This is a genomic window from Streptomyces sp. NPDC001348, assembly GCF_053597535.1.
In genome coordinates, this window is the sequence record NZ_JBSFIK010000027.1 from 57,672 (window position 1) to 115,342 (window position 57,671).

At 71.0% G+C, this 57,671-nt stretch carries 47 protein-coding genes (2 of these 47 cut by a window edge); 31 read left to right on the plus strand and 16 right to left on the minus strand.

What is annotated here, in order from left to right; genetic code table 11:
- Positions 1 to 729 carry the end of a GTPase HflX gene (hflX, locus tag ACWC21_RS26115; protein ID WP_450885255.1) on the plus strand. It extends 765 nt beyond the left edge of the window, so 729 of the gene's 1,494 nt are visible here — the last part of the coding sequence; its start codon lies beyond the left edge, outside the window; the stop codon is at positions 727 to 729.
- Positions 730 to 824: 95 nt separating this feature from the next.
- On the opposite strand, the gene ACWC21_RS26120 is transcribed toward hflX, so the two are convergent.
- On the minus strand, positions 825 to 2,042 hold the full coding sequence (locus tag ACWC21_RS26120; protein WP_450885256.1) for a trypsin-like serine peptidase: 1,218 nt from the start codon (positions 2,040 to 2,042) through the stop codon (positions 825 to 827).
- A gap of 289 nt (positions 2,043 to 2,331) precedes the next feature.
- Here ACWC21_RS26120 and ACWC21_RS26125 point away from each other — a divergent pair, with 289 nt between their 5' ends.
- From ACWC21_RS26125 to ACWC21_RS26140, 4 genes are all read left to right on the plus strand, one after another.
- Positions 2,332 to 3,807, plus strand: coding sequence for a diaminobutyrate--2-oxoglutarate transaminase family protein (locus ACWC21_RS26125; RefSeq protein ID WP_450885257.1), 1,476 nt, complete (start codon positions 2,332 to 2,334; stop codon positions 3,805 to 3,807).
- A 62-nt stretch (positions 3,808 to 3,869) separates the two neighbouring features.
- The gene (locus ACWC21_RS26130) at positions 3,870 to 5,831 is read left to right on the plus strand and encodes an IucA/IucC family protein (RefSeq protein ID WP_450885258.1); all 1,962 of its coding nucleotides are present in this window, start codon (positions 3,870 to 3,872) and stop codon (positions 5,829 to 5,831) included.
- Positions 5,832 to 5,924: 93 nt separating this feature from the next.
- Positions 5,925 to 6,707 carry a GNAT family N-acetyltransferase gene (locus ACWC21_RS26135; RefSeq protein ID WP_450885259.1) on the plus strand — a complete coding sequence of 261 codons (783 nt, stop codon included), beginning with the start codon at positions 5,925 to 5,927 and terminating at the stop codon, positions 6,705 to 6,707.
- 170 nt (positions 6,708 to 6,877) lie between these two features.
- A complete protein-coding gene (locus ACWC21_RS26140) occupies positions 6,878 to 8,860 on the plus strand; it encodes an ATP-dependent DNA helicase (RefSeq protein ID WP_450885260.1) in 1,983 nt (660 codons plus the stop codon).
- A 161-nt stretch (positions 8,861 to 9,021) separates the two neighbouring features.
- Here the strand turns inward: ACWC21_RS26140 and lexA are convergent, their stop codons facing one another.
- Positions 9,022 to 9,801, minus strand: a complete 780-nt coding sequence (lexA, locus tag ACWC21_RS26145; protein WP_235460597.1) for a transcriptional repressor LexA — start codon at positions 9,799 to 9,801, stop codon at positions 9,022 to 9,024.
- Positions 9,802 to 10,305: 504 nt separating this feature from the next.
- On the opposite strand from lexA, the gene nrdR reads away from it, so the two are divergent.
- Complete coding sequence (nrdR, locus tag ACWC21_RS26150) at positions 10,306 to 10,851, plus strand: transcriptional regulator NrdR (RefSeq protein ID WP_450885261.1); 546 nt, start codon at positions 10,306 to 10,308, stop codon at positions 10,849 to 10,851.
- A 164-nt stretch (positions 10,852 to 11,015) separates the two neighbouring features.
- Positions 11,016 to 13,913 carry a vitamin B12-dependent ribonucleotide reductase gene (locus ACWC21_RS26155; protein ID WP_450885262.1) on the plus strand — a complete coding sequence of 966 codons (2,898 nt, stop codon included), beginning with the start codon at positions 11,016 to 11,018 and terminating at the stop codon, positions 13,911 to 13,913.
- 101 nt (positions 13,914 to 14,014) lie between these two features.
- Here ACWC21_RS26155 and ACWC21_RS26160 read toward each other — a convergent pair whose 3' ends face one another.
- A complete protein-coding gene (locus ACWC21_RS26160; protein ID WP_450885263.1) occupies positions 14,015 to 14,548 on the minus strand; it encodes a TerD family protein in 534 nt (177 codons plus the stop codon).
- Between the two features lie 152 nt (positions 14,549 to 14,700).
- Between ACWC21_RS26160 and ACWC21_RS26165 the strand changes: the two genes are divergently transcribed.
- The 3 genes from ACWC21_RS26165 to ACWC21_RS26175 all read left to right on the plus strand — a co-directional run bounded on the left by ACWC21_RS26165 (position 14,701) and on the right by ACWC21_RS26175 (position 17,003).
- Positions 14,701 to 15,306, plus strand: a complete 606-nt coding sequence (locus ACWC21_RS26165) for a YdbC family protein (RefSeq protein WP_450885264.1) — start codon at positions 14,701 to 14,703, stop codon at positions 15,304 to 15,306.
- A gap of 119 nt (positions 15,307 to 15,425) precedes the next feature.
- Positions 15,426 to 16,085: a histidine phosphatase family protein gene (locus ACWC21_RS26170; protein ID WP_450885265.1), complete on the plus strand. Its 660-nt coding sequence runs from the start codon at positions 15,426 to 15,428 to the stop codon at positions 16,083 to 16,085.
- A gap of 12 nt (positions 16,086 to 16,097) precedes the next feature.
- Entirely contained in the window at positions 16,098 to 17,003 is a 906-nt protein-coding gene (locus ACWC21_RS26175) for an ADP-ribosylglycohydrolase family protein (RefSeq protein ID WP_450885266.1), read from the plus strand.
- A gap of 263 nt (positions 17,004 to 17,266) precedes the next feature.
- On the opposite strand, the gene ACWC21_RS26180 is transcribed toward ACWC21_RS26175, so the two are convergent.
- A complete protein-coding gene (locus ACWC21_RS26180) occupies positions 17,267 to 18,814 on the minus strand; it encodes an MFS transporter (RefSeq protein ID WP_450885267.1) in 1,548 nt (515 codons plus the stop codon).
- A 183-nt stretch (positions 18,815 to 18,997) separates the two neighbouring features.
- Between ACWC21_RS26180 and ACWC21_RS26185 the strand changes: the two genes are divergently transcribed.
- From ACWC21_RS26185 to ACWC21_RS26195, 3 genes are all read left to right on the plus strand, one after another.
- Positions 18,998 to 19,621, plus strand: coding sequence for a TetR/AcrR family transcriptional regulator (locus ACWC21_RS26185; RefSeq protein ID WP_450885268.1), 624 nt, complete (start codon positions 18,998 to 19,000; stop codon positions 19,619 to 19,621).
- A gap of 81 nt (positions 19,622 to 19,702) precedes the next feature.
- The gene (locus ACWC21_RS26190; RefSeq protein ID WP_450885269.1) at positions 19,703 to 20,404 is read left to right on the plus strand and encodes a ribonuclease HII; all 702 of its coding nucleotides are present in this window, start codon (positions 19,703 to 19,705) and stop codon (positions 20,402 to 20,404) included.
- A gap of 68 nt (positions 20,405 to 20,472) precedes the next feature.
- Entirely contained in the window at positions 20,473 to 21,108 is a 636-nt protein-coding gene (locus ACWC21_RS26195) for a hypothetical protein (RefSeq protein WP_450885270.1), read from the plus strand.
- 345 nt (positions 21,109 to 21,453) lie between these two features.
- On the opposite strand, the gene ACWC21_RS26200 is transcribed toward ACWC21_RS26195, so the two are convergent.
- The gene (locus ACWC21_RS26200) at positions 21,454 to 22,074 is read right to left on the minus strand and encodes a hypothetical protein (protein ID WP_450885271.1); all 621 of its coding nucleotides are present in this window, start codon (positions 22,072 to 22,074) and stop codon (positions 21,454 to 21,456) included.
- A gap of 226 nt (positions 22,075 to 22,300) precedes the next feature.
- Positions 22,301 to 24,466 (minus strand): RecQ family ATP-dependent DNA helicase, encoded by a 2,166-nt coding sequence (locus ACWC21_RS26205; protein WP_450885272.1) that lies wholly within the window; start codon positions 24,464 to 24,466, stop codon positions 22,301 to 22,303.
- A 140-nt stretch (positions 24,467 to 24,606) separates the two neighbouring features.
- Between ACWC21_RS26205 and ACWC21_RS26210 the strand changes: the two genes are divergently transcribed.
- The 7 genes from ACWC21_RS26210 to ACWC21_RS26240 all read left to right on the plus strand — a co-directional run bounded on the left by ACWC21_RS26210 (position 24,607) and on the right by ACWC21_RS26240 (position 35,722).
- Positions 24,607 to 26,100, plus strand: coding sequence for a DUF4192 family protein (locus tag ACWC21_RS26210; RefSeq protein ID WP_450885273.1), 1,494 nt, complete (start codon positions 24,607 to 24,609; stop codon positions 26,098 to 26,100).
- 374 nt (positions 26,101 to 26,474) lie between these two features.
- On the plus strand, positions 26,475 to 28,568 hold the full coding sequence (locus ACWC21_RS26215) for a glycogen debranching N-terminal domain-containing protein (RefSeq protein ID WP_450885274.1): 2,094 nt from the start codon (positions 26,475 to 26,477) through the stop codon (positions 28,566 to 28,568).
- Positions 28,569 to 28,615: 47 nt separating this feature from the next.
- Positions 28,616 to 29,374, plus strand: coding sequence for an NUDIX hydrolase (locus ACWC21_RS26220; RefSeq protein WP_450885275.1), 759 nt, complete (start codon positions 28,616 to 28,618; stop codon positions 29,372 to 29,374).
- A 71-nt stretch (positions 29,375 to 29,445) separates the two neighbouring features.
- The gene (locus ACWC21_RS26225) at positions 29,446 to 31,725 is read left to right on the plus strand and encodes an ATP-binding cassette domain-containing protein (protein WP_450885276.1); all 2,280 of its coding nucleotides are present in this window, start codon (positions 29,446 to 29,448) and stop codon (positions 31,723 to 31,725) included.
- A 162-nt stretch (positions 31,726 to 31,887) separates the two neighbouring features.
- Positions 31,888 to 32,775: a FadR/GntR family transcriptional regulator gene (locus tag ACWC21_RS26230; RefSeq protein WP_450885277.1), complete on the plus strand. Its 888-nt coding sequence runs from the start codon at positions 31,888 to 31,890 to the stop codon at positions 32,773 to 32,775.
- A gap of 397 nt (positions 32,776 to 33,172) precedes the next feature.
- Positions 33,173 to 34,720, plus strand: a complete 1,548-nt coding sequence (locus ACWC21_RS26235) for an RNA polymerase sigma factor (RefSeq protein ID WP_450885278.1) — start codon at positions 33,173 to 33,175, stop codon at positions 34,718 to 34,720.
- Positions 34,721 to 34,855: 135 nt separating this feature from the next.
- Positions 34,856 to 35,722 carry a S1 family peptidase gene (locus tag ACWC21_RS26240; protein WP_450885279.1) on the plus strand — a complete coding sequence of 289 codons (867 nt, stop codon included), beginning with the start codon at positions 34,856 to 34,858 and terminating at the stop codon, positions 35,720 to 35,722.
- A gap of 147 nt (positions 35,723 to 35,869) precedes the next feature.
- Here ACWC21_RS26240 and ACWC21_RS26245 read toward each other — a convergent pair whose 3' ends face one another.
- Positions 35,870 to 36,100: a DUF7455 domain-containing protein gene (locus ACWC21_RS26245; RefSeq protein WP_164587710.1), complete on the minus strand. Its 231-nt coding sequence runs from the start codon at positions 36,098 to 36,100 to the stop codon at positions 35,870 to 35,872.
- Positions 36,101 to 36,553: 453 nt separating this feature from the next.
- Between ACWC21_RS26245 and ACWC21_RS26250 the strand changes: the two genes are divergently transcribed.
- The 6 genes from ACWC21_RS26250 to ACWC21_RS26275 all read left to right on the plus strand — a co-directional run bounded on the left by ACWC21_RS26250 (position 36,554) and on the right by ACWC21_RS26275 (position 43,747).
- The gene (locus ACWC21_RS26250) at positions 36,554 to 38,677 is read left to right on the plus strand and encodes a DNA gyrase/topoisomerase IV subunit B (protein ID WP_450885280.1); all 2,124 of its coding nucleotides are present in this window, start codon (positions 36,554 to 36,556) and stop codon (positions 38,675 to 38,677) included.
- Between the two features lie 510 nt (positions 38,678 to 39,187).
- The gene (locus tag ACWC21_RS26255; RefSeq protein ID WP_450885281.1) at positions 39,188 to 39,712 is read left to right on the plus strand and encodes a DUF1453 domain-containing protein; all 525 of its coding nucleotides are present in this window, start codon (positions 39,188 to 39,190) and stop codon (positions 39,710 to 39,712) included.
- Positions 39,709 to 40,860 carry a sensor histidine kinase gene (locus tag ACWC21_RS26260; RefSeq protein WP_450885282.1) on the plus strand — a complete coding sequence of 384 codons (1,152 nt, stop codon included), beginning with the start codon at positions 39,709 to 39,711 and terminating at the stop codon, positions 40,858 to 40,860. Before ACWC21_RS26255 ends, ACWC21_RS26260 begins: the two co-directional genes overlap by 4 nt.
- Entirely contained in the window at positions 40,857 to 41,537 is a 681-nt protein-coding gene (locus tag ACWC21_RS26265; protein WP_450885283.1) for a response regulator transcription factor, read from the plus strand. Before ACWC21_RS26260 ends, ACWC21_RS26265 begins: the two co-directional genes overlap by 4 nt.
- Positions 41,538 to 41,606: 69 nt before the next feature.
- Complete coding sequence (locus ACWC21_RS26270) at positions 41,607 to 42,158, plus strand: DUF485 domain-containing protein (RefSeq protein ID WP_450885284.1); 552 nt, start codon at positions 41,607 to 41,609, stop codon at positions 42,156 to 42,158.
- A complete protein-coding gene (locus ACWC21_RS26275; protein ID WP_450885285.1) occupies positions 42,155 to 43,747 on the plus strand; it encodes a solute symporter family protein in 1,593 nt (530 codons plus the stop codon). The genes ACWC21_RS26270 and ACWC21_RS26275 overlap by 4 nt, the downstream gene beginning before the upstream one ends.
- A gap of 56 nt (positions 43,748 to 43,803) precedes the next feature.
- On the opposite strand, the gene ACWC21_RS26280 is transcribed toward ACWC21_RS26275, so the two are convergent.
- The gene (locus ACWC21_RS26280) at positions 43,804 to 44,496 is read right to left on the minus strand and encodes a response regulator (protein WP_450885286.1); all 693 of its coding nucleotides are present in this window, start codon (positions 44,494 to 44,496) and stop codon (positions 43,804 to 43,806) included.
- 160 nt (positions 44,497 to 44,656) lie between these two features.
- Between ACWC21_RS26280 and ACWC21_RS26285 the strand changes: the two genes are divergently transcribed.
- From ACWC21_RS26285 to ACWC21_RS26295, 3 genes are all read left to right on the plus strand, one after another.
- Entirely contained in the window at positions 44,657 to 45,472 is an 816-nt protein-coding gene (locus ACWC21_RS26285) for an ABC transporter ATP-binding protein (protein ID WP_389148717.1), read from the plus strand.
- Positions 45,462 to 46,325, plus strand: coding sequence for an ABC transporter permease (locus tag ACWC21_RS26290; RefSeq protein ID WP_450885287.1), 864 nt, complete (start codon positions 45,462 to 45,464; stop codon positions 46,323 to 46,325). Before ACWC21_RS26285 ends, ACWC21_RS26290 begins: the two co-directional genes overlap by 11 nt.
- A gap of 112 nt (positions 46,326 to 46,437) precedes the next feature.
- Positions 46,438 to 47,496 carry an ABC transporter substrate-binding protein gene (locus ACWC21_RS26295; protein WP_450885288.1) on the plus strand — a complete coding sequence of 353 codons (1,059 nt, stop codon included), beginning with the start codon at positions 46,438 to 46,440 and terminating at the stop codon, positions 47,494 to 47,496.
- Between the two features lie 26 nt (positions 47,497 to 47,522).
- On the opposite strand, the gene ACWC21_RS26300 is transcribed toward ACWC21_RS26295, so the two are convergent.
- The 4 genes from ACWC21_RS26300 to ACWC21_RS26315 form a co-directional block, all read right to left on the minus strand.
- Entirely contained in the window at positions 47,523 to 48,203 is a 681-nt protein-coding gene (locus ACWC21_RS26300; protein WP_450885289.1) for a DUF7342 family protein, read from the minus strand.
- Positions 48,200 to 49,882, minus strand: a complete 1,683-nt coding sequence (locus ACWC21_RS26305; RefSeq protein ID WP_450885290.1) for an ATP-binding protein — start codon at positions 49,880 to 49,882, stop codon at positions 48,200 to 48,202. Before ACWC21_RS26305 ends, ACWC21_RS26300 begins: the two co-directional genes overlap by 4 nt.
- Before the next feature lie 115 nt (positions 49,883 to 49,997).
- The gene (locus tag ACWC21_RS26310; protein WP_450885291.1) at positions 49,998 to 50,939 is read right to left on the minus strand and encodes a sucrase ferredoxin; all 942 of its coding nucleotides are present in this window, start codon (positions 50,937 to 50,939) and stop codon (positions 49,998 to 50,000) included.
- A gap of 58 nt (positions 50,940 to 50,997) precedes the next feature.
- Positions 50,998 to 52,254 carry a citrate/2-methylcitrate synthase gene (locus ACWC21_RS26315; RefSeq protein WP_450885292.1) on the minus strand — a complete coding sequence of 419 codons (1,257 nt, stop codon included), beginning with the start codon at positions 52,252 to 52,254 and terminating at the stop codon, positions 50,998 to 51,000.
- Positions 52,255 to 52,353: 99 nt separating this feature from the next.
- Here ACWC21_RS26315 and ACWC21_RS26320 point away from each other — a divergent pair, with 99 nt between their 5' ends.
- Complete coding sequence (locus ACWC21_RS26320; protein WP_450885293.1) at positions 52,354 to 53,520, plus strand: citrate synthase/methylcitrate synthase; 1,167 nt, start codon at positions 52,354 to 52,356, stop codon at positions 53,518 to 53,520.
- 17 nt (positions 53,521 to 53,537) lie between these two features.
- Here the strand turns inward: ACWC21_RS26320 and ACWC21_RS26325 are convergent, their stop codons facing one another.
- From ACWC21_RS26325 to ACWC21_RS26335, 3 genes are all read right to left on the minus strand, one after another.
- On the minus strand, positions 53,538 to 53,771 hold the full coding sequence (locus ACWC21_RS26325) for a hypothetical protein (RefSeq protein ID WP_450885294.1): 234 nt from the start codon (positions 53,769 to 53,771) through the stop codon (positions 53,538 to 53,540).
- 189 nt (positions 53,772 to 53,960) lie between these two features.
- Positions 53,961 to 54,197 carry a hypothetical protein gene (locus ACWC21_RS26330; RefSeq protein ID WP_450885295.1) on the minus strand — a complete coding sequence of 79 codons (237 nt, stop codon included), beginning with the start codon at positions 54,195 to 54,197 and terminating at the stop codon, positions 53,961 to 53,963.
- Positions 54,198 to 54,443: 246 nt separating this feature from the next.
- Positions 54,444 to 55,031, minus strand: a complete 588-nt coding sequence (locus ACWC21_RS26335; protein WP_450885296.1) for a DUF6082 family protein — start codon at positions 55,029 to 55,031, stop codon at positions 54,444 to 54,446.
- Positions 55,032 to 55,366: 335 nt separating this feature from the next.
- On the opposite strand from ACWC21_RS26335, the gene ACWC21_RS26340 reads away from it, so the two are divergent.
- Positions 55,367 to 56,458, plus strand: coding sequence for a CobW family GTP-binding protein (locus ACWC21_RS26340; RefSeq protein ID WP_450885297.1), 1,092 nt, complete (start codon positions 55,367 to 55,369; stop codon positions 56,456 to 56,458).
- On the opposite strand, the gene ACWC21_RS26345 is transcribed toward ACWC21_RS26340, so the two are convergent.
- A protein-coding gene (locus ACWC21_RS26345; protein ID WP_450885298.1) for a DNA gyrase/topoisomerase IV subunit A crosses the window boundary here: on the minus strand, positions 56,455 to 57,671 show its final stretch. Its footprint extends 1,243 nt past the window's final position; 1,217 of the gene's 2,460 nt are visible here — the last part of the coding sequence; its start codon lies off the right edge, out of view; its stop codon occupies positions 56,455 to 56,457. The genes ACWC21_RS26340 and ACWC21_RS26345 overlap by 4 nt on opposite strands.

Sequence of the window (57,671 nt, forward strand, 5' to 3'; positions counted from 1 at the left end):
GCGGAGATGAAGACGGGCCGCGAGATCAAGCGGCAGGAGCGGCGCCGCAACAAGGTGCCCTCCGTCGCCATCGCGGGCTACACCAACGCCGGCAAGTCCTCCCTGCTCAACCGTCTGACGGGCGCGGGCGTACTGGTCGAGAACGCCCTGTTCGCGACCCTCGACCCGACCGTGCGCCGGGCCGAGACCCCGAGCGGCCGGCTCTACACCCTGGCCGACACGGTCGGCTTCGTCCGGCACCTGCCGCACCACCTGGTCGAGGCGTTCCGCTCCACCATGGAGGAGGTCGGCGACTCCGACCTGATCCTGCACGTCGTGGACGGTTCGCACCCGAACCCGGAGGAGCAGCTGGCCGCCGTGCGCGAGGTGATCCGGGACGTCGGCGCCACCGACGTGCCCGAGATCGTCGTGATCAACAAGGCGGACGCGGCCGACCCGCTGGTGCTCCAGCGGCTGATGCGGATCGAGAAGCGCTCCATCGCCGTCTCGGCCCGCACCGGCCGGGGCATCACCGAGCTGCTGGCCCTCATCGACAACGAGCTGCCCAGGCCGTCCGTCGAGATCGAGGCGCTGGTGCCGTACACGCACGGCAAGCTCGTCGCCCGTGCCCACACCGAGGGCGAGGTGATCTCCGAGGAGCACACCGCGGAGGGCACCCTGCTCAAGGCGCGGGTGCACGAGGAACTGGCTGCGGACCTCGCACCGTACACACCCACTCCCGCGCTCTGACGCAGCACTGCTCATACGCACAACGGCGAAGGCCCGCCCCCGCTTGCCGCGGGGGCGGGCCTTCCGCACACCGGCGTCGGGCCGGCCCACCCGCACTACCGGCCGGCGAACTGCTTGCTGACCTTGTCGTACACGCCCTTGGCCACGTCACCCAGCCGCGGACCCGCCAGCCAGCCCGCGGACACCGGGCCGATGGAGGTGTTGGAGACCAGGGCCGGCTTGCCGTCCGAGCCGGTCTCCACCCAGCCGCCGCCGGACGAACCACCGGTCATCGTGCACCCGATGCGGTACATCGTCGGGTCCGTCTTCTGGATCGACAGCCGTCCCGGCTTGTCCTGGCACCGGTACGCCAGCTGGCCGTCGTACGGCGCCGCGGCCGGGTAGCCGGTCGCCGTGATGCTCTGCACCTTCGGCACGGCCGGCGCGTCGAAGTTCACCGGAAGCGCCGAACCGACCGTCTCCTCCAGGGACTTGCCGCTGTTGCCCTGCTCGGGCGTGACGTGGATGACGGCGAAGTCGTACGACGCGCCGTTCCCGCCGGTCTCACCGCCCTGCGAGATCCACTGCTGGGACGTCTGCGCCGCATCGGCCCACCAGACGCCGTACGGGGCGATCTGCTCCCTGGTGGCGCTCTCCAGCTGCTTGGCCGTCATGGCCGTGTTGTTGTACGACGGCACGAAGGCGATGTTGCGGTACCAGCCGCCGCTCTTTCCGGCGTGCACGCAGTGGCCTGCCGTCCAGATGAGGTTGGACTTGCCCGGGTGGGCCGGGTCCTCGACGACCGTCGCCGAGCAGACCATCGTGCCCTCGGGGGCGTCGAAGAACACCTTGCCGGCCGTGGCCGCGTTGGTGTGGTACGGCGCCCGCACCGCCTGCGCCCTGACCGGCGCCGGCGTCGGGTCCGTCACGCCCTGGTCACCGGAGATGTCGTTGTCGTCGACGCCCTTGTCCGGGTCCTCGGCGCCCCGCATACGGTCCGGGTTCCACAGGCCCTTGATGATCGGGTTGATGAAGTCGTTGGCCTCACGCAGCCAGTCGTCCCTGTTCCAGTTCTTCCAGGCGCCGTGCTTCCACTTGTCGATGTCGATCCCGTGCTCTTTGAGCTTGTTCCTGATGTCGGCAGGGATCCTGATCCTGCCGTCACCGGACACGGAAGCGGACGGCTTGGCGTCGGCGTTGTCGTCACCGTTGCAGGCGGTGGCGGTCAGTGCCAGCGCCGAGGCCAGGGCGACGGCCGCCAGCGCGGAGGAGGAGGTCCTGCGGGACCCCGCCCCCCTTCGGTGAACGGTGAACGGCGGCCGTATGGATCGCATGCTCTTGACTCCCCGTGATGTGACGGAACTCGGCGCTGCGCCCGTGCGGTCCGGCGGAACTCATGCGGAGTCCACGCCGCTCTCACAGGCGTCTGGGAACGGCATCACACACTATGCGTTCGCAGTGGGGGACTTCTGCCGTAACGGCTACGGTTCCGTCACGGCAAGGATCTTGAAGCAACCCGTAACCCGTCAGCCGGTCCGCGGTTGGTAGCGGTGAGGGGGCCTGCTGCCTGTGCCGGGTCCCCTGAGGGAGCAAGTCGCCTCTGGACAGCGGGAGGACAAGGCCGTGACCGTGACGGAATCGGTGTCCGGGGGAGCGCGTGGCGCACACGAGGGGATCCTGAGGCGGCAATCCGCGCGCGAGTCGGCGGCGCGCACCTACGCACGCGCCCTTCCCATCGTGCCGGTCCGGGCGCGCGGCCTGACCATCGAGGGCGCTGACGGCCGCCGCTACCTCGACTGCCTCTCGGGCGCGGGGACCCTCGCCCTGGGCCACAACCACCCGGTCGTGCTGGACGCCATCCGCAAGGTCCTCGACTCGGGTGCCCCCCTGTCCGTCCTCGACCTGGCGACGCCGGTCAAGGACGCCTTCGTCACCGAGCTGTTCCGGACCCTGCCGCAGGGCCTCGCCGACCGGGCTCGCGTGCAGTTCTGCGGACCGGCGGGCACGGACGCGGTGGAGGCCGCGTTCAAGCTGGTGCGCGCCGCGACCGGGCGTGCCGGCATTCTCGCCTTCACCGGTGCCTACCACGGGATGACCACCGGTGCCCTGGCGGCGTCCGGCGGAGCATGCGACGTACGAGTCGCCCGGCTGCCCTATCCGCAGGACTACCGCTGCCCGTTCGGCGTCGGGGGCCCACGCGGTGCCGAACTCGCCGCCCGCTGGACCGAGTCCGTCCTCGACGACCCCAAGTCGGGAGTGCCGCTGCCGGCCGGGATGATCCTCGAACCCGTCCAGGGCGAGGGCGGAGTGATCCCCGCCCCGGACGACTGGATGCGGCGCATGCGGCAGATCACCGCCGCCCGGTCCATCCCGCTGATCGCCGACGAGGTCCAGACGGGAGTGGGGCGGACCGGCACCTTCTGGGCCGTGGAGCACAGCGGTGTCACCCCGGATGTGATGGTCCTGTCCAAGGCCATCGGCGGCAGCCTCCCGCTGGCCGTCGTCGTCTACCGCGACGACCTCGACGTGTGGGAGCCCGGCGCGCACGCGGGTACCTTCCGCGGCAACCAACTGGCCATGGCCGCGGGAGCGGCCACCCTCGCCCACGTCCGGGAGAACGGCCTCGCCGAACACGCCGCCCGGCTCGGCACCCGCATGCTGTCCCAACTGGAAGCGCTCAGGGATGAGTTCGCGTGCATCGGTGATGTGCGGGGCCGGGGCCTCATGATCGGCATCGAGGTGGTGGATCCGGAACGGGACGGGGGAACCAACGCGGACGGACCGGGTGAGGCCCATAGGGTGCCGGGTCCCGCTGCCGGTCCCGAAGGTGATCCGGCGACGCCGACGGCCGCACCCCGGAATCCCCGCACTCCACGGCCCGCCGCTCCCGAACTGGCCGCTGCCGTCCAGCGTGAGTGCCTGCGTCGCGGCCTGATCGTCGAACTCGGCGGCCGCCACGCCGGCGTCGTACGGCTCCTCCCGCCCCTGACGATCAGTGACGAGCAGGCCGCTGCCGTACTCGACCGTCTCGCCGACGCGGTCGCGGCGGTGGCCCGCGGTGTCTCGCCGACCCGAGCGGCCGGGACACCCCGGGCCTGAGGCACGCCCCCTTCGCCCATGCCGCCGCCGAGCCCCTCCCGCACGAACCCGGAGAACCAGACTTGAACGCCATTCCGGCACCAGACGGCCGTTCCCGCGTCCCGCACCTCCATGCCCCGCACATCCCTTCTTCGCCCCCACCCGCCGCCGAATCGGTGCCCCGGCACACACCGCGGCCCCGGGAAGCCGAGCCGGCGAGGGGAACCACCACCGGCCCCCTGGAGCACCCGGACCCGCACACCGCCGCGCAGGCAGCCGCCGTGGACAACCTGCTCCGCTGCTGGGTACGAGAGGCCGACCTCCGTGAACCGCGCACCGGAGTCCTGCGCATCCCCCTTCCCGCCAGCGGCACGGCGCTGATCGCACCGGTGCACCACTGGTCCCCGGCCGGCTGGCACCGCTTCGGACCGCCCCGGTTCGCCGACGCCCCCGAGGGCGCCCCACCGCTCGACGCGGTGACGCTCACGGCCCTGATCAGCAGGGAGGCACACGCCCAGACCGACGGCACCGGCCCGGGCCCGGACGCCGTCACCGCCGAGGCCGTCACCGCCGACGGCGGTGACCTCGTCGCCCGCGTGGCCGACTCCCTCCGCCGCACCGCCACCTTCGTCAGCGACCGGCGCGCACACCCCGCCGACGGCCCCGACCACTTCCTCGCCGCCGAACAGGCGCTGCTGCTCGGCCACCCCTTCCACCCGGCACCGAAGAGCCGCGAAGGACTCACCGACTCCGAAGCCCGCCTGTACTCGCCCGAACTACGCGGCTCCTTCCCCCTCCACTGGATCGCCGTCGCCCCTTCACTGCTCGCGAGCGACTCGGCCTGGACCGAGCGTGGACGCGCCGTCCCGGCCGACCGGCTCACGGCCCGGCTCGCCGGCTCCGGGTTGTCCCTGCCCGACGGTTACGCCGCCCTGCCCCTGCACCCCTGGCAGTGGCGCGAGCTCCGGCACCGCGACACGACCGCCGCCCTCCTCGACGCCGGGCTGCTCAGGGCACTCGGCACCCACGGCTCCCCGTGGCACCCCACCTCCTCCGTACGCACCGTCCACCGGTCCGGCGCGCCCGCCATGCTCAAGCTGTCCCTCGGTCTGCGGATCACCAACTCCCGCCGGGAGAACCTCCGCAAGGAACTCCACCGCGGCGTCGAGGTGCACCGCCTGCTGCGCGGCGGCCTGTCCCGGAACTGGCAGGCCGCGCACCCGTCCTTCGACATCGTCCGCGACCCGGCCTGGCTCGCCGTCGACGACCCGGACGGCCGGCCCGTACCCGGACTCGACGTGATGATCCGGCACAACCCGTTCACCCCGTCCGACGACGTCTCCTGCGTCGCCGGACTCGTCTCGCCCCGGCCCCTGGCCCACACCGCCGTCGAGGACCACCGACCGCCGGCCGGGATGCCGCCCGTGCGCTCCCGGCTGGCCACCGTCATCACGCGGCTCGTCGAGCGCACCAGCCGAGCACGCGACGCCGTCGCCACCGAGTGGTTCCTGCGCTACCTGGAACAGGTGGTGCGGCCCGTGCTGTGGCTGGACAGCGAGGCGGGCATCGCCCTCGAGGCGCACCAGCAGAACACCCTGCTCCTGCTGGACGGCGACGGCTGGCCCGCGGGCGGTCGTTACCGCGACAACCAGGGCTACTACTTCCGCCAGTCCCGGCGTGCCGAACTCGAGGCGCGGCTGCCCGGGATCGGCGTGCACAGCGACACCTTCGTGTCCGACGAGGTCACGGACGAGCGCTTCGCCTACTACCTCGCCGTCAACAACGTGCTCGGCCTCATCGGAGCGTTCGGATCCCAGGGCCTGGCCGACGAGCACCTGCTGCTCGCCGCCTTCCGCCGCTTCCTCCGCGACGTGGCCTCGGGACCTGCCCCGCTGCGCACCTCCCTGCCCGCACTCCTGCTCGACTCGCCCGTGCTGCGCTGCAAGGCCAACCTGCTGACCCGGCTGCACGGCCTCGACGAGCTCGTCGGCCCGGTCGACACCCAGTCCGTCTACGTCACCATCGCCAACCCCCTCCACTCCTGACCCCACGGTCCCCACAGCTCCGACAGCACGACGACACCGACCCCATCCACCTCCGAGGGACATGCCCCACCCCGCCTCCTGAGAGGAGCGCCCGTGCCTCCCGCCGACGCGAGCACCGACGCCGACCGTGTCCCCACCTCCCCGGACGGCCCCGAGCCGGCCGGGGACGGCGAGGACACACTGGACCTGCGGCTGCCCGACGAACTCCTCGCCCTCTTCGCCGCGGAGGCCACCGGCACCCGGGAGACCGCCGATCCCGTACCCGGCCACCGGGAAGGCACGGGCCGGCGGATCCGGCCCGCCGACGACCTCCTCGACGGCATCCAGGACTGGGGTCCGACCGCTACGCCCATGGGCACCTTCCAGCTGCGACCGGTCCGCATCGAGCGCGACCTGCCGCTCATCAGCCGCTGGATGAACGACCCGGCCGTCTCCGCGTTCTGGGGGCTGGCCGGCCCCCCGTCACGAACCGAGGACCACCTGCGAGCCCAACTGGACGGCGACGGACGCAGCGTCCCGTGCCTCGGCGTGCTCGACGGCACCCCGATGAGCTACTGGGAGGTGTACCGGGCCGACCTGGACCAACTGGCCCGCCACTACCCGGCCCGCCCGCACGACACCGGGCTCCACCTGCTCGTCGGAGCCGTCGCCGACCGTGGGCGCGGACACGGCTCGGCCCTGCTCAGAGCAGTGGCCAACCTGGTCCTGGACCACCGCCCGGCCTGCGCTCGCGTCGTCGCTGAACCCGATCTTCGCAACACCCCCTCCGTGGCTGCCTTCCTGCGCGCGGGTTTCCGGTTCGGTGCCGAGGTCGACCTGCCCGCCAAGCGGGCCGCCCTCATGATCCGGGACCGATCCCTGCGCCATCTGATGTAGCACTCCGTAACGACGTCGTCACTCATGGAACGAAGGTCGAACCGGCCCGGTTCCCAGCCGCCGGACGAATGGGAAAAAATCTTGATCCCGCCCCGCGCCCCCGTGGTCCCAGCCCTGGTTCCGCAGTTGATCCGCCGTTTGTCAGTGCCTGGCCGTAGGGTTGACGCGCTATGACTAAGCCCTCTCTCCCCGAACTCCTGCATGCCGCCGTCACAGCCGTCGGCGGTACGGAGCGCCCCGGCCAGGTCACGATGGCCGAAGCGGTCGCCGAGGCGATCGACGACGGATCCCACCTGCTGGTCCAGGCCGGCACCGGCACCGGAAAGTCGCTCGGCTACCTCGTGCCCGCGCTCGCGCACGGGGAGCGCGTCGTCGTGGCGACCGCTACTCTCGCCCTGCAGCGCCAACTGGTGGAGCGCGACCTGCCGCGCACGGTCGAGGCCCTGCACCCGCTGCTGCGCCGCCGCCCGGAGTTCGCCATGCTCAAGGGCCGGTCGAACTACCTGTGCCTGCACCGTCTGCACGAGGGCATGCCGCAGGACGAGGAGGAGGGCCTGTTCGACCAGTTCGAGACCGCGGCCCCCACCAGCAAGCTGGGTCAGGACCTGCTGCGGCTGCGTGACTGGGCGGACGAGACCGAGACCGGTGACCGCGACGACCTCACACCCGGTGTCTCGGACCGGGCCTGGTCGCAGGTGTCGGTGTCCTCCCGGGAGTGCCTGGGCGCCTCGAAGTGCGCGTACGGCGCCGAGTGTTTCGCCGAGATGGCCCGCGAGCACGCCAAGCTCGCCGAGGTCGTCGTCACCAACCACGCCCTGCTCGCCATCGACGCCATCGAGGGCGCGCCGGTGCTTCCCCAGCACGAGGTGCTGATCGTGGACGAGGCACACGAGCTGGTCTCGCGGGTCACCGGTGTGGCCACCGGCGAGCTCACGCCCGGACAGGTCAACCGTGCCGTGCGCCGTGCCGCGAAACTGGTCAACGAGAAGGCCGCCGACCAGCTGCAGACCGCGGCGGAGGGCTTCGAGCGGCTGATGGAGCTGGCCCTCCCGGGCCGGCTGGAGGAGATCCCGGAGGACCTGGGCTACGCCCTGATGGCCCTGCGGGACGCGGCCCGCACGGTCATCTCGGCGATCGGCACCACCCGTGACAAGTCGGTGCAGGACGAGGACGCGGTCCGCAAGCAGGCCCTCGCCTCCGTGGAGACGGTGCACGACGTGGCGGAGCGGATCGTGAACGGATCCGAGTGGGACGTCGTCTGGTACGAGCGCCACGACAGGTTCGGCGCCTCGCTGCGCGTCGCCCCCATGTCCGTCTCGGGCCTCCTGCGGGAGAAGCTCTTCGCGGACCGCTCCGTCGTCCTGACCTCGGCCACGCTCAAGCTTGGCGGTGACTTCAACGGTGTCGGGGCTTCGCTGGGGCTCGCCCCCGAGGGTACGGGAACGGATGACGAGGACGTCCCGCAGTGGAAGGGCGTCGACGTCGGCTCGCCGTTCGACTACCCCAAACAGGGCATCCTGTACGTCGCCAAGCATCTGGCCCGCCCGGCCCGCGACGGAGATCGTGCCGACATGCTGGATGAGCTGACCGAACTCATCCAGGCGGCCGGCGGTCGCACGCTCGGCCTGTTCTCCTCTATGCGGGCGGCCCAGCTCGCCGCGGAGGAGCTGCGCTCCCGCATCCCGGAGTTCCCGATCCTGCTCCAGGGTGAGGAGACCCTGGGCGAACTGATCAAGAACTTCGCGGCGGACCCCGGCACCTGTCTGTTCGGCACGCTGTCGCTGTGGCAGGGCGTCGACGTCCCCGGCCCCAGTTGCCAGCTGGTCGTGATGGACAAGATCCCGTTCCCGCGCCCCGACGACCCGCTGATGAGCGCCCGCCAGAAGGCGGTGGAGGACGCCGGCGGCAACGGTTTCATGGCGGTCGCCGCGACCCATGCCGCGCTCCTGATGGCACAGGGCGCCGGCCGTCTGGTGCGGGCGTCGGGGGACCGGGGCGTGGTGGCCGTACTGGATCAGCGGCTGGCCACGGCACGGTACGGCAGTTATCTCAAGGCGTCACTGCCCGACTTCTGGTACACCACGGACCGTAACCAGGTCCGCAAGTCGCTCGCGGCCATCGACGCGGCGGCCAAGCAGGCGGAAGAAAAGTGATCGAGTGATCGGGGGGCCGCCCCAGGTGCGGGAGCGGCCCCCCCCGTCATATGCAGAGCTGCCCGGTATGCGGCTCGGCACAGTACAGGGCCCCGGAACCGGCGCAGGGGTTCCGGGGCCCGGTCAGTGGACGGACCGTCTCGGGCCGTCCGCCGCGGTGGTCACACGCGCCGCAGCACCGCGACGACCTTGCCCAGGATGGTCGCGTCGTCGCCGGGGATCGGCTCGTAGGCCGAGTTGTGGGGCAGGAGCCAGACGTGGCCGTCCTCGCGCTTGAAGCGCTTGACGGTGGCTTCCCCGTCGAGCATGGCGGCCACGATGTCGCCGTTCTCGGCGACCGGCTGGCGGCGGACGGTGACCCAGTCGCCGTCGCAGATCGCGGCCTCGATCATGGAGTCGCCGACGACCTTGAGGACGAAGAGCTCACCGTCACCGACCAGCTGGCGGGGGAGCGGGAAGACGTCCTCGACCGACTCCTCGGCGAGGATCGGGCCACCGGCGGCGATACGGCCGACCAGCGGGACGTAGGATGCGGCCGGCTTGCCGGCGGTGTCGGTGGGCTGCACCGTGACCGCCTGGTCGGAGCCGCGTACTTCGTACGCGCGCGGGCGGTGCGGGTCACGGCGCAGGAAGCCCTTGCGCTCCAGCGCCATCAGCTGGTGCGCGACGGAGGACGTGCTGGAGAGTCCGACGGCCTGGCCGATCTCCCGCATGGACGGCGGGTAGCCCCGCCGCTGCACGGAGTCCCGGATGACCTCGATCACCCGGCGCTGTCGGTCGGTGAGTCCGGAGCTGTCCGCCCGGATGCCTGGAGGTCGGCCCGGCAGGGATCGCTTGTGTCCCTCGGGATTCGTGGCTTCGTTCATCGCGTGCACCGGCTCGAGTCGGCCCTGGGAGCGGTCCTGGGCGGTGATGGTGGCGCTGTCTGCGGTGGTGGTCACGTCGGCCCCTCTCGATGGTCTCCCTGCTGGACAACGGTAGTTGCTTTCGAAAGGTTGCGCCAAACACACGTTCGAGTGAAAAAACGCCGTTCACCGGACGTTGTCGTGTGTGTGGGTGTATGGCTAACGCGACACCTGGCGGACAAAAAGGCTCATTGTTGTACTCTTCACCGCCGGGGTGGCGACCTCGTGGGCTGCGACCCAGTCTGCCATCCGGAATCCGGTCGACCGGGTTGCCGGACCCCTTCTGCGTCGGAGTCCTACGTGACCTCCGTGCGGCGCCCACGCTATCTCCGTATCCGCATCAGCGGTACGTCTGCGACACGCGCGCGTGTTGGTGTATGGGCCAAGCCCCACATGTAGTGGTTGGATTGCTACAGCTGCCCACAAGTTGTGGTCCCCCGGGTCGGCGATGCTCCGGTGATCCCCTATGCTTGTGGCTGCTCCGAGGGACCCATGAGGTCTCCGGGGCTGTTGAGTCTGCTGTGAGGAGGGTTGGAGATCATGCACTGCCCCTTCTGCAGGCACCCCGACAGCCGCGTGGTCGACAGTCGTACGACCGACGACGGCACGTCGATCCGCAGGCGCCGCCAGTGTCCCGACTGCTCCCGTCGTTTCACGACCGTGGAGACCTGCTCGCTCATGGTGGTCAAGCGGTCCGGAGTCACCGAGCCTTTCAGTCGTACCAAGGTCATCAACGGCGTGCGCAAGGCATGCCAGGGAAGGCCTGTCACCGAGGACGCACTCGCACAGCTCGGCCAGCGGGTCGAGGAGGCGGTGCGGGCCACCGGAAGCGCCGAGCTGACCACCCACGACGTGGGGCTGGCCATACTCGGCCCGTTGCAGGAGCTCGACCTCGTCGCCTATCTGCGATTCGCCTCCGTCTACCGGGCATTCGACTCGCTCGAGGACTTCGAGGCCGCCATCGCGGAACTCAGGGAGGGGTCGCGAGGCCCTGCCGACGACGACGCGGGAGCGGGGAGCAAGGAAGACGACCGCGGGCCCGGAGGGACTTCGCAGGTCCCCGTGCCCGCCCACGCCGCCGACTGACCGGCGGGCCGGAACGGGGCGGAGACACCGGTTCCGGCGGGACGGCGGCGACCAGAGGCCTGTTGCGGGCGGCAACGTGAGGGTGCCCGCAGCACAAGACAGAACACCGTGTCACGGGAACATCGTGGCACTTCAGGGCGTTTTCGCCCGTACAGGGAGGCGGCATGACAGAGACGGCGAGCGGTCCGGCACGAGGTTCCCGGTCCAAGGGTGCCAAGGCCACCAAGGGCCTGCGCATCGAGCGCATCCACACCACCCCCGGCGTGCACCCGTACGACGAGGTGAGCTGGGAGCGCCGTGACGTCGTCATGACCAACTGGCGCGACGGCTCGGTCAATTTCGAGCAGCGCGGCGTCGAGTTCCCCGACTTCTGGTCGGTGAACGCGGTCAACATCGTCACCAGCAAGTACTTCCGCGGTGCCGTCGGCACCCCGCAGCGCGAGGTCAGCCTCAAGCAGCTGATCGACCGCATCGTGAAGACGTACCGGAAGGCCGGCGAGGACCACAAGTACTTCGCCTCGCCCGCCGACGCCGAGATCTTCGAGCACGAGCTGGCGTACGCCCTCCTGCACCAGATCTTCAGCTTCAACAGCCCCGTCTGGTTCAACGTCGGCACCCCGCAGCCCCAGCAGGTGTCCGCCTGCTTCATCCTGTCCGTCGACGACTCCATGGAGTCGATCCTCGACTGGTACAAGGAAGAGGGCATGATCTTCAAGGGCGGCTCCGGTGCCGGCCTGAACCTCTCCCGGATCCGCTCCTCCAAGGAACTGCTCTCCTCCGGCGGCAACGCCTCCGGCCCCGTCTCCTTCATGCGCGGCGCCGACGCCTCCGCCGGCACCATCAAGTCCGGTGGTGCCACCCGCCGCGCCGCCAAGATGGTCATCCTGGACGTCGACCACCCCGACGTCGAGGACTTCATCGAGACCAAGGTCAAGGAGGAGGAGAAGATCCGCGCCCTGCGCGACGCGGGCTTCGACATGGACCTCGGTGGCGACGACATCGCCTCGGTCCAGTACCAGAACGCCAACAACTCGGTCCGCGTGAACAACGAGTTCATGAAGGCGGTCGAGCAGGGCGGCAAATTCGGCCTGCGCGCGCGCATGACCGGCGAGGTCATCGAGGAGGTCGACGCCAAGGCCCTCTTCCGGAAGATGGCCGAGGCCGCCTGGGCCTGCGCCGACCCGGGCATCCAGTACGACGACACGATCAACCACTGGCACACCTGCCCGGAGTCCGGCCGTATCAACGGCTCGAACCCCTGCAGCGAGTACATGCACCTGGACAACACGTCCTGCAACCTCGCCTCGCTGAACCTGATGAAGTTCCTCAAGGACGACGGCAAGGGCAACCAGTCCTTCGAGGTCGAGCGCTTCGCCAAGGTCGTCGAGCTCGTCATCACGGCAATGGACATCTCCATCTGCTTCGCCGACTTCCCGACCCAGAAGATCGGCGAGAACACGCGCGCGTTCCGCCAGCTCGGCATCGGCTACGCCAACCTCGGCGCCCTGCTGATGGCGACCGGCCACGCCTACGACTCCGACGGCGGCCGCGCGCTGGCGGGTGCGGTCACCTCCCTCATGACCGGCACCGCGTACAAGCGCTCCGCCGAGCTCGCCGCGGTCGTCGGCCCGTACGACGGCTACGCCCGCAACTCCGACGCGCACAAGCGCGTCATGACGCAGCACGCCGACGCCAACGCCGTGGCCGTCCGCATGGACGACCTGGACACCCCGGTCTGGGCCGCCGCCACGGAGGCCTGGCAGGACGTCCTGCGCCTCGGCGAGCAGAACGGTTTCCGTAACTCCCAGGCGTCCGTCATCGCCCCGACCGGCACCATCGGTCTGGCGATGTCCTGCGACACCACCGGCCTCGAGCCCGACCTCGCTCTGGTCAAGTTCAAGAAGCTGGTCGGCGGCGGCTCGATGCAGATCGTGAACGGCACCGTCCCGCAGGCCCTGCGCCGCCTGGGCTACCAGGAGGAGCAGATCGAGGCGATCGTCGCCCACATCGCCGAGCACGGCAACGTGGTCGACGCCCCGGGCCTGCGGCCCGAGCACTACGAGGTGTTCGACTGCGCCATGGGCGAGCGTTCCATCTCCGCGATGGGCCACGTCCGCATGATGGCCGCGATCCAGCCGTGGATCTCGGGCGCCCTCTCCAAGACGGTCAACCTCCCCGAGAGCGCCACCGTCGAGGACGTCGAGGAGGTCTACTTCGAGGCGTGGAAGATGGGCATCAAGGCCCTCGCCATCTACCGCGACAACTGCAAGGTCGGCCAGCCGCTCTCCGCCAAGACCAAGGACAAGGAGAAGTCCGCGACCGACGCCGTCGCGGACAAGGCCGAGGCCGCCATCCGCGAGACGGTCGAGAAGATCGTCGAGTACCGCCCGGTCCGCAAGCGCCTCCCCAAGGGCCGTCCCGGCATCACCACCTCCTTCACCGTCGGTGGCGCCGAGGGTTACATGACCGCCAACTCCTACCCGGACGACGGTCTCGGCGAGGTCTTCCTGAAGATGTCGAAGCAGGGCTCCACCCTCGCGGGCATGATGGACGCCTTCTCCATCGCGGTCTCGGTGGGCCTGCAGTACGGCGTGCCTCTGGAGACCTACGTCTCGAAGTTCACCAACATGCGCTTCGAGCCGGCCGGCATGACGGACGACCCGGACGTGCGGATGGCGCAGTCGATCGTCGACTACATCTTCCGCCGCCTGGCGCTGGACTTCCTGCCCTTCGAGACCCGCTCCGCGCTCGGCATCCACTCCGCCGAGGAGCGCCAGCGCCACCTCGAGACGGGCTCCTACGAGCCCTCCGACGAGGAGGTCGACGTCGAGGGCCTGGCGCAGTCGGCGCCGCGCGCCCAGGAGCTGAAGGCCGTCGCCGCGCCGAAGGCCGAGGCGGCCAAGCCCGCCCCGAAGCAGGCCCACACCAGCGCCGAGCTGGTGGAGATGCAGCTGGGCATCCAGGCCGACGCCCCGCTGTGCTTCTCCTGCGGCACGAAGATGCAGCGGGCCGGCTCCTGCTACATCTGCGAGGGCTGCGGTTCGACCAGCGGCTGCAGCTGATGACGGGCAGTGCCTGAGGTAAGGGGCGCCGGCCATGGGCCGGCGCCCCTTACCTCTTGCCGAATGTGACCAGCCCGTGGCCTGCGCCTACGGACCGGGCGTCAGGGCTGGTGCAACCGGCCCATGGACCTGGTGAAGGTCGCGGGGTCGTCCTCGAAGCCGCGCAGGCCGGGACGGAAGTTCCAGCTGCCGGACTCGTCGTGGGTGAACTCCGCGACCGCCGCCGCCGTGGCCCCGAGCACCGAGCCGAAGTCGTCCTCGGCCAGGACGTTGTAGCCCTCCCGGATGCGTACCGCGGGATTCAGGACGCCGGCGAAGGTCCGGTCCACCAGGCGCTGCTGGATGACCACACCGACGACCACGCGCGCGTACCGGCTGTCGAGGCGGTCGAGTTCGAGGGTCATCACCTCGTCCCAGCCGAAGCCCTTGCCGTCGGTGCTGTCCCGGTTGAGATAGATGGTGCCGTCGGGGGACCGGCTGTCGAAGTGCACCACATAGGCCGGAGTGCCGTACGGGTCGCCCGCGGCGAACGTCGCGGCGACGATGTCGAGATCGGTGGGCGGCTCGCCCGCCGGACTCGGGTCCCACTTGAGCGCGACCTCGACCTTGCGGATCCCCTTGCTGAAGCCGGTCACCGGGCGTCCCCTTCCCCCTGGAGGCCTCACTGCCTCAACTTCTGGGCAACGACAGATCGTTGTCCATCGTGCCATGGGCGTGGGGGCGCGTGCGCGGTCGATCTCCGCCGGAGCGTGACCGGCGCCACGCCAGGTGGCCTTACCATGGCGCGGTGCTGGTCAAGTGGATTCGCTGCACCGTGGTGGACCGCCGCGGCTTCGAGCGGGGGCAGCGGAAGTGGGCGGGGCTTCTCGGGGAGCCGGGGTTTCGGGGGCAGGGCGGAGGGTGGAGCCGGCAGCGGCCGGGCGTGGCGCACATCTTCGCCTTCTGGGAGAGCCGTGCCTTCTACGACTCCTTCATGGCCCGCTCCCACGACCGGCTGGCGGCGGGGCAGTCGGGCACGTTCAAGGACATCCAGGTCAAGCTGTTCGAGTACCGCTTCGACGTGAAGACCGGCTTCGAACCCCGGTTCACCGACACAGACCTGATCCGCGTGGCCCTCTGCCGGATCCACGAGGAGCGCGTCGAGCACTTCACCCTCATGCAGGAGAAGGTCTGGAACCCGGCGATGGCCGGCTCACCCGGCATGATCCGCGGTATGTTCGGTGAGGCGCCGGGGCAGGAGTTCCTGGTGCTGTCGATGTGGCGGTCGGCCGCCGAGCACGGCAAGTACCGGACCGAGCGGGTGGAACGCCTGGCCCTGCGCGCACAGACCGAGGCGGACGTCGCGGCCCTCACCGGTGACATAGTGGAACTGGAGCCGAGCTGGACGGTGTGACATCCGGAACGGCGAATTCCGCGCCCTTGGGGGCTCTGCGGTGCAGGATTCGTGTGACCTACGCCGTATGGAGCCCGTACGGGTGCTCGAGCGGCTCTCATTGGATCTAGGGTTTCGGCATGGCACGACCACGGCGCATCGTCCTTGTCCGCCACGGGGAGTCAACGGGCAATGTTGATGACTCCGTGTACGAGCGGGAACCCGACCACGCTCTGGCACTGACCGAGCGGGGCAGGCAGCAGGCGGAGGAGACCGGCAAGACACTCCGCGAGGTCTTCGGACGTGAACGCGTGAGTGTGTACGTGTCCCCGTACCGGCGTACGCACGAGACGCTCCGCGCCTTCCACCTCGACCCGGACCTCATACGTGTGCGCGAGGAGCCCCGGCTGCGCGAGCAGGACTGGGGAAACTGGCAGGACCGTGACGACGTGCGCCTCCAGAAGGCCTACCGGGACGCCTACGGGCACTTCTTCTTCCGCTTCCCCCAGGGAGAGTCCGGTGCCGACGTGTACGACCGGGTCGGCGGCTTCCTCGAGAGCCTGTTCCGCAGCTTCGAGGACCCGGACCATCCGCCGAACGTGCTGCTGGTGACCCACGGCCTGGCGATGCGCCTGTTCTGCATGCGCTGGTTCCACTGGACCGTCGCGGAGTTCGAGTCGCTGTCCAACCCCGGGAACGCCGAGATGCGCATGCTCGTTCTGGGGAACGACGGCAGGTACACCCTCGACCGGCCCTTCGATCGCTGGCGGGAACCGGTGCCCTACTGGATCAACGGCTAGAGTGACAGGGCGATGACCGCTGACTCCTCTCCCTCCGCGCGCCTGGAGCGAGCCCTGACCAGCCTGCGTGGGCTTGCGGTGGGGGACGCGCTGGGCTCGCAGTTCTTCGTTCCGGCGCACTACCCCCTGCTGAAGCGTCGCGAGCTGCCCGCCGGTCCGTGGCAGTGGACCGACGACACGGAGATGGCCTGCTCGGTCGTCGCTGTGCTGGCTGCCCACCACCGCGTCGACCAGGACGCGCTGGCCCACTCCTTCGCCCACCATCACGACTTCGACCGGGGCTACGGCCCGGCGGTCAACCGGCTGCTGCGGCTCGTCCGCGAGGGGGAGGACTGGCGGGCGCTGGCCGCCGGACTCTTCAAGGGGCAGGGCTCGTGGGGCAACGGGGCGGCGATGCGGATCGCGCCCCTGGGAGCCTGGTACGCGGGCGACCCGGAGCAGGCCGGTCACCAGGCGGAGATCTCCGCATACCCCACGCACCAGCACCGCGAGGCCGTGGTGGGTGCGATGGCCGTCGCCGCGGCCGCCGCACTGGTCGCGGCCCCGGACGGGCCGCCCAGCCCCGGGGAACTCCTCGACTCGGTGGTCGCCCTCGTCCCGAAGAGTGCGGTCGGTGCGGGCCTGCGGCGCGCTCGGGACATGCTCGACTACGACGACGCGGCCACTGTCGCGGCCGTGCTGGGCTGCGGGCGGCGCACGAGTGCCCATGACACGGTGCCCTTCGCCCTCTGGTCGGCCGCGCGGGCTCTCGGTGACTACGAGACGGCGTTCTGGACGACCGCCCAGGTGGGTGGTGACGTGGACACCACCTGCGCCATCGTCGGTGGCGTCCTCGCGGCCGGGAAGGCGGGGACTCCGCCCGCCGAGTGGGTGGACCGGACGGAGTCGCTGCCGGACTGGCTGCGCACGACCGCGTGACGCCTGCCGCGCCGGAGCCGCCCGGCGTCACGAACGCTGCGACTACTGCGAACACTGCGTGCTCGATGGGAACTGTGCGTAACCGCCACGCGTTGTCCTGACAGTGGCCGTGCGACGCGGAGGGCGCGCGGTCGTCGAGTCGCGGTGTCGTCTGGTGTGGGGGTGGAGGCGTGACGAACGTGCGGATGGCCGGCCGGGCGCCCTTGCCGTCGGCCCCCGGGGCTCGGTCCGGCCATCCGCGGCCCTGTGCCGGGCCGGTCGCCTCAGCCGGTGCCCGGACCCGCCGTGCCGGCGAGGGCTTCGAGGTCGCTCTTGCGTACCTTGATCACCAGACCGGCGGTGGCCAGGGCGAGTACGGCCATCGCGGCGGCGGGGATGAACGCGGTCGAGATCCCGTGGGCCAGCACCTCGTGTCCCCAAGGCGCGGGCAGCTGGTGCGTCTTGGCGAAATCGGCTTTCTGTGCGGGCGTGCCGTCGGCGAGGAACTTCGGCAGCTGTTTCTTCGCCTCGTCCTTGGCGGCGGAACCGAACACCGTGGTCAGGATCGACAGCCCCAGCGAACCGCCCACCTGCTGCATGGCGTTGAGCAGCCCGGATGCCGCGCCCGCTTCGTGCTGGGCGACACCGGAGACCGCCGTGACCGTCGCCGTCACGAAGTTCAGTCCCATCCCGAATCCGAACACCAGCATCGGTCCCAGGACTCCGCCGAGGTAGGAGCTGTCGGGGCTGATGAACGTCTGCCAGACGAGCCCGATCACCACGAGGGTCGAGCCTGCCGCCATGAAGGGCTTGGGGCCGAGAGAGGGCAGGAAGCGCTGCGACAGCCCCGCGCCGACGGCGATCGCGACCGTGACGGGGAGGAAGGCCACACCGGCCTTGATCGGGCTGTAGCCCAGCACGTTCTGGACGAACAGGACGATGTAGAAGAACATGCCGAACATGGCCGCGGCCAGGCTCAGCATGATCACGTACGTGCCAGAGCGGTTGCGGTCGGTGAACATCCTCAGCGGGGTGATCGGCTCCTTGGCCCGCCTCTCGGTGAACGTGAAGGCCAGCAGCAGGACCACGGCGGCACCGAAGGATCCGAGGGTCAGACTGTCCCGCCAGCCCTCCTCGGCTGCCCGGATGAAGCCGTACACGAGCGTCGCCATACCGGCCGTGGAGGTCAGCGCACCGGCGATGTCGAAGCGCCCGGGATGCCGTTCGGACTCGTTGATGTAGAGCGGTGCGAGAAACGCGATCAACACGCCGATCGGCACGTTGACGAAGAGCACCCAGCGCCAGTCCAGCCACTCGGTGAGCATGCCGCCCGCGAGCAGGCCGATGGCGCCGCCACCCGCGGAGACGGCGGCGAACACACCGAACGCCCGGTTCCGTTCGGGGCCTTCGGGGAACGTGGTGGTGATGAGCGCCAGCGAAGTGGGCGACGCGATCGCGCCGCCCATGCCTTGCAGTGCCCGTGCCGCGAGCAGCTGCCACGGTTCCTGTGCGAGGCCGCCGAGCAGCGATGCGAAGGTGAACAGCAGGATGCCGGTCATGAAGACCCGGCGGCGGCCGAGGATGTCGCCGGCGCGCGCGCCGAGCAGCAGCAGACCGCCGAAGGTGAGCGTGTAGGCGCTGACCACCCATGTCAGGTCCGTCGTGCTGAACTTGAGCGCGTCTTGAATGTGCGGAAGAGCGATGTTCACAATCGTCGCGTCGAGTACCACCATGAGCTGGCAGGCCGCGATGACGGTGAGCGCGATGCCGGGACGCCCCTCCCGGCGGGCCGTCTTCGGTTTGTCGTCCGTGATCAGTTGAGAGGTTGTCACCTTGAGTCCCCCACAAAGCCATTAGTGAACGATCGCGTTCACTGTCGCGTCCACGGTAGTGACTCCCCGATAAGGAACGCAAGCGTTCACTTGACTTGTAGCCGCGTCGCGTTCCCCTCGCTGCCGTGCGGCGCCCTTCCTCGTTGCCTGTGTCCCCGCTCCCCGCTCACTGGAGAAACTCGGATGGTTACCTCGCGCTGGACGGCCGCTCCGCCTCGCACGGCCTCTCCCCGCCGGCGCGGCGCCGTACTCGAACGCGCGATCCTCGACGCCGCGCTGGAACAGCTCAGTACGGTCGGCTGGAACGGCCTCACGATGGAGGGGGTCGCCGCTGTCGCGCAGACCGGCAAGGCGGCGGTCTACCGTCGCTGGCCGTCCAAGGAGGACCTGGTCGTGGACGCGCTGCGGGCCGGACTGCCGCGGCTCGAAGAGGCTCCCGACACGGGGAGCGTGCGCGAAGACCTCCTCGAGCTGTGCTTCCAGGCCCGCCGGGCCATGTTCTCCCGTCCCGGCTTCGCGCTGCGCGCCATCATTCACGAATGCGATCCCGCGCAGGCTGAACGCTTCCATGAAGTGATCTTCGGTGTGGTGATCGAGCCTACCCTCAGATTGCTGCGCGACGTCATCTCCCGCGGTATAGAGCGAGGTGAGGTGCGTCCGGACGCGGCTAACGGCTATGTCTTCGACGCCATTCCGGCGATGATGATGTACCGATCAAAGGTTGGCGGAAGCGAATGGAGCGACCGAGATCTGGAGGAGATGATCGACCAGCTGATGATTCCGCTGCTTCGGCCGCACGGTTGCTGATCCGTCGGTGCGGCGACCCTGGCGCGGCTTGGGCCACCGGGGTGTCGCGCAGGGATCCCGGCGGCGTACCCTAAGGGCGCCATGCCGTACGAACCACCAACTCACACTGTCGAGCGCTCACTCCGCGCCACGACCGGAGCCAAGGTCATTGCCGGTGTCGATGAGGTGGGGCGCGGCGCGTGGGCCGGACCTGTGACCGTCTGCGCGGCGATCACCGGCCTCCGCCGTCCGCCCGCGGGCCTCACCGACTCCAAGCTGCTGACCGTCAGGCGGCGCACGGAACTCGCCGAGGCGCTGCGGCAGTGGGTGACGTCCTACTCCCTGGGGCACGCATCCCCGCAGGAGATCGACGATCTGGGGATGACGGCCGCGTTGCGGCTCGCCGCGGTCCGTGCCCTGGAAGCCCTGCCCGTCCGTCCCGAAGCCGTGATCCTCGACGGGAAGCACGACTATCTCGGCATGCCCTGGATGGTACGCACCGTGATCAAGGGTGACCGGTCGTGCGTGGCGGTGGCGGCGGCGTCGGTGATCGCCAAGGTTCAGCGCGACAAAATGATGGCCGAACTGGGTATCGACCATGCAGACTTCGGTTTTGCGGACAACGCCGGGTATCCGTCGCCAGTCCACAAGGCCGCGCTGGCGGAGCGGGGCCCCACCCCGTACCACCGGTTGTCATGGGCGTATCTTGATGCGCTGCCCCAGTGGCGGCACCTCAAGAAGGCCCGCAGCTGGGCGGACGGAAGCGTTCCGGAAATCGAGGGTCAGCTCGGCTTCGATTTCTGACGATTCCGCTCGCACTGATGTGCCACCCGGTCGCGCAAGCCGCACCAACGTTTGATAAATAACAGCTCATGCCTCTCATTCCCGAGGAGCCTCAGATTCACGAGAGTGCCCAGGGTCCCCGCGCCACTCCGGCCAGTGGCCGTACCGCGCCGACCCCCCGTCCCGTACCCGGCCCCCGCCCCGCGGCCCCGTCGCGTCCCGGTCGTCCCGGCCCTCTCCGGCCCGCGCCCCCGGTGCAACGCACGCCGCGTGACACGGCCACTGCCAAGCCGGGCCCTGCGGGCCCGGCCGCTGCCGCCGCCACCGCGGCTGTGACCCCGCAGATCCAGCTGATCCCCGCTTCCGCCGACGGCGCCCTCGACGCCGCCGAGGAAGCGGTCGACCTGCTCCTGGAATCGGGTCGTGCCCCTGGTGACGTGCTGGTGATCACCACTGGCGAACCGCACCCGTGGGCGGCCCACGAGCTGTCCTTCGGTGAAGCCTCCTACTGGGCGCAGCACGACGCGGGCGACGACGTCTTCTACACCGACGCCGCCGCGGTCTCCCGCGCCGCAGCTCGCCCTGTGGTCGTCGTCGCCGTCAACGGCGGCTCCGACGTCGCCGCCGCCGAGGCTCTTCCGCTCGCCCACACGCGGGCGAGCGCCCTGCTGATCGTCTGCGGTGACCCGCAGCAGATCAACTCGGTGCTGGGCGCGGGCGTCTGACCGCGTCCGGCACCGCCCCGGGGTGCCTTGGCTGACAGTAGTGCCGCCGCCGCGGCACGGGGCCGGTGCGGTCTTCGGCGTGCCCGCACAACGGACGGGGACGCGCAGCTCCGGCTGGGCGTCCCGGGGACCGGGTGGTCGCCCTGAACGGCCGTTCCGCCTGCCGCTACCCCTGTGTGCCGCGGCGCGGGGCGGCCTCGCGCGCCGGGCCGCCGCGCTCGGCGACCCCTCCGCGGTCGTCGTACGCCGCCCCGGCGCCGCACCGGACCAGCGCCTGGCGAACAGGCGCCTGCCGTGCGTCGCAGGGGCGCGTAACGATCTGCTTGGTGGCCGTACCGGCCGCTGTCAGCGGGCCGCCGCCCGGCGCAGAACGTCCGAGACGGCGCCACCGGTGCGGGGCAGTGGGGGCGGGGCGTCCGAAGTGGCGAAGGGCTCCGGTGCCGAGTCCGCGCTCGGACGGCGGCCACCGCGGCCTTCGCCGAGCACCTGCCAGCCGTCCCGGGTCAGCGTGATGTACGCCCCGCAGCGCAGTCCGTGCAGGGTGCAGGCGTCGCGCAGTCCCCACATCCACGCGCCGTCCTCCTCCGTCCAACGCGCGTCGCCCTCACGGCAGTAGAGCAGCACGGCGGTGCGTACCGGGGTACGGCGCCGCAGATCGTGCGGAATGACGCGGCGGAGCTGGGCCAGCAGCGCGTTGCGGAACATCCAGCCGTCGGCGGGGGCCGGGCGACGGGTGAACGAGGCGCTCGCGCACAGCCGATCGTCCGGGTCCAGGACGGCCACGATCGCGGTGGCCGGTCTGGGACGGTGCCGGGCGTGCAGCCCGCTGACCACCTCGCGAGGGTTGCGCAGCAGCGGGATTCCGGCGGCGGCCCATTCCGCGGGCTCGAGCAGTCGGCTGGCGGAAGCGGCGGACGCGGACGTCGACAGCGATGCCGCCGAGGACGGAGCGAATCCGAAGGTCACGTTCCTCCCTTCGGCTACGCGCCCATACTGACGGGCGGGGTCGGATTTCGGGGAGCGCGCACCGCAGCAAAGCCCAACCGGATCACGAGCGAGCCGTGCGGGGAGCGGACCTCAATTCTTCCTGTCGAACTTGGATGCGGCAACGAGCAATTGGGGCAGGCGACTGTTATCTGGTGGTGCGTGGCTTATATCCCTACCCACTGCCTCTCCGGTGACACGGGGGAGGTCACCCTTGGACGGCGAGGACCAGCGGCAACACCCCCTGTGCACCCGATTTCCTGAGCAGCCGGGCCGCGACCGCCAGGGTCCAGCCCGTCTCGGTGTAGTCGTCGACGAGGAGGACGGGGCCCGGAGCCTCCGCGAGGGCCGAGGCGAGCTCCGACGGCACGGTCAGGGTGCCGTCCAGGGTCTTGAGGCGTTGCGCGCTGTTGCTGCGGGAGGCTCGCGGCACGTCACCCGCGTACTCCACGGAGCCGAGCAGGGGCAGCCGGCCGATCTCCGCGATGCGGGCGCCCAGGGAGTGGATCAGCCGTGGCCGGGTGCCAGAGGCGACGGTGACGACCCCCACCGGACGGTCCTGCGGGTCGGACGCACCGGGGGCCCAGCCGCCGGGCCCCTTGGCCCAGTCGGTCAGCACGCCCACGACGGCTCGCGCCACGTCGTCCGGCACGGGCGCGTCGGCCGCCCCGGGGGCGAACATCGGCCGCAGCCGGTTGCCCCAGCCGATGTCCGACAGACGCCCAAGGGCTCGCCCGGGGGCGGCCTGTTCCCCGGCCGGGATACGGCCCTTGAGGTCGATGCCGATCGCCGGGAGCCCCGTAGGCCACATCCGGCGGGGTTCCACCTCCACGCCCGCCCGGCCGAGATCGACACGCGCGGCGTCCAGCGCGGCCGTTGACGCCCGAGCACTGAAGCGCGCGCCCGCGCAGTTGTCGCAGCGGCCGCATGCCTTGGCGCCCTCGTCGTCCAGTTGACGCTGCAGGAACTCCATCCGGCACCCCGTGGTGGTGGCGTAGTCGCGCATGGCCTGCTGCTCGGCCTTCCGCTGGCGTGCCACCCAGTCGTACCGCTCGGAGTCGTACGTCCACGGTCGGCCGGTGGCGATCCAGCCGCCCTTGACGCGCTGGACCGCGCCGTCCACGTCGAGGACCTTCAGCATCGTCTCCAGCCTGGAGCGGCGCAGTTCCACCAGGGGCTCCAGGGCGGGCAGCGACATCGGGCCGTCGGCGCGGGCGAGCACGTCGAGGGTGCGGCGCACCAGGTCCTCGGAGGGGAAGGCGAGCGACGCGAAGTACTCCCAGATCGCCTCGTCCTCCTTCCCGGGCAGGAGGAGCACCTCGGCATGCTCGACGCCGCGGCCCGCTCGGCCGACCTGCTGGTAGTAGGCGATGGGGGAGGAGGGTGAGCCCAGGTGGACGACGAACCCGAGGTCGGGCTTGTCGAAGCCCATGCCGAGTGCCGACGTCGCGACGAGTGCCTTGACCCGGTTGGCGAGCAGGTCCTCCTCGGCCTGCTGCCGATCGGCGTTCTCCGTCCTGCCGGTGTACGAGGCGACGGCGTGCCCGCGCTGCCGGAGGAAGGCGGTGACCTCCTCGGCGGCGGCCACGGTGAGCGTGTAGACGATCCCGGAGCCTGGCAGGTCGTCGAGGTGGTCGGCGAGCCACGCCATGCGGTGGGCGGCGTCGGGCAGCGCGAGGACGTTCAGGGTGAGGCTCTCCCGGTCCAGAGGGCCCCGCAGTACCAGGGCGTCCGAGGAACCCCCGGTGCCGAGCTGCTCCGCGACGTCCGCGGTGACGCGTGCGTTGGCCGTGGCGGTGGTGGCGAGCACGGGGACACCCGGCGGGAGGTCGGCGAGCATGGTCCGCAGCCGGCGGTAGTCCGGACGGAAGTCGTGGCCCCAGTCGGAGATGCAGTGAGCCTCGTCCACGACGAGGAGCCCGGTCTCGGCGGCCAGTTTGGGCAGGACCCGGTCTCGGAAGTCGGGGTTGTTGAGTCGCTCCGGGCTGACCAGCAGGACGTCGACCTCTCCCGCGGCGATCTCGGCCTGGACGGTGTCCCAGTCCTCGGTGTTCGAGGAGTTGATCGTCCGGGCGTGGACGCCGGCCCGGGCCGCTGCTTCCACCTGGTTGCGCATCAGCGCCAGCAGCGGCGAGACGATCACGGTGGGGCCGCTGCCGCGGGCCCGCAGCAGGGAGGTCGCCACGAAATAGACCGCGGACTTGCCCCATCCCGTGCGCTGCACGACCAGGGCCCGGCGCCGGTCGGCGACCAGTGCCTCGATCGCCCGCCACTGGTCCTCACGCAGTCGGGCGGTGCCTGTGGCGTCCCCGACGAGGCGGGCGAGGACGGTGTCGGCCTGAGTCCGGAGATCCGCGTTGCTCGTGTGGTCCATGCGTTCCATACAACAGGACGGCACTGACAGACGGGCCGGCCGAGGCGCCCGGATCGGCACGTGCACACCCTTGGCGTGTCCCTGCTCGGACTTATCCACAGGCCGAAGCGGGATTTCGTGATCCGCGAGATCGTCGTCGCATGACGAACCACAGTGAAACGACCGGACCCTCCGAAAACGGAGACATCGCCGCATCGGGGGCGCTGGGCGCAGGCATCGCCCATGACGGCCAGGTCACCCTGCGCACCCCCGCCGAGCTGGCTGATGCCCTCCCCTATCTGCTCGGCTACCGCCCCGAGGACAGCATCGTCCTGGTCGCTCTCCACGACCGCGACGGCCGCGGCAGGTTCGGCGGACGGGCCCGGCTCGGCATCCCCGCGGGTCCGGACGACTGGGCCGCGGCCGCCCGGCAGTTGGCCCACGGCCTGGTGACCGGCAGCGAGCGCAGAGGCGCCCGCCCGGAGCAGATGGTGGCCTACGTCTGCCAGGAACCTGGAAAGGGAGAGTCGGGCAGCGAGGTCATGGAGCGTCTCCGTCCGCTCGCCCAGCTGCTGCGCACCGAGTGCGGCAGCCTCGACGTACCGGTGATCGAGGCGCTGTGCATCTCCGGCGGCCGCTTCTGGTCGTACTGCTGCCCCAACCAGGACTGTTGCCCTGCGGAAGGGATGCCGATGGGCCTGCCCGGCACCTCCGTGCTGGCGGCCGCGGCCACCTACGCCGGAATCCAGGTACGCGGCACGCTCGGCGAGATGCATGCGCGGCTGCTGCCCTGGCAGACCGGGGCCGTGCTGGAGCAGGAGATCGTGCTGGACGCCGCGGGCATGTCTCTGGTGCCCCGGATCCTCGACGACGCGACCCGGGCGGACGTGGCGGAGGAAACCCTCGATCTCGCCGAACGGATCATGAAGCGGTTCGCCGCGGCACCTTCCGTGTCCGGCGCGCACCAGGCGGACCGCCGCGACGACGAACTGCTCGCTCACGACGAGGCCGCGGCGCTGATCCTCGGCCTGCAGGACCGCACGACCCGCGACCGCGCCGCCGCGTGGATGGAAGGCGACGACGCCGGTCCCGCCCTGCGTCTCTGGCGTGCTCTGGCCCGCCGCTGCGTAGGGCCCTACGGCGAGCACGCCGCCGCACCCCTCACCCTGGCCGGCTGGGTCGCATGGTCCACGGGCGACGACCTCGAGGCCCGCGAGGCCCTGGCCATGGCGCTCGGCGCGGATCCGGACTATCTCTTCGCCCGGCTCCTGCACCAGGCGTGCAACGAGGGCCTGGACCCGGAGTCGATCCGCCGCTGTCTGCGCGCCCAACGCGCGGGACATGCGCGACCGGACGACACGCCCGAGGCCGTCACGGAGAACGACGTCACCACGGGCGGCCGGGGCACGCCGGAGACGGGAGGCCACCGACGCCATCGCCCCCGTCCGGGAGAGGGTGCCACGCGCCCGCGCCCCGCCCCGGGATCGCCGGAGGCCGAGAGGACTCCTCCCGCCGCTCCGGGCCACTCACGCCCCCGCCCGTCGAAGCCGGGACGCACACGCACGCGAGCGGCGGGCAAGAGGGGGGCCCGGACGGGCGGTACCGCACCGGAACGCACACCGTCAGCGCGCGACGACGCGGAAGGGGACCGGTGAACCCGCATCGGGCCGGACTGGGAGGCCGAGCGGGACTGGGCGGACGACTCATCAAGACCGGCTGGAGGCGGCGGCCGTCCGCTAGCCGGCGCGCCCGTCGGCCGGCCCGCAGCGCCCGGGCGGACTCCGGTGGCCTCGCGCTCTTTCGCCGGCACCGGCGCGGTGATCCGGACCGGGCCCGTGCCGGCCCTGCGGCCACACCGTCGTTCGGGCGGCCCACCGAAGGGGAGCGTGACCAGGAGGAGTCCCGTTCCGTTCACCTGAGTGGCGGAACGCCAGGACGGGCCGTGCCGCCGGTCCCTCGTCCCTCCCGAGCCCTCCTCCACCCGGCGCCGGACACGTCCCCGGCGCACAGAGCGCAGAAGAAGCCCGCCATGCATCAGCCGACCCAGCACGTCCCGGGGGACGGGCGCATCTCCCCGGGCCGACCCGTGCCGTCCCCGCAGGAGGCCGGAGCCGGCCCCGCCCGGCCCCGCCGCAAAGCCACCGCACGCGCACAACTCCCGGCAGCGCGCCTTCCGGACGGCCTGCCGCCCACCCACGACGTACTGATCTGCCTCGCCCTGCCCGGCCTCGCCATCTCCACGGAGCAGGGACAGCTGACCGGGCGGGGCCTCGAGGGGTTCTACCGGGCGGGCCGGCGCCTGCTCTCCCGCTGCCAGGTCAGGGTGGCCGGACGCGAACCGCTGCCGGTGCAGGCCAGGATGACCGGAGCCGACCGGGTCCGGTTCGTGGGCACAGTGCGCGCCTCCCCTGCAGCGGGACCCGATCCGGACATCGTCGTGGAGCGCATCCGCGCCGCCGGCGGCACCGAACGGATCACTCTGCACAGCTCCGCCCCGCGCCCGCTGCGCCTGCCGCTCGAGGTGGTCCTGGCCACGGACCTCGCGGACCTCGGTGCCATCGCCTCCGGGAACACGGGCGGCGAACTGCGCGCCGACGTCCACGACTGCGGCCTGCGCTGGACCGGCCGCACCGGTGGCTCATCGGTCACGGCCCATCCACCGCCCGCCGACGCACTGGCCTCCGCCGGACTCCTGCGCTGGGAGCTGGAACTCGCACCGGGCGGTACGGCCACAGTGGAGCTGCGGGTGAGAGCGGAAGGAGCAGGGCCGGTCAGAGCCGTGGGACGCGCCGCGACGAGCCCCCTGGCCCGCGCCCGTGCGACGAGTGACGACCGAAGAGTCCCGGCACTGCTGCGCACGAGCATCGAGGACCTCGAGGCCCTGCTGCTGCGCGATCCCGCGCACCCGGCGGACACCTGCCTGGCGGCAGGAGCGCCCTGGCGCTGCGGCCCGGCCCCGGTCGAGGCACTCGCCGCCGCGCGGATGACGCTGCCGCTCGGCACCCGGCTCGCCGCGAGCACCCTGCGCATCCTCGCCCGCACCCAGCTCACGGGGCCGGGGCCACGGGCCGGCCTCGTCCCCGGACCACGCCGGGACGCGGGCACCCACCTACCGCCCGGCTGCACTGCCACCGAGGCCACGCTGCTGTTCCCGGTCCTGTTGGCGGAGGCCCGCCGGTGGGGACTCCCGGAGCGGGAGACGGGCCGACTGCTTCCCGCGGCGGAGCGCTGCCTGACATGGCTGCGCACCACCGTGGGAGAAGGCCCATACCTTCGCGATCCGCAGCCGGGAGGGCCGATACGCTGCGAGACACAGGCCCACGCGCACCGCGCCGCGCTGCTCGGCGCGGATCTCCTCGACGGCTGCGGCAGACCGGGCGGCGAGGGGCTGCGGCAGTGGGCGCAGGAACTTCGGACCGCCTTCCGGCGCGACTTCTGGGTCGAGGGCCGGGGAGGCGGCCGCCCGGTCGCGGCCCTCGGCCCGGACGGCCGCCCCCTCCCGCACCTCGGCGCCGCGAGCGTCCACCTCCTGGACACGGGTCTGCTGGGCGCCGGAGAACTCGCGCCGGGTCTCCTGGACAAGGCGCAGACGGAGGAACTCGCCCGGTCGCTCGGAGGCCCGGCCATGGACTCGGGCTGGGGTCTGCGCGGGCTCGGCGCCAAGGAGGCGGGACACAATCCGTTCGGCCACCGGACCGGAGCCGTCCGCGTCCATGAGACGGCTCTCGCCGTCGCCGGGCTGACCGCCGCGGGTCATGAGAAGGAGGCCGGCGGACTGCTGCGCGGGCTGCTCGCCGCGGCCGAGCACTTCGGCCACCGGCTGCCCGAGATGTACGCCGGAGAACAGCGCGCCGAGGGAAGCGCCCCCGTACCGCACCCGGCCGCCTGCCGCCCGTCCGCCACGGCGGCGGCCTCCACCGTGCTGGTCCTCGCCGCGCTCACGGGTGTCCGCCCCGACGTGCCGGCCCGTACGGTCACCCTGCGCCCCGCGCGCAGCACGCCCCTGGGCGAGATCGGCCTGACCGGACTGCGGGTCGCGGGCGAGCCCTTCTCCATAAGGGTCAGCAGACTCGGCCTGGCCGTGGTCGAGGAGGCGGCGGACGGCCTGCAGCTGGGATCCTGACCGCTCAGGGGCGTGTTTATCGTCAGGAAGACGACTATGATCGCGGCATGCCCTACGACCCGTCAGCGTTCCCGCCCTTCGCCGTCACCGTGGACCTGGTCGTGCTGACCGTGCGCCGCGATGCCCTGTGTGCGCTGGCGGTACGCAGGGGTGAGCCGCCGTTCCAGGGGCGCTGGGCGCTGCCCGGCGGCTTCGTACGGGCCGACGAGGACCTGGCACAGGCGGCGGCGCGGGAACTGGCCGAGGAGACCGGGCTGCGCGCCCACGACCCGCACGCCCCCGCCCAGGACCAGGGCGCCCACCTGGAACAGCTGGCGACCTACGGCGACCCCAAGCGGGATCCCCGCATGCGCGTGGTCAGCGTCGCGCACCTGGCGCTCGCCCCCGACCTGCCCCCGCCCCGGGCGGGCGGCGACGCCAGCAACGCGCGGTGGGCGTCCGTCGAGGAACTGCTGCAGCAGGGCGGATACGGCCGCGACGGCGAGTCTGTGGCACCGCTGGCCTTCGATCACGCCCAGATCCTGGCCGACGGAGTGGAACGGGCACGCTCGAAGATCGAGTACTCGTCGCTGGCCACCGCTTTCTGTACGCCGGAGTTCACCGTCGGGGAGCTGCGTCGGGTCTACGAGGCCGTCTGGGGCGTCGCGCTCGACCCCCGTAACTTCCACCGCAAGGTCACCGGCACCCCTGGGTTCCTCGTTCCCACCGGGGGTACGACCACCCGCCAGGGGGGCCGTCCCGCCCAGCTCTTCCGGGCCGGCGGCGCCACCCTGCTCAACCCTCCGATGCTGCGACCCGAGGTCTGAGGCTCCGGCGGCGGGCGACTGCGCCGAAGTGGTACCCGAAAATCTGGACATATCGCGCTATCTTGCTGCGGGTGATCCAGGCCTTCGGACTGACCAGCAACGCCCGCAAGGGAAGCCCGCCTGTCGTCGACGACGTCTCGTTCGAGGCTCGGCCGGGTTGTGTCACCGCGCTTCTGGGCGCTCCGGGCGCGGGCAAGACGACAACGCTCAGACTCATGCTGGAACTTGAACACGGGCGTGGGATCACCTACTTCAAAGGGCGGCCCCTGCATCACGTCCCCCACCCCTCGCGCGAGGTCGGCGTGCTCCTGGGCGACGTGCCGGGACACCCGGCACGCACGGTCCGCGGCCATCTGCGCATGCTCTGCGCGGCGGCGGGAGTGTCCGTCCGGCGCGCCGACGAGGTGCTCGAGGCCGTCGGTCTCGTCAGTCTGCGTGAGGAACGCCTGGGCACCCTGTCGGGCGGCATGGATCGTCGGCTCGGCCTGGCGTGCGCCCTGCTGCCCGACCCGCACACGCTCGTGCTGGACGATCCCGCCGGAGGGCTCTCCGCCGGGGAAGGCCGCTGGCTGCACGGCATGCTGCGCGCCCACGCGGCACAGGGCGGCACCGTCCTGTTCAGCACGGCCGATCCCAAGGAAGCCGCTCGCGAAGCCGACCGGGTCGTCACCCTGGAGCAGGGCCGGCTCCTCGCGGACCAGGAGGCAGCGGAGTTCGGTCGCACCCGGCTGCGTCCTCGCGTCGCCGTCCGCAGCCCGCACGCCGCACGGCTGACCGCCGTCCTCACGAAGGAGGCCCGTACGACCCGGCGTTCCGTCGAGGTCGTGCCCGAGGGTGGCAACCGCCTCTCCGTGTACGGCAGTACGACCGCCGAGGTCGGCGAGATCGCCTTCTGTCACGGGATCCTCGTCCACCAACTCGCGGATGAAACGGGCGACATGGGGCCCGGCGCAGGTTCCCTCGTGCCGGACGGGCATGAGTTCGCCGTCGAACGGCCGGCACCGGAGGGCGGATCCGGCGATACGGACGAGCCTTCGCCGACGGGTCGGCGGCAGAACGCCGACGGGCAACCCGTGGTCGGTCAGCCGCGCAAGAGCGAGGGACCCGGAGCGGGCGACGCGCCCGACCCGGCGCGCGCGGGGGCCGCCCACGAGGCGCCCGCCGCGGATCGCGCGCAGGCCGCTCGGGAACTGCCGGCAGTCGACCGGCCCCCGACCGTCGGCGCGTTGCGGAAGCGAGGCCGGCCGCCGACGGACGGAGCCTCGTCCGCCGCCGACACGGCACCGTCGTCCGCCGCCGACACGGCACCGTCGATCCCCGCCCCGTCCGCTGAGGCGATCAGCACGACCGCAACCGCAGCGCGCTCCCCGCAGGCCTCCGACGCACCCGCCGTCCAGGCACGGGCGGGCGCCCCCGACGCGGCACCGCCCGCCCGCGCGTCCCTCACCGCAGCGGGCGGCCCGCACGAACGGCGTGAGCCGACCGGTGCCCGGCCCGCCACCGGGGGCGCGGGGAACCCCGCCGCCGGTGCCGTGCCCGACACCCTGTCCGTCCTCCCGCCGCCCATCGTCGTGTGTCCCGCCCCCAGCCCGCTCCGCCCGCTGCGCTACGAACTCCGCCGCGCCGCAGGCATCGGCACGGGTTTCCTCACGTGCGGAGCCGTGCTCATGGTCTCCGCCCTCATCGCCGTGCTGCTCGCCCGGCTCGGTCACACCCCGCAGGCCCGGCTGTTCGCGGCGTGGCCGGCGGAACTTCCCCTGCCTCCCGCAGCGCTCGGCTCGGCGCTGCTCGGCGCGCTGGCCTTCGGCGACGAGTTCCGTCATCCCGCCCTGGCCGCCGACCGCGGCACCGTGCCCCGCCGGCTGGGACTGCTCACCGCCAAACTCCTCGTATCCGGTGTCACGGCGGCGATGCTGGCCTTCCTCACCGCGGGCTGCGACGCCGAGGCCCTCTACGTCGTCTACGGACGGGAGCTCGCCCGGGTTCCGGCCGACTGGCTCGCCCTCGGCGCCGGTTGGTTCGGGCTCGTGGTGGGGTGTGCCTGGGCCGGCGTGCTGGCCGCGGGGGTTTTCCGGTCCACCTCGGCCGGGCTCGCCGCGGTCGTGGCGGTACCGGTCGTCGTCGTGCCCGTCGTGCAGAAGGCGCTCGAGGGGCCGGCTGTGCGCATGGCGGCGGACTTTCCGCTGCGTATGCACCGGGTCTTCCTGCTGCAGTGGCCCTTCGGAGGCGAGCGCTACCTGGCCGCGGCCGCCCGGCTCGTCGCCCAACCCGTGGGCGGTGCGCTGACGTTGTCGCTGACCGCCCTGCTCTGCGCGTATCTGCTCATGACCTTCAGGGGCAGGCTTCGATGACTACTGTCCGTGCGCTTCCGGGCCCGTCATGCGCACAACTCCCCACAGAAAGCCCATTTCTTTCCGATAAGGCGTCAATTGCGACGGGGTGAGCGATCACCCTTTCGTGTGCTTTTCACCAAAGACCTCAAGGGAGTTGGAGACGACGCCGACAAAGGATCCGTGAGTACCCTTGCGCACACCATGATGACCGCCGCCCGCTCCACCGACTCCGGTCTGTCCGGCCCGGGCGAACTCGACCGCTACCCCTACGCCGAGGCGCCCGCCCCCGACCGCGTCGGAGCGCCCGTCTGGGACGGCGCGGACCCCGAACTGGGTCGTGTGGGCCGACGGGCCGCGGGCAGCCGCGGCCGGGGCCTGCACGGCCAGCTCGTGCAACAGCTGGGTCAGATGATCGTCTCGGGCGACCTGGGGGCGGACCGCCCGCTGGTGCCGGAGGAGATCGGCCAGCGCTTCGAGGTCTCCCGCACCGTCGTCCGTGAGTCCCTCCGCGTGCTGGAGGCCAAGGGACTGGTCAGCGCCCGCCCGAACGTCGGCACACGGGTGCGTCCCGTCAGTGACTGGAACCTCCTCGACCCGGACATCATCGAGTGGCGCGCCTTCGGGCCGCAGCGGGACGACCAGCGGCGCGAGCTGAGCGAGCTGCGCTGGACGATCGAACCGCTGGCGGCGCGCCTCGCCGCCGGTCACGGTCGCGAGGACGTCCAGCAGCGCCTCTCCGACATGGTCCAGATCATGAGTCACGCCATGGCGCAGGGCGACGCGCTCACCTTTTCGCGGGCCGACGCGGAGTTCCACTCGCTGCTCATCCAGATCGCGGGCAACCGCATGCTGGAGCACCTCTCCGGAATCGTGTCGGCGGCCCTTCAGGTCTCCGGCGGTCCGGTCACCGGCTGTGAGCGGCCCAACGACGCCTCTCTGGCCCAGCACGCCCGGATCGTCGACGCGCTCGGGGCCGGGGACGGCACGGCGGCCGAGGCGGCCATGCGCCAACTGCTCACCGTCCATCCCGAGGTCGAGCGTGTGGTGCCCGCCCCGCGCGAGCACTGACCCGCACCTCGGGCGGTGGGGTCGGGATGTGCCGCGTTCACGTGGTGTCGCCGGGCCCGGTAACCGTCTGCCGCCGGGCTCGCCGGGTCCTCAGGGACCTCGGCGTGTCCGGCCGGTTTGGTGGCGTGATCATCCAAGGCGTTATCTGTCCATGTATGACCATTTTTAACTGCTTACGGGGTGTGACTCGGGCCACGCAGATTGGGCGTAACGCTTGCGGGAACAACGCGATGACCTAAGAGGTGACAGCCGCGGAGGGAATACGGACGCCATTCAAGGCGCTGTGCATCTTCCCGGCCCCCGCCCGCGCCGTCGGCCCATCCCCAAGCCGGCGGTCGGCTCCTGTCCGTCGTGGACGGGGCCGGAAGCCGTTTTCCAACGTTCCGAGAGGTTGTTCGTGTCGGCCAGCACATCCCGTACGCTCCCGCCGGAGATCGCCGAGTCCGTCTCTGTCATGGCGCTCATTGAGCGGGGAAAGGCTGAGGGGCAGATCGCCGGCGACGATGTGCGTCGGGCCTTCGAAGCTGACCAGATCCCGGCCACTCAGTGGAAGAACGTACTGCGCAGCCTCAACCAGATCCTCGAGGAAGAGGGTGTGACGCTGATGGTCAGTGCCGCGGAACCGAAGCGGACCCGGAAGAGCGTCGCAGCGAAGAGTCCGGCCAAGCGCACCGCCACCAAGACGGTCGCGGCGAAGACGGTGACCACGAGGAAGGCCACCGCCACCACGGCCGCTCCGGCCGTGCCCGCCGACGCCGCCGTCGCCGATCCCGCCGAGGAAGCCGCACCCGCCAGGAAGGTCGCAGCCAAGAAGGCGACGACTGCCAAGAAGGCGGCCGCGAAGAAGACCGTCGCGGCCAAGAAGACGGCGGCCAAGAAGACGACCGCCAAGAAGGACGACGCCGAGCTCCTCGAGGAAGAGGTGCTCGAGGACACCAAGGTCGCCGATGAGCCCGAGGGCGCCGAGAACGCGGGCTTCGTGCTGTCCGACGAGGACGAGGACGACGCTCCCGCGCAGCAGGTCGCCGCTGCGGGCGCCACCGCCGACCCGGTCAAGGACTACCTCAAGCAGATCGGCAAGGTCCCCCTGCTCAACGCCGAGCAGGAGGTCGAGCTGGCCAAGCGCATCGAGGCGGGCCTCTTCGCGGAGGACAAGCTCGCCAACGCCGACAAGCTGGCGCCGAAGCTCAAGCGCGAGCTCGAGATCATCGCCGAGGACGGCCGACGCGCCAAGAACCACCTCCTGGAGGCCAACCTCCGTCTGGTGGTCTCCCTGGCCAAGCGCTACACGGGCCGCGGCATGCTCTTCCTGGACCTCATCCAGGAGGGCAACCTCGGTCTGATCCGTGCCGTCGAGAAGTTCGACTACACCAAGGGCTACAAGTTCTCCACGTACGCCACCTGGTGGATCCGTCAGGCGATCACCCGCGCCATGGCCGACCAGGCTCGCACCATCCGTATCCCGGTGCACATGGTCGAGGTCATCAACAAGCTCGCCCGCGTGCAGCGCCAGATGCTCCAGGACCTGGGCCGCGAGCCCACTCCGGAGGAGCTGGCGAAGGAACTCGACATGACCCCGGAGAAGGTCATCGAGGTCCAGAAGTACGGCCGCGAACCCATCTCGCTGCACACCCCGCTGGGTGAGGACGGCGACAGCGAGTTCGGTGACCTCATCGAGGACTCCGAGGCCGTCGTCCCCGCCGACGCGGTCAGCTTCACACTCCTGCAGGAGCAGCTGCACTCCGTGCTCGACACCCTGTCCGAGCGCGAGGCCGGCGTCGTCTCCATGCGCTTCGGTCTCACCGACGGTCAGCCGAAGACCCTCGACGAGATCGGCAAGGTGTACGGCGTGACGCGTGAGCGCATCCGCCAGATCGAGTCCAAGACCATGTCGAAGCTGCGTCACCCGTCGCGTTCGCAGGTGCTGCGCGACTACCTCGACTAGGCCGCACGGCGATCGGATCCCGGTAGCAGCACGAAGGCCCGGCCCCCCCGCGGGGGGCCGGGCCTTCGTGCTGCGCGCCGTGGCGCTCTGGATGACTCTGGGTTTCTCGATCGGAACCTGGAGTGAGGAGCATCCATGCCTCGACCCTGTGCCCGGGCGTTGGTCCGGCCACTGTTCCTGGCGGCCCTGTCGGCCGTCATACCGTTGGCCGGAGCGGCACCCACGGCCGCCGACAGCGTTGTCGTGGGGGGTTTTCCCGTCGACGTGTCCGAGAGTCCGTGGACGGTGGCGCTGTCCAGCCGTGACCGGTTCGGGGGTATGCGAGCAGGGCAGTTCTGCGGCGGTGCCGTGGTCGGCAGGACCACGGTGCTGACCGCGGCCCACTGTCTGACCGGGGACGTCCTGGGGGCGCCGCCCGACAAGATGCGGGACCTCAAAGTCATCGCCGGTCGAACAGACCTGCTGGCCGGCGACGGCGAGGAGATCGCCGTTCGCGGGGTGTGGGTCAATCCCGGCTACGACGAGATCAGCAACGCCGGCGACTTCGCAGTGGTCAGCCTCGCCGAGCCCCTGCCGCGGAGCTCGGTCGTGGCGATGGCGGCCGCCGGCGACCCGGCGTACGAGCCGCGGGCCAAGGCCCTGGTCTCCGGGTGGGGTGACACGACCGGCGCCGGTGACTACACCCGGCACCTGCACGCCGCACGGGTGCGCGTGCTGCCCGACGCCCAGTGCGCCAAGGCCTATCCCGGCGGGCTGGACGGCACGTACCGGCCCGACTCCATGCTGTGCGCCGGCGAGGCCGAGGGCGGCCCCGACGCCTGTCAGGGCGACAGCGGAGGCCCTCTGGTGGCCCAGGGGCGGTTGATCGGACTGGTGTCGTGGGGGAACGGCTGCGGACGGCCGGGCAGTCCGGGCGTCTACACGCGGGTGTCCGACGTCGTGCGGACGCTGGAGTCGGCGAGCAAGGCGGGCGGCCTGCGGGCGCCCCACAAGGGCGCCTGAGGGGCTCTACGGGCCCGCGGGGCCGCGGGGCTGCGACGGCGATCCCGGCCGACGGGTGCACCAAAGCGGGCGGCCGCTCCTGTCAGTCAGGAGCGGCCGCCCGTTCACCGGCCTGTGCCGGGGCTGGCTCGTCGTCTGTGCGAGATGTCAGCGCTCTTCTTCGGACGCGCTCGCGGGAGCGGACGTCAGCCGCTCCGTCTCGTCCTGTATCTCAGCGGCGATCTTCTTGAGTTCCGGCTCGAACTTGCGGCCGTGGTGGGCGCAGAAGAGCAGTTCTCCGCCGCTGAGCAGCACGACGCGCAGGTATGCCTGGGCGCCGCAGCGGTCGCAGCGATCGGCGGCCGTCAGCGGGCTCGCGGGGGTCAGAACAGTAGTCACGTCGCCTCTTCTCTAGCTCGACGAGCTGTCGTACCAGGGTCAACATCCAACCAGCCCGAAAACGTTCCCGCTCGTGGCTCTTCCTCGAAAAAATCTTTCCCGGGGCGGCTGTCTGCTGCCGGTTGGCGGCGAATGTGCCGTATTGCGTGTCTTGGATGCTTACGGGTTCGCGCTGTCAGTGTTCGGTCTTGGGGTTTTCGTCCTCCCGGCTGGCTTGCCGGTTGTTCATGAGGACGTGCCCGGAGCCTAAATGGTTCATGCCTCGAAGGGAACGTGATGTGTACTTCACTCCAACGAGGGATCGAACAGTTATGCGAGCCTGGACTAGGCTGAGTTCCCGACGAGGGTGGCGGTACAACGGCTCTACCAGGCCTCGGTACCCTCGGAGCGGCGACCGAAGCCAGCCCCTTACCCAGACGGGGCCCAACTGAAATTCAGCGAGGAGCGAACCGCGTGACCGCCGAGACGTCCGTGCCGTCCACAGCACTGCTCGCAGGAGCAGACCGGGACGGCTCCAACTACACCGCGCGGCACTTGCTCGTCCTTGAGGGCCTCGAAGCCGTGCGCAAGCGCCCTGGTATGTACATCGGCTCGACCGACAGTCGCGGCCTGATGCACTGCCTGTGGGAGATCATCGACAACTCCGTCGACGAGGCCCTCGGTGGGTACTGCGACCACATCGACGTGACCCTGCACGACGACGGATCGGTGGAGGTCCGGGACAACGGCCGCGGCATCCCCGTGGACGTCGAGCCCAAGACCGGCCTCTCGGGCGTCGAGGTGGTCATGACCAAACTGCACGCCGGCGGCAAGTTCGGCGGGGGATCGTACGCGGCCTCCGGCGGTCTGCACGGCGTCGGTGCCTCCGTGGTGAACGCGCTGTCCAGCCGTCTGGACGTGGAGGTCGACCGCGGCGGTCACACCCACGCCATCAGCTTCCGGCGCGGCGTGCCGGGGGACTTCGCGGGCAACGGCCCAGAGGCCAAGTTCGAGGCCAAGAGCGGCCTGCGCAAGACCAAGAAGATCGCCAGGACCCGCACCGGCACGCGCGTGCGGTACTGGGCCGACCGGCAGATCTTCCTCAAGGACGCGAAGCTCGCCCTGGAGACGCTGCACCAGCGCGCCCGCCAGACCGCGTTCCTGGTGCCCGGTCTGACGATCGTGGTCCGCGACGAGTACGGCCTGGGCGAGGGCGGAAGCAAGGGCGAGGAGTCCTTCCGCTTCGACGGTGGCATCAGCGAGTTCTGCGAGTACCTGGCCGCCGACAAGCCGGTCTGCGACGTCCTCCGGCTCACCGGTCAGGGCACCTTCAAGGAGACCGTCCCGGTCCTCGACGACCACGGCCAGATGACCCCCACCGAGGTCACCCGTGAGCTCGGCGTCGACGTCGCGCTCCGCTGGGGAACCGGCTACGACACGACGCTCAGGTCGTTCGTCAACATCATCGCCACCCCCAAGGGCGGCACTCACGTCGCCGGCTTCGAGCAGGCCGTCACCAAGACGATGAACGAGGTGCTGCGCGCCAAGAAACTGCTGCGCGTCGCCGAGGACGACATCGTCAAGGACGACGCCCTCGAGGGCCTCACCGCGGTCGTCACCGTGCGCCTGGCCGAGCCGCAGTTCGAGGGGCAGACCAAGGAGGTGCTCGGCACTTCGGCGGCCCGCCGCATCGTGCTCAACGTGGTCAGCAGAGAGCTCAAGGCGTTCCTGACCTCCACCAAGCGCGACGCCGCGGCGCAGGCCCGGGTGGTCCTGGAGAAGGCGGTCGCGGCCGCCCGCACGCGCATCGCGGCCCGCCAGCACAAGGACGCCCAGCGCCGGAAGACGGCCCTGGAGTCCTCTTCGCTGCCCGCCAAGCTCGCCGACTGCCGCAGCGACGACGTGGACCGCAGTGAACTGTTCATCGTCGAGGGCGACTCCGCGCTCGGTACGGCGAAGCTCGCCCGGAACTCCGAGTTCCAGGCGCTGCTGCCGATCCGGGGCAAGATCCTCAACGTTCAGAAGTCGTCCGTGACCGACATGCTGAAGAACGCCGAGTGCGGCGCGATCATCCAGGTCATAGGGGCGGGGTCGGGCCGGACGTTCGACATCGACGCGGCTCGCTACGGCAAGATCATCATGATGACCGATGCCGACGTGGACGGGTCCCACATCCGCTGTCTGCTGCTGACGCTCTTCCAGCGCTACATGCGGCCGATGGTCGAGGCCGGCCGGGTGTTCGCCGCCGTGCCGCCGCTGCACCGCATCGAACTCGTCCAGCCGAAGAAGGGCCAGGACAAGTACGTGTACACGTACTCGGACCGCGAGCTGCGCGACACGCTCATGGACCTCCAGAGCAAGGGCGTCCGGTACAAGGACTCCATCCAGCGCTACAAGGGCCTGGGCGAGATGGACGCCGACCAGCTCGCCGAGACGACGATGGACCCCCGTCACCGCACCCTGCGCCGGATCAACCTCTCGGACCTCGAGGCCGCCGAGCAGGTCTTCGATCTCCTGATGGGCAACGAGGTCGCGCCCCGCAAGGAGTTCATCTCCAGCTCGGCGGCGACGCTGGACCGGTCGCGGATCGACACGTAGGCGCCGCGCTCGGCTTCGGCCGGGCAGGGCATTCCGGACGGGGTGAACGGGGTGCCGCACGGATCGCTCGGACGTCACGTGCCGGGCCCAGCCGGGCACGTGACGTCCGCTGAGCCGGTGCGGTGCGGTGCGGTGCGGGTGCGACGCGTCGTGGCGCAGTGCGGTGTGGCGTGGTCGCGGCGTGGCATGGTCTGGCACGCCACGCCGCGACCACTGCGGCGCCGACGCCCGGCGGCGGTGCTCCCGCCCTCGGCCGCCGACGGTGCCCGTGGCTCACCGGACCGGGGACCCAGGCCGGCGCGGGAGCGTTCTGTCGCTGCCGCCGGTCCGGCGACTGCCCCGGGCAGTTGGGTGCGTCGGTGCTTCTCCACCCCCGGGTGGAGGTGACGGGCTAGGGCGGATCCACCCACGATCCACCCTGGCTCCGATCTGCTGACCTGCGGATTTCCGTAGCTTCGAAGGCGTCGGCAGTGCTCGCTGCCGGCTCTCCTTCCGCTCACGGAGGCTGTGATGTCCTGGCTCGTCAACGCATTGGTGATCGTGGCCGTTGCCGTGCTGGTGATCGTGCGCCAGTTCCGTGCCCAGGCGATCGACAGCGACCGGCGGTGGTGGGTCATGCCCGTCGTCCTCGCGGCAGTGGCACTGCGCGAGCCCGGGATGGTCGACGTCCACCACCGCGCGGCATCCGTGCTGCTGCTCGCCGTCGAGTTGCTCATAGGCCTGGCCACCGGTGCCGGCTGGGCTTGGACCAGTCGCGTGTGGCGGGAGCCGGACGGGGCCGTGTGGAGCAGGAGCAGCAAGGCGAGCGTGGCCGTCTGGATCCTCGGCGTCTCCCTGCGGGCGGGGCTCTTCGGGCTCGGGGCGCTGCTGGGCGTCCACCAGGACAGCTCGGCTCTGCTTCTTGCCCTCGCGGGCACCCTGCTGGTGCGCTTCGCCGTCCTGGTCCGGCGCGCTCGCTCCCTCCCGTCGGTGACCGGCCGGGGCACGGCGTACGGTGACGTCACGTCGCGGCCCGCGTGGAAGGAGCGCGTGTGACGGACAACGCCTGGACACGCTGGCCTTCCCGCGAGGCGCTCGGCCGGGAAGGCGTCTCAGGACCACGACGCATGCTCGCCTGGGCCGTACGGCTGTTCGTCCTCGCCCTGTTGCTGTGGGGGGCCTTCGACGACCGTCATGTGCACGGGTGGGCGACGGTCGCTCCGGTGGTCGGCCTCACCCTGGCCGGAGCACTCTCCTGGGCCTTCTTCCGCACCACCTACCAGCACCGTCTGCTGACATCGATGGTGGTCGTCACGCTGCTGCTGGGGCTGGCGACCGTGGCTGAGGCGACCGGGTACCGCGAGTCCGCCCTCGTCATATGGTGCGGCTGCGCTGTCAGCGCGCTGGAGCGGATGCCGCTCGGAGCGGCCCTTCCCGTCGCCGCTCTGTCCCTCACCGCCTTCTCCGCCGTCAACAACGACGTCTGGCTGACCACCGCGGCCACGGTCACGGGCATGACCCTCGCCGGATACGTCCTCCGGCTCGACGCCGAGGCCCGGGGCAACGCCCAGCGGCTGCTCGCCCAGGAGCGGGCCGCCCGGTCCGCGGAGGCGGAGTCCGCGGCCCTGGCGGAGCGGGCCAGGATCGCGCGGGAGATCCACGACGTCCTGGCCCACAGTCTCTCCGCCCAACTCGTGCATCTTGAGGCCGCCCGGCTGCTGATCGAGCGGGGAGCGGACCGGGAGCAGATCCTCGAGCGGGTGGTGGCGGCGCGGGGAATGGCCCGTGACGGTCTGGCCGAGACCCGGCAGGCACTGTCCGCACTGCGCGGCGAGCTGACCCCGCTGGAGGACTTCCTGGCCGAGCTCGTCAGCGCGGCGGCCGGCGCCGAGGTCACCGTCACGGGTGATCGCAGACCGCTGCCCGCGGAGGCTTCCCAGGCTGTGCGCAGGGTCGCGCAGGAGGCGCTGACGAACGTGCGCAAGCACGCCCACGGCGCCAAGGTCCGGGTCCGGCTGGAGTACGGCGAGCACGAAGTGACCCTGGACGTCAGGGACTCGGGCGGAACGCCGGGAGAACTGACCGGCTCGGGCCAGGGATACGGTCTGCTGGGTATGCGTGAGCGTGCCGAACTGCTGGGCGGTTCGCTCGCTGCGGGGCCGGACGAGGAGGGGTTCGTGGTGACGCTGAAGGTACCTGTATGACGGAGGGGGCCGAGAAGGTGCCGGCGCGGGTGATCGTCGCGGACGACCAGACCGTGGTCCGTGAGGGCATCGTGATGCTGCTCGGGCTGCTGCCGGGCATCGAGGTCGTCGGGGCAGCCGGAGACGGGGAGGAGGCTGTGCGCCTGGTCGCTGAGCTGGCGCCCGACATCGTTCTGATGGACCTGCGCATGCCCCGCTGCGACGGCGTGGAGGCGACCCGGCGGATTCGGGCGGAGCACCCCGGGACCCAGGTGGTGGTGCTCACCACCTTCGCCGACGACGAGTCGCTCTTCCCGGCGCTGAGAGCGGGAGCACGCGGTTACCTCACCAAGGACGCGGGCGGCGACGAGATCGTCCGGGCCGTGGAGAGTGTGCTGTCGGGGCACGCGGGGCTCTCGCCGCGAGTCCAACGGCGGCTGCTGGAAAGGCTGGCACAGCCAGAGCCGCCCTCGGCGCCCGAGGAGGCACCGGACGGACTGACCGCTCGGGAGACCGAGGTGCTGGTGCTGATCGCCGAGGGGCTCACCAACCAGGAGATCGCCCGCAGACTGCACGTGTCGACCGCGACAGTGAAGACACACATCAACAACCTGTTCGCCAAGGCGGGGCTCAAGGACCGTGCGCAGGCCGTGCGTTACGCGTACGCGAAGGGACTGGCGCGGCCACCAGCGGGTTGAGTCACCTGATGGGGTGAAGAGCCCGGCGAAGAAGAGTCAGGGATCAGCCTGATCTGTCCATCCTTGGGCATGCAGCCAAACAACGGTCGTTATCGCCCAGACATGGGCGGTCCGGACAGGGCGGCCGAGAACCACGACGGTCACGGCACGGGCCCCCGCCACGCGGGGTACGAGGACCCCTGGTACGACGCACTCGCCTCGGGGTGGGGGGAACTGGACGGTACGGGCGTGCCCGCTCCGGCCACCGTGCCGGGCGCACGCGCCGAGCAACAGGGGCCCGAAGTGTGCGCCCGCGAGGTGTATCTGGAGGTGCAACGGAGTGCGGCTTTCCAGGAGGTGCGCAGCCGGTACCGGAGGTTCGTGCTGCCCGGGGTCGTGCTCTTCCTCAGTTGGTACGTGGGGTATGTCGTGACGGCGACGGTCGCGCCCGGTCTGATGGCCAGGCCCGTCGTGGGCGCGGTGAACGTGGCGATGCTCGCCGGCCTCGGGCAGTTCCTCACGACCTTCCTGTTCACCTGGGCCTACTCCCGGCACGCGCGCCTGCGCAGGGACCGGGCGGCGCTGGACCTGCGCTGGGACACCCAGGAACTGACGCGTGGCAGCAGGGGCGGTGCGCTGTGACGGATCGGCATCAGACGCTGGCCTTGGGGCTGTTCAGCGCGTTCGTGGTCGTCACCCTGGCGATCACCACGTGGGTGGGGCGCCACCGGCGGGGCTCGGCGGAGGAGTTCTATGCGGGCGGGCGACTTTTCTCACCCATGGAGAATGGTTTTGCCATCGCGGGTGACTATCTGTCGGCCGCCTCGTTCCTGGGCGTGGCCGGGCTGATCGCGCTGTTCGGCTACGACGGTCTGCTGTACGGGGTCGGCTTCCTGGTCGCCTGGCTGGTCGTGCTGTTCCTGGTCGCGGAACTGGTGCGGAACTGCGGACGGTTCACCCTGGCCGACGTGATCGCCGCCAGGATGAGCGAGCGGCCGGTCCGGATCGCCGCGGGAACTTCCTCGGTCACCGTGTCCGTTCTGTACCTGGTGGCGCAGATGGTGGGTGCGGGCAGCCTGGTCGCCCTGCTGCTCGGCCGGACCAGTGCGGCGGCGCAGGCCTGGACCGTCGTCGGCGTGGGTGCGCTCATGGTGATCTATGTGTCGCTGGGAGGGATGCGGGCCACCACCTGGATTCAGATCGTGAAGGCGGTCCTCCTGCTCAGCGGTGCCGTCGCACTGACCGTGCTCGTCCTGGTGCGTTTCCACGGTGACATCGACCGGTTGCTGGTCGCGGCCGCCGAGCGCAGCGGCCACGGGCGGGCCTTCCTGGCACCGGGCCTCAAGTACGGCGGGGACTGGACCGCGCGCCTGGACTTCATCAGCCTCGGCCTCGCACTGGTCCTGGGCACGGCGGGCCTGCCGCACATCCTGGCGCGCTTCTACACCGTGCCGACCGCGCGGGCCGCGCGCCGTTCGACGGTCTGGGCGATCGGGCTGATCGGCGGCTTCTACCTGATGACGATCGTGCTCGGGTTCGGCGCGGCCGCGATCGTCGGGCCGGCGGAACTCCGCAGCTCCAACGCGGCGGGGAACACTGCCGTACCGCTGCTCGCCCTCGACCTGGGCGGAGGCCCGGACTCCACGGGGGGAGCGGTCCTCTTCGCGGTCGTGGCGGCCGTCGCCTTCGCCACGATCCTCGCTGTGGTCGCCGGGATCACCCTCGCCTCGTCGGCGTCCGTGGCGCACGACCTGTACGCGACCCTGCGGCGGGGCCGCGGCGCACCCCGCAGCGAGGTCGCCGTGGCGCGGGTCGCGGCGGTCGGCATCGGCGTGGTCGCGATCGCGCTCGGTCTGCTGGCCCGAGACCTCAACGTCGCCTTTCTGGTGGGCCTCGCCTTCGCCGTGGCCGCGTCGGCGAACCTGCCGGTGCTGGTGTACTCGCTGTTCTGGCGGGGCTTCACCACACGCGGCGCGGTGTGGGCCGTGTACGGCGGACTGGTGCCGGCGCTGGTGCTGGTCGCGCTGTCCCCGGTGCTGTCGGGCAGTCCGGGCTCGCTGTTCCCGGACGTCGACTTCCAGTACTTCCCGCTGCAGAACCCGGGCATCGTCTCCATCCCGCTGGGCTTCCTGGCCGGCTGGCTGGGCACGGTCACCTCCGACGAGGTCCCGGACGAGGCCAAGTACGCGGAGACCGAGGTGCGGTCGTTGACCGGGGCGGGAGCCGTGTAGGGCGGAGCCGCGCGACAGGAGAGGCAGGACCGGAGCACAGTACGGACGGTGAGCCGCTACGGCGCCACCCACGCGTACCGGTGCTCCGGCCGGCCGGTGTCGCCGTACCGCAGGGAGAGGCGAAGCCGGCCCGCCTGTTCCAGGTGGCGCAGATAGCGCTGGGCGGTGGAGCGGCTCAGACCGGTCTCGGTGGCGACCTCGTGCGCGGAGAGCGGGTGCTCGGCACGGTGCAGTACGCCACAGATGAGGTCCGTCGTGGGCTCGGAATGGCCACTGGGCAGTCCCGGGGACGTCGGCGCGGGCGTGGTCCGCAGCGCGCCGAAGATCCGGTCCACCTGGTCCTGGCCGGCCAGACCGTGACCACCGACCCGGTCCACCGTGCGGCGCAGCGCGGCGTAGGAGTCCAGACGGGTGCGCAGCGCGGCGAAGGTGAACGGTTTCACCAGGTAGTGCAGCGCGCCCAGGCGCATCGCCTTCTGCACCGTCGCCACGTCACCGGCCGCCGTGATCATGATGACGTCGGTGCCGTGTCCCTGCTCCCGCATGCGGTGCACCAGGTCGAGCCCTGTCTGATCCGGCAGATAGTGGTCGAGCAGCACCAAGTCGATGGCTCCCCGTTCCACGGCGGCCAGCGCCTGGGCGGCGGAGTGCGCGCGGGCGGCCACCCGGAAGCCGGGAACCTTTCCCACGTACTTGGCGTTGATCTCGGCGACACGGAAGTCGTCGTCCACGACCAGGACGTCAATCATCAAGGCCTCTCCTTCAAGGCCGGCGAGCGTTAAGCCCGTGTTTCGTGCTCCGCAGTTGTAACGCGAGCAAAATGAGCACAACAGGCTCTTGCGAGCAAAAGAATGGCTTGCGCTCAGAAGACTGATGCTGTGGCCCGGACCACACCTACCGTCCCGGGCCATGAGCGCAGACACCAGCCCCGCCATCGAGCTGCGGGGTGCGAGCAAGACCTTCAGGACCCCGTCGGGGGGTCTGCACACGGCCGTCCGTGACCTGGACCTCACCGTCGGGCGCGGTGAGTTCGTGGCCGTCGTCGGCCCCACCGGCTGCGGAAAGTCCACCACGCTGACCCTGGTCAGTGGCCTCGAGGAGCCCACCGAGGGTGATGTGCTGGTCGCCGGTGAGCCGGTGAAGGGCGTCGGCGACAAGGTCGGCTTCGTCTTCCAGCAGGACGCCACCTTCCCCTGGCGGACGGTGCTGTCCAACGTCATGGCCGGCCCGCGCTTCCGTGGCGTTCCGAAGGCGGAGGCCAAGCAGAAGGCTCGCGAGTGGCTGGCCCGGGTCGGCCTCGCCGCCTTCGAGGACCGCTACCCCCACCAGCTGTCGGGCGGTCAGCGCAAGCGCGTCGCCCTCGCCGCGACCTTCGTCAACGACCCCGAGATCCTGCTGATGGACGAGCCGTTCTCGGCACTCGACGTGCAGACCCGGGCGCTGATGTCGGACGAGCTGCTGGAGCTGTGGGAGGGCACGGGCGCCTCCGTCGTCTTCGTCACCCACGACCTGGAGGAGTCCATCGCGCTGGCCGACAAGGTGGTCGTGATGACCGCCGGGCCCGCGACCGTCAAGCAGGTCTTCGAGATCGACCTGCCGCGGCCGCGCAAGGTCGAGCAGGTACGCCTGGAGCCGCGCTTCATCGAGATCTACCGCGAGATCTGGGAGTCGCTCGGCGAAGAGGTCCGCATCACCCGCGAGAGGGGTGCCGCCAATGTCGCCTGAGGTTCTCAGCACGCCGGTCGTCGACACCGCGAAGGTGCCGGGCCGTGCGCAGTCGCGCGCCGCAGCCGCGCGCAGACGCAAGGTGATCGTCTACGCCGCACGGGTGCTCCTCCTGGTGGCCGTGCTCGGTCTGTGGGAAGCGCTGTCCCGGGCCAAGGTCGTCGACCCGTTCAACTTCTCGATGCCCTCGCAGATCTGGGACCAGATCACCACCTGGGTGATGCACGGAACGGCACAGGGCTCGCTGGGCGAGCAGATCTGGGCCACGCTGCAGGAGGCGCTGCTCGGCTGGGTCATCGGTGTGGTCACCGGTGTGGTCTTCGGTATCGCCCTGGGACGGATCGCCTTCCTCGCCGATGTTCTCGGCCCGTACGTCAAGGTGCTCAACTCCATCCCCAGGATCGTGCTGGCCCCGATCTTCGTGATCTGGTTCGGCCTCGGCCCGGCGTCCAAGGTCGCGTCGGCCGTGGTGCTGGTGTTCTTCCCGGTGTTCTTCAACGCCTTCCAGGGGGCCCGCGAGGTCGACCGCAACCTGGTCGCCAACGCCCGGATCCTCGGTGCCAGTGATCGCCGGGTGACCCTTCAGGTGGTCATCCCGTCGGCGACCTCCTGGATCTTCACCAGCCTCCATGTCAGCTTCGGTTTCGCCCTCATCGGCGCCATCGTCGGCGAGTTCATCGGCGCCACCAAGGGCATCGGAATGCTCGTAGCCCAGTCCCAGGGCACCTTCAACGCCGCCGGTGTGTATGCCGCGATGGTCATCCTCGCGGCCGTCGCTCTCGTCGCCGAGGGCGCGCTCACCTTCGCCGAGCGCCGCATCTTCCGGTGGAAGCCGGCGAACTCCGGCCACTGAGCCCGGCCCGCTCAGGCCACTGAGCCCGGCCCGGCCGACACCGCCCCGAGCCGAGCGCTCCAAGACACCCCCCTTCCCTCCGCACCGCCCCCTCACAAGGACGTGAACCGCCATGCGCAAGACCGCCAGATACGCCTCGCTCGCCGTCTCCGGCCTGCTCGCCCTGTCCTCGCTCACCGCCTGCGCCAACGACGCGGCGAGCAGCAGCTCGTCCGCCGGCAGCAAGGGCGACGGCAAGGGCACGAAGGTCAAGATCATGGTCGGCGGCCTGGACAAGGTCATCTACCTGCCGGCGATGCTCACCCAGCGGCTCGGCTACTTCGACTCCGAGGGCCTCGACGTCGAGATGCTCAGCGAGCCCGCCGGTGTCCAGGCCGAGACCGCGCTCGTCTCCGGCCAGGTCCAGGGCGCGGTCGGCTTCTACGACCACACCCTCGACCTGCAGACGAAGGGCAAGAGCGTGGAGTCCGTCGTGCAGTTCTCGCACGCGCCGGGCGAGGTGGAGGTCGTCTCCACCAAGAAGGCGGGCGACATCACCTCGCCGAAGGACTTCAAGGGCAAGAAGCTCGGCATCACGGGCCTCGGCTCCTCGACCGACTTCCTCACCAAGTACCTCGCCGTCAAGAACGGCGTGAAGGTCAGTGAGTTCAGCCCGATCGCCGTCGGTGCCGGGCCGACCTTCATCTCGGCGCTGCAGCAGGGCTCGATCGACGCCGGTATGACGACCGATCCGACCGTCGCCACGATCCTGGACAAGAAGGCGGGCAAGGTCCTCCTCGACATGCGGACGCCCGAGGGCTCGCAGCAGGCGCTCGGCGGCCCGTACCCGTCGTCCAGTCTGTACATGCAGACGGACTGGGTGAACAGCCACAAGGACACCGTCCAGAAGCTGGCCAACGCGTTCGTCAAGACGCTCAAGTGGATGTCGGCCCACAGCGCGTCCGAGATCGCGGCCAAGATGCCCGCCGACTACTCCCAGGGCAACAAGACGCTGTATGCCGAGGCCATCAAGAGCACCCTCCCGATGTTCACCGACGACGGTGTGATGCCCAAGGACGGCCCCGCGACGGTCGAGAAGGTCCTCAAGGCGTTCAACCCCAACATCAAGAACGCCAAGGTGGACCTGAGCAAGACCTACACGACCGAGTTCGTCGACAAGGCCGCCAAGTAGGCGGGCTGACCGACCCTCCGACCCCGTCAGGCGCGGGTCGCCCACACGTAACGGTGTTCCGGGCGGCCCGCGTCGCCGTACTTCAGGGTCAGCCTGGCCCGGCCGGTGCGCTCCAGCAGCTTCAGATAACGCTGCGCGGTCTGCCGGCTCACCCCGGTCCGCTCGGCGATCTCCTGGGCGGACAGCGGGCCGGTGGCGTTCATCAGAGCCTGCCGCACCAGTTCCGCGGTGGTGGGGGAGTGGCCCTTGGGCAGTTCGGGCTCCGCCGGCGCGGACAGCGCGCCGAAGATGCGGTCCACCTCAGCCTGTTCGGCCTCTCCGCCGCCGTCGAGGGTGCGGCGCAGCCGTGCGTAGGCCTCGAGCTTCGCCCGGAGGCCGGGGAAGGCGAACGGCTTGACCAGGTACTGCAGGGCGCCCTGCCGCATCGCGGCCTGCACGGTCGCCACGTCCCGGGCGGCCGTCACCATGATCACATCGGTCTGGTGACCCCGCCGGCGCATCTCCTGCACCACCGCCAGCCCCGTCTCGTCGGGCAGGTAGTGGTCCATCAGGACCAGGTCGAGCCGCGGCAGCGTCTCCAGCCGGTGCAGCGCGTCGGCCGCGCTGTGCGCCTCCGCGGCCACATGGAAGCCCGGGACCTTCTCGACGTAGGCGGCGTTGACCCGGGCCACCCGTATGTCGTCGTCCACGACCAGGACCTCGATCATCGCGCCTCCTCCTCGTCGGCGGCCGGCCCGGACGCGGCCAGGGCCGGCTCCGGACCCGCCTCCAGATCCGGCTCGGTCAGTGCCTCCGGCAGTACGACCGTGAACTGGGCGCCGCCGCCGTCCGCCTCGCTCACCGTGGCGCTCCCGCCCTGCCGCTCGGCGAACCGGCGTACCAGGGAGAGCCCGAGGCCGCGCTTGCCGTGCGCCGGCGGCTTCTTGGTCGACCAGCCCTCGGTGAAGATCATCTCCCGCTGCTCCTCCGGAATCCCGGGCCCGGTGTCGCGCACCCCGAGGACGGCCGTACGCCCCTCGGCGCGCAACTCGACCTCCACGCGCGCGTGCGGAGTCCCCCCGACGGCGTCGAGCGCGTTGTCGACCAGGTTGCCCACGACCGTGACCAGTCCCCTCGGGTCGACCAGCCGGTCCGGCAGCCGGCTGCGGTCCGAGACCCACAGGGCCACCCCGCGCTCGGCCGCGACGGTCGCCTTGCCGACCAGCAGGGCGGCCAGCAGCGGATCCTTGATCTTCTCGGTGACCTGCTCCGCGGTGACCCGGTGGTCACCGACCACCTCGCCGACGAACTCCACCGCGTCGTCGTACATCTCCAGCTCCAGCAGGCCCAGCAGCGTGTGCATGCGGTTGGCGTGCTCGTGGTCCTGGGCGCGCAGCGCGTCGATCAGGCCGCGCGTGGAGTCGAGTTCGCGGCCGAGCTGCTCCAGCTCGGTGCGGTCGCGCAGGGTGGCCACCGCGCCGCCGTCATCGGTGGGCATGCGGTTGGCGACCAGTACCCGCTGGCCGCGCACGGTGAGCAGGTCGGTGCCGGTGACCCGGCCGGCCAGTACATCGGTCGTACGGCCCGCGCCCAGCGCCTCGTCCAGCGACCGGCCCACGGCTTCGTCACCGATGCCGAGCAGGCGCCGTGCCTCGTCGTTGAGCAGACGGATGCGGCCTGCGCGGTCGAGGGCGACGACGCCCTCGCGGATGCCGTGCAGCATCGCCTCGCGTTCGTCGAGCAGCGCGGATATGTCGGAGAAGGCCAGGTCCCGGGTCTGCCGTTGCACTCTGCGGGAGATCAGCCAGGCGGCCAGCGCGCCGACCGCGAGGGCACCGCCCGCGTAGGCGAACAGCCCCGGGATCGCGCCGATCAGACTGGCTCGCACGCTGCTGTACTCGATGCCGACCGAGACCGCGCCGACGATCCGGTGGTGGGTGTCGTACAGCGGCACCTTGCCGCGCGCGGAACGGCCCAGGGTGCCGCTGTCTATCTCCATGACCTCGTCGCCCGCCAGGGCCTTGCCGGGGTCGGTCGAGACGTGTCCGCCTATCCGCCTTGGGTCGGTGTGCGACCAGCGGAACCCGCGCCGGTCCATCACCACGATGTACTCGGCACCAGTGGCCCTGCGGATGCGCTCCGCCTCCTTCTGCACCGGGCCGTCGGCACTGGGCGGGGTGCTCAGGACTCCTTGGGCGATCTTCGGGTCCTGCGCCGTGGTCTCGGCGATGGCGAGCGCCCGGCGCATCGCCTCCTGATCGAGCTGCTTGCTCAGCGGTGCCAGGAACAGCCCGGTGGCAAGCACCGCGACCCCCGCGGCGATCGCCACCTGCATCAGCAGGACCTGCGAGAACACCCGCCGCGGCAGACCGAGGCGCCGGCGGCGTGCGGAGGGAGTGGGGCTCATACCCAAGACGGTACGTGGGCGGGCGGGTGCCGCCGAAGGGGTGTGGCGTGGATCTCTTGACCAGTTCTTGGGGAACGGTGAGGCCGTTTCCGGGGAACGGGTCCGCGCGGAGTGCTCAGCCCACCAGCCCCGCCGCCGTCAGTTCCCGCACCGCCACCACGTCCATCCGGGCCGGTGAGCCGAGCACGGCGGCACCGCAGCTCTCCGGACGGGGCGGCTGCGAGGCTCCCTGGGCCACGGTCACCCGCCAGTGGCGGCCGTCGGCGTGGGCGACGGTGACCTCCCAGCGCGGCGCGGCGCCGTCAGTCCGTACGACGCTCAGCGCCTCCGCCGCGTACTCGCCCGTCGCCGAGCGCACGGCCAGCTCGGCCGCTTGGCCGGGCCGGTCCCAGGCGGACCGCCCCCGGCACCCCTCGACCACCACACGGCCCTCCTGGACGCCGTGCAGCACTTCCTTGACGGCGTGGGTCTCGGCCCTGCCGTAGGCGTATCCGTACGGCAGCACGAGCACGGTCGGCGAGAAGCGATGGCCACCCAGATGAGTGACCTCCCACGTGCCCCGTAGGCCGGACGCGGCGAGTTCGGCCGCGAGGGGACGGCCGAGGAGGGCGCAGCAGCGGTCGCGTCTGCCGTTGGTGCAGACGAGGGCGAGCGGACCGTCCTCGTGCGGCCGACCGCCGAGCGCCGTGCCGAAGCTGCGGTGGTCACCGGCGCCCAGGGCGGCGAAGTCGAGACCGAGCAGCTGTCGCGGATCGCGGGTGGCGGCCTGGTGCAGCCACCCGTCTCCGGGGGCGGTGTGGGCCACGTACACCTGGCGCACGGCGGGTGTCCGGGGGTCGGCGTGCCGGCCGGGGCGGCGGATGAGCGCGATCCGGACGCCCGTGCCCTCGGCGGCGGCCTCCAGGGCGCGGCCCAGCGCGGGGTCCAGGTGGCTCGAAGTGAGCGCCTTGGCACCCCACGGCCCCGGCTGCTCGAGCAGCAGCCATGTCGTCGCCGTGGCCGCGGTACCGGACACGGGTTCCTCGAGGTTCCGGGAGACGGTCGCACACCTACTCACACAGGTGAGCCTAACCTGACTTCCCCGCAAGTGGCTTCCAGCCGCCCCTCCCGTGCGGCTACCCGGGCAGGGGCTGAGGAGGCAGCGGGCCGACGTAGTGGCCGCTGGGGCGCATGCGCAGCGGGCGTTCCCCATACTCCTCCAGCGCGTGGGCGATCCAGCCCGCGGTCCTGGCGACGGCGAAGACCGTCTCGCCGGCGGTGGCGGGCATGCCGGTGGCCACGGTGAACACGGCGAGAGCCAGGTCCACGTTGGCGTGCAGCGGGGCGTGACGGGCGGTGGTGGCGACGATGTCCCGGGCCGCGAGGAGGGCGGACTCGGCGCGCGGGACCTGCTCCAGGAGGCCGAACAGAACACGCGCGCGTGGGTCCTCACCCGTGTAGAGCCGGTGTCCGAGTCCGGGGATGCGGCGGCCGGCCCGCAGTTCGTCGGCGATGACCGGCACGGCGGTGCCCTGGTCCAGTACATCGACCAGCAGCCGGTGGGCGAGACCGCTGGCGGCGCCGTGCAACGGGCCTTCGATCACCCCGAGCCCGGCGGAGACGGCCGCGTAGGGGTGCGCACGGGCGGAGGCGGCCACCCGCACGGCCAGCGTGGAGGCGGCGAGGTCGTGGTCGGCGAGCAGGGCGAGAGCCGTGTCCAGGACCCGAAGGGACGCCTCGTCGGCCTCGTACCCGGTCAGCCGGCTCCACAGCCGGTGGGCGAGCGGGCCGGCGTCCGGCCGGGCGGAGGGCCGCTGGGGCAGGGCCGCGACGAGGGTCGGGATGAGGACGCGCGCGGTGCCGAGCACGGCCTCCTCCGACAGGTCGAAGCGCATCGGGTCCTCGGCGGCGGCGGCGATGGCCGCGACCCGCAGTCGGTCGACGGGTGTGGTGTGCTCGGGCAGGGACCGCACCGCGCGGCGGGCGACGGTGACGGCCCGTTCGGGTGCCGTGAAGGTGACGCCGGGACGCATCCGACCGGTCCACAGCCACTCGGCGACCTCCTCGTAGGAGTGGCGCGTGGCGAGTTCGGTGGCGTCGACCCCACGGAAGAAGTACCGGTCCTTGTCGATCAGCGTGATCCGGGTCCGAACGGACGGTTCGCCCACGGCCCCCGCGGTTCCGCCGCCCTCCCGCCTGTTGCGCCGGGCGAGCGCCGCCACCTCCTCCGCGTCGAAGGTACTGCCGCGCCCTCCCGGCGCCCGCCTGCTGCTGAGCTGACCGCGGCTGACGTACGCGTACACGGTCTCGGGTTTCACCCCGAGCAGCTCGGCGGTCTCCTTGGTGCTCAGCCGACGCTCCGGACGGCCGGAAGCGGGGTCTTGATCGCGCATGGGGCCACGGTAGCCGCCTCCCCATACATTGATCCAGTCAATATTGACAATCATTTAGTCAATCATGGATCGTCAAATCAAGTACAGGGAGGAAGAGACATGTCCATCAACAGGGCCGCAACCACCCTCACCGAGGTGCCACGCGGACTCGCCGGCGTCGTCGTCACCGACACCCGGATCGGTGACGTGCGGGGACTCGAGGGCTTCTACCACTACCGCCAGTACTCCGCCGTCGACCTTGCTCAGACGCGCGGATTCGAGGACGTCTGGCATCTCCTGGTCCACGGCGAACTGCCGGACGCCGGGCGCGGTGCCGCCTTCGCCGCCGAGACCGCGGCGCTGCGCCGGCTGCCCGACGAGGTGCGCACCGCCCTGCCCGCCATCGCGGCGGCGAGCCGCGTCTCCGGTCCGCTGGCCGGGATGCGCACGGCACTGTCGCTCCTCGGTGCGGCGAGGGGCTTCCGGCCCGTCTACGACATGGACGCCGACCGGCGCCGCGCGGACACCGTCGCCGCCTGCGCGGCCGTGCCCACCCTGCTCACCGCCCTCTACCGGCTCGGACGGGGGCTGGAGCCGGTGGACCCGCGCGAGGACCTCCCCTACGCGGCGAACTACCTGTACATGCTGACGGGGTCGGAACCGGACCCGCGGCGGGCCCGCGCCATCGAGCAGTACTTGATCTCAACCATTGATCACGGCTTCAACGCCTCAACCTTCACGGCCAGGGTCATCGCGTCGACCGGCGCGGATGTGGCGGCCTGCCTGGTGGGTGCCGTCGGAGCGCTGTCGGGGCCGCTGCACGGGGGTGCGCCGAGCCGTGCCCTCGACACCCTGGACGCCATCGGGACGCCGGACCGGATCGACTCCTGGATCCGGGAACGAGTCCTCGCGGGGGACCGCGTCATGGGCTTCGGACACGCGGTATACCGCACGGAGGACCCCCGTTCGCGGATGCTGCGCGACATCGCCCTGGGCTTCGGCGGGCCGCGCGTGGACTTCGCCGTCGAGGTCGAGCGCAGGGTCGAGGCGATCCTCGCCGAGCTGAAGCCCGGGCGTGAACTCCACACCAACGTCGAGTTCTACGCGGGCGTGGTCATGGAACTGTGCGGGCTGCCACGCGAGATGTTCACGCCCACCTTCGCGGCCGGCCGGGTGGTGGGCTGGAGCGCCAACGTCCTGGAGCAGGCGGCGGACTCGAAGATCATCCGTCCGGTGGCCAGGTACGTCGGACCTCAGGCACCCGTCGTGGTGCCGACGGTGGCCTGAAGCCCGAGCGAGGGAGGCTACCGTCGCATCACGTTGATGGTCACGTTGGCGGCGGCGTCCCCGACGAAGACACTGCCGCCGAAGGCGGCCACCGGGGCGAGGTGTTCGGTCTGCCCCGTGATGATCAGCAGCAGCATCCCGACGGCCGTCAGCAGGGCCACCGCGCCGGGCAACAAGGCGAAGACCGGCCTGTCCGGAGGCGTCTGCCTGGGCTGACCTGCGGTACCTTCATCCAGCGTTGGGTCGTTCACTGCGGTTTCCTTTCGTGAGGTTCCGTGCGGCCCGACCGCCGGGGAGCCCTCTGCTCGGCACCCGTCGCTCGCCAAAGTCACCGGGTGTCGTGGTAATCGGGCTCCCCGGTCGTCGTGCCCCCGGGGTCTTCGGGCGCGGCGGAACTCCTGCCCGTCGCTCATCCGACTGCTCCGAAGCCAGAGGCCCCGCTACGCGTCAGGGATGTCCGCTTTCGCGCGAACCAGCGTGTCGCGCGTGATCACCACGATCCTCTCGTAGTGGGCGCGAGCGGCGTCGGCGGGCAGCTCGGCGTCCAGCGCCTCCGTGCGGTCCGTCCCGATCACGGCGAAGCTCCCGTCCTGCAGTTCAAAGATGTCCGGGCAGGACTGCCCGGTCACGCTCCCTCTCTCACGAGGTGAGGCACCAATGCGGCGCACGATCTTCAAGTCGATCCCGGTCCTTGCTTGGGTCGGTCAATGGCTGTCCTCGTGCCGACCGCCGGAGAGGGGTGGTCTCCGGGGGTGGCAGCGGTTGGGCCTGCTGCGACGGCGGGTGCGCTCCTGTGCAGGCGACGCACAACCTAGCCTGAGGAGATCGCGCGTGGGGCCAGACTCGTCGCCTGAGCGAGTGACAACGCGGATCACGGTGGTGGAGATGACATCACGGCCCTGAATGACGTGGGCCCCGACGTGTCAGTCCGCGGGAGAATCACCCACGACCCACCACTCGTCCGTGTCCGCCTCGTCCAGCTCCAGCAGCAGTTCGTCCGTCATCCGGCCGATCTCGGCTTCCTCGGAATCGTCCCGCAGGCTCGCGCGGTGTGGCCGGGTGGCTTCCCAGTAGTCGCGCATGACGGGGTTCTGGAAGAGCACGCGGATGTGCCCGCGCAGCTCACCACGGGTCAGCAGCCCCAAGCGGTAGCCGTTCAGCGCGTGCACGTAGAGGGCGTTGGCGAACAGGTACTGCTTCTGGACATGCGGGGAGAGGCCGGCGTCATAGGTGTCCAGGACGACGAGCAGTTCCTGGTCCTCCATCGCCGCCCGCAGAAGCTGCCGGTGGTCGCGCTGGTACTCGATGAGGTCCGTCCGCCTCCCGGCCCGTCGGCGCTGGTCCTCCAGTGCGTCCAAGCGCCGCAGCACCTCTGTGTTGGCGCGGACGAGTGCCTCGACGGCGTGGCGGTGCGCCAGCAGGGAAGCCACGGTTGCGGTGACCGAAAGCGCGAGGGCCGCTGCCGCGACGCGGCCGAGCCCCCGCGCCCTCCGGCATTTCTGTGTGGTCATGTCAACCCCCGTATCGGGCGGCCGTCCGCCGGTCGTCGGGATGCGGGTCGACTGCCGGGCCTGGGTCGACTGGAGGGGACCGGTGAGCGGTGGGCGCTTGCCGTCTCCCAGAGTGCCGAGCGGCTCTGATCGGCGGGGAGGCGGAGAGGCGGCGCACGGAGGGAAGTGGGGTCGCACGCCACGGCGCCATGCCCGACGTCTGCCCCGCGGGAGCTGCTGACAATCGTTCACTTCGTCGTGTTTCCGACCACTCGTATCCTGGGGCGGCATTCCGTCCCCGTACCGTGCGCCGGGCCGCGAGCCGGTGCACGCGTCCGCGTGAGAGAGGCCGCACGTTGGAGCACAGCCGCAGTCCGCAGCAGATCCCGGTCGTCGTACTCGCCGGTTTCCTCGGCTCGGGGAAGACCACGCTCCTCAACCACCTCCTGCACCGCAGCCGAGGCAGTCGCGTCGGAGCGATCGTCAACGACTTCGGTGCCGTCGAGATCGACGCCATGGCGGTCGCCGGAGCGCTCGGCGACTCGACCGTCTCGCTCGGCAACGGATGTCTGTGCTGTGCCGTCGACGCCACTGAGCTCGACGTCTACCTGGAGCGGCTCGCCAACCCCTCCACCGGCGTCGACGTCATCGTCATCGAGGCCAGCGGACTCGCCGAACCCCAGGAACTCGTCCGGATGGTGCTGGCCAGCGAGCATCCCGGGATCGTCTACGGCGGGCTGGTCGAGGTCGTCGACGCCGCGGAGTTCGACGACACGCGCGCGAAGCACCCCGGGATCGACCGGCATCTCGCCCTCGCCGACCTCGTGGTGGTCAACAAGCTCGACCGTGCCGCGGACGGCGAGCGCGTCCTCGGCCTGGTGCGCTCCCTCACCGACCGCGCCGCCGTCGTCCCCGCCACCTACGGCCGCATCGACCCCGGCTTCCTCTTCGACCGCCGGCCGAGCGAGGAGCGCGTGGGCCAGCTGTCCTTCGACGACCTGCACGCCCATGGGGACGGCGGCGACGACGCCGGTCATCTGCACACCGGGTACGACAGCCTGTCCTTCGTCAGCGAACTCCCCCTCGAACCGCGCCGGCTGATGGCCTTCCTCGACAGCCGGCCCGAGGGGCTCTACCGGATCAAGGGGTACGTCGACTTCGGCCCGTACGACACCCGCAACCGCTACGCCGTGCACGCCGTCGGCCGGTTCCTGCGGTTCTACCCGGAGCCCTGGAGCCCCGCCGACGCCCGCCTGACCCAGCTCGTCCTGATCGGCAGCGGCATCGACGCGCCCACCCTCCGCAAGGAACTGGAGGCGTGCACGAACGACGCCCCGCACACCGACGAGCACGGCATGTGGGGCGTCCTCCGTTACGTACGGGACCCCGAGGGCGTGGAGGACCCGGAGGTCCCCCTGGAGTACGACCTCGAAGAGCCGCCGGCCTAGACCACCGGTCCCGCCACCACCGACACCGTCTTCGGCAGCGAGACACCCGAACCGTCCCGGCGCGGGTCCGGCTCCGGGAGCTGGACCGGGGTGCCGTCCTTCTGCGCCGCCCGCGCCGGGGCCGGTCCCGCCCAGGCGAGGGACAGACAGTCCTCGCCCTTCAGGAACCGCTGGCAGCGCACGCCGCCGGTGGCCCGGCCCTTGCGCGGGTACTGGTCGAACGGGGTGAGCTTGGCCGTCGTCTGCACGGAGTCGTCCAGCGTCCCGCGCGAGCCCGCCACCGTGAAGACCACCGCGTCCACCGCCGGGTCGACGGCGGTGAAGGAGATCACCTTGGCGCCCTCGGCGAGCTTGATGCCCGCCATGCCGCCGGCCGGACGGCCCTGCGGGCGGACGATCGACGCCTGGAAGCGCAACAGCTGGGCGTCGTCGGTCACGAACACCAGGTCCTCCTCGCCGGTGCGCAGCTCCACGGCGCCGACGATCCGGTCCCCCTCCCGCAGCGTGATGACCTCCAACTCCTCCTTGTTGGACGGATAGTCGGGCACCACGCGCTTGACCACACCCTGCGCCGTGCCCAGCGCGAGGCCCGGGGACGACTCGTCCAGCGTGGTCAGGCACACCACCGTCTCGTCGTCCTCCAGGGAGACGAACTCCGCGAGCGGCGCACCCCCGGACAGGTTCGGCACCGTCGCCGTGTCGGGCAGCTGCGGCAGGTCGACCACGTTGATCCGCAGCAGCCGGCCGGCCGACGTCACCGCGCCCACCTCACCGCGCGCGGTCGCCGGGACCGCCGAGACGATCACGTCGTGCTTGGCGCGCCGGTCGTCGGCGTCCTCGGCGAAGGGCTCGCCGTTCGCGGTACGGGCCAGCAGCCCCGTCGAGGACAGCAGCACGCGGCACGGGTCGTCCGCCACCTGCAGCGGCACCGTCGCCACCGCGGTGCCCGCGGACTGCAGCAGGACCGTGCGCCGGTCGGTGCCGAACTTCTTGGCCACCGCCGCCAGTTCGGTCGAGACCAGCTTGCGCAGCTCGGCGTCCGACTCCAGGATCCGGGTCAGCTCCTCGATCTCCGTGTTGAGCCGGTCCTTCTCCGCCTCCAGCTCGATGCGGTCGTACCGGGTCAGGCGCCGCAGCGGCGTTTCGAGGATGTACTGGGTCTGGACCTCGCTCAGCGAGAAGTGCTCCATCAGGCGCTCCTTCGCCTGCGCGG

Excerpts from the sequence above, each read along its gene's own strand:
- ACWC21_RS26220 (WP_450885275.1), top strand. The coding sequence starts at position 28,616 with ATGCCCTACGACCCGTCAGCGTTCCCGCCCTTCGCCGTCACCGTGGAC.
- ACWC21_RS26295 (WP_450885288.1), top strand. The coding sequence starts at position 46,438 with ATGCGCAAGACCGCCAGATACGCCTCGCTCGCCGTCTCCGGCCTGCTC.
- ACWC21_RS26255 (WP_450885281.1), top strand. The coding sequence starts at position 39,188 with ATGTCCTGGCTCGTCAACGCATTGGTGATCGTGGCCGTTGCCGTGCTG.
- ACWC21_RS26265 (WP_450885283.1), top strand. The coding sequence starts at position 40,857 with ATGACGGAGGGGGCCGAGAAGGTGCCGGCGCGGGTGATCGTCGCGGAC.
- ACWC21_RS26280 (WP_450885286.1), bottom strand. The coding sequence starts at position 44,496 with ATGATTGACGTCCTGGTCGTGGACGACGACTTCCGTGTCGCCGAGATC.
- ACWC21_RS26195 (WP_450885270.1), top strand. The coding sequence starts at position 20,473 with ATGCCTCTCATTCCCGAGGAGCCTCAGATTCACGAGAGTGCCCAGGGT.
- ACWC21_RS26285 (WP_389148717.1), top strand. The coding sequence starts at position 44,657 with ATGAGCGCAGACACCAGCCCCGCCATCGAGCTGCGGGGTGCGAGCAAG.
- ACWC21_RS26335 (WP_450885296.1), bottom strand. The coding sequence starts at position 55,031 with ATGACCACACAGAAATGCCGGAGGGCGCGGGGGCTCGGCCGCGTCGCG.
- ACWC21_RS26190 (WP_450885269.1), top strand. The coding sequence starts at position 19,703 with ATGCCGTACGAACCACCAACTCACACTGTCGAGCGCTCACTCCGCGCC.
- nrdR (WP_450885261.1), top strand. The coding sequence starts at position 10,306 with ATGCACTGCCCCTTCTGCAGGCACCCCGACAGCCGCGTGGTCGACAGT.
- ACWC21_RS26210 (WP_450885273.1), top strand. The coding sequence starts at position 24,607 with ATGACGAACCACAGTGAAACGACCGGACCCTCCGAAAACGGAGACATC.
- ACWC21_RS26215 (WP_450885274.1), top strand. The coding sequence starts at position 26,475 with ATGCATCAGCCGACCCAGCACGTCCCGGGGGACGGGCGCATCTCCCCG.
- ACWC21_RS26290 (WP_450885287.1), top strand. The coding sequence starts at position 45,462 with ATGTCGCCTGAGGTTCTCAGCACGCCGGTCGTCGACACCGCGAAGGTG.
- ACWC21_RS26170 (WP_450885265.1), top strand. The coding sequence starts at position 15,426 with ATGGCACGACCACGGCGCATCGTCCTTGTCCGCCACGGGGAGTCAACG.
- ACWC21_RS26205 (WP_450885272.1), bottom strand. The coding sequence starts at position 24,466 with ATGGACCACACGAGCAACGCGGATCTCCGGACTCAGGCCGACACCGTC.
- ACWC21_RS26155 (WP_450885262.1), top strand. The coding sequence starts at position 11,016 with ATGACAGAGACGGCGAGCGGTCCGGCACGAGGTTCCCGGTCCAAGGGT.
- ACWC21_RS26270 (WP_450885284.1), top strand. The coding sequence starts at position 41,607 with ATGCAGCCAAACAACGGTCGTTATCGCCCAGACATGGGCGGTCCGGAC.
- ACWC21_RS26185 (WP_450885268.1), top strand. The coding sequence starts at position 18,998 with ATGGTTACCTCGCGCTGGACGGCCGCTCCGCCTCGCACGGCCTCTCCC.
- ACWC21_RS26305 (WP_450885290.1), bottom strand. The coding sequence starts at position 49,882 with ATGAGCCCCACTCCCTCCGCACGCCGCCGGCGCCTCGGTCTGCCGCGG.
- ACWC21_RS26320 (WP_450885293.1), top strand. The coding sequence starts at position 52,354 with ATGTCCATCAACAGGGCCGCAACCACCCTCACCGAGGTGCCACGCGGA.
- ACWC21_RS26120 (WP_450885256.1), bottom strand. The coding sequence starts at position 2,042 with ATGCGATCCATACGGCCGCCGTTCACCGTTCACCGAAGGGGGGCGGGG.
- ACWC21_RS26315 (WP_450885292.1), bottom strand. The coding sequence starts at position 52,254 with ATGCGCGATCAAGACCCCGCTTCCGGCCGTCCGGAGCGTCGGCTGAGC.
- ACWC21_RS26140 (WP_450885260.1), top strand. The coding sequence starts at position 6,878 with ATGACTAAGCCCTCTCTCCCCGAACTCCTGCATGCCGCCGTCACAGCC.
- ACWC21_RS26240 (WP_450885279.1), top strand. The coding sequence starts at position 34,856 with ATGCCTCGACCCTGTGCCCGGGCGTTGGTCCGGCCACTGTTCCTGGCG.
- ACWC21_RS26300 (WP_450885289.1), bottom strand. The coding sequence starts at position 48,203 with ATGATCGAGGTCCTGGTCGTGGACGACGACATACGGGTGGCCCGGGTC.
- ACWC21_RS26175 (WP_450885266.1), top strand. The coding sequence starts at position 16,098 with ATGACCGCTGACTCCTCTCCCTCCGCGCGCCTGGAGCGAGCCCTGACC.